We start from the raw sequence: 47,992 nt of genomic DNA on the forward strand, positions 1-47,992 counted from the left end.
GTGCGTGCGGCACTGACGATGACGATGGGGTCGCTGGCGGTCTCGCGCATGACCGGGCCCTCGCGGTTGGTGTCGCTTCGGTGTCGGAGCGTCGGCCCCCCCGGCCGGCCCCCCGCGCCAGCCGGCGGAGGCTCACCGGCCGCGACCTCGTCCGCGCCACGGCCTGCGCCGGCGGCCCCCCGGGCGGGCCGCCGCTCCGACACCGAAGCGACACCAACCGCGAGGGCCCGGTCATGCGCGAGACCGCCAGCGACCCCATCGTCATCGTCAGTGCCGCACGCACCCCCATGGGGGGCTTCCAGGGCCAGCTCGCCGCCCTGCGTGCCCCGGCGCTGGGCGCCGCCGCCATCGCCGCGGCGGTAAGCCGTGCCGGCCTGGAGCCGGATGCCGCCGGCGAGGTCTTCATGGGCAACGTCCTGCCCGCCGGCGTCGGCCAGGCACCGGCCCGCCAGGCCGCCATCGGCGCCGGGCTGCCGCAGTCCGTGCCCTGCACCACGGTCAGCAAGGTCTGCGGCTCGGGCATGAAGGCCGTGATGCTCGCCCACGACCTCATCGCCGCGGGCAGCGCGGACGTGCTGGTCGCCGGTGGCATGGAGAGCATGTCCAACGCGCCCTACCTCCTCGACCGGGCCCGCTCGGGCTACCGTCTCGGCCACGGGCGCGTGCTCGACCACATGTTCCTCGACGGCCTCGAGGACGCCTACGATCCCGGGCGGCTGATGGGGACCTACGCCGAGGACACTGCCGAGCACTACGGCTTCACCCGCGAGGCCCAGGACGCCTTCGCGATCGAGTCACTCAACCGTGCCAACCGCGCCATCGCCGAGGGCGACTTCGCCGACGAGATCGCCCCGGTCACCGTGACCGGCCGCGGCGGCGAGGAACGCGTGGACACCGACGAGCAGCCGGGACAGGCACGCATCGACCGCATCCCCGCTCTCAAGCCGGCCTTCCGCCGCGACGGCACGGTGACACCGGCGAACTCCAGCTCCATCTCCGACGGCGGTGCCGCGCTGGTGCTCATGCGCGCCTCCGAGGCGGAGCGCCGCGGCCTCGCCCCCCGGGCGGTGATCCGCGGCCACGCCGGCCATGCCCAGGCCCCGGCCTGGTTCACCACCGCGCCGGTGGGGGCGATGCGCACCCTGTGCGAGCGCGTGGGCTGGCAAACGGGCGACGTCGACCTCTTCGAGATCAACGAGGCCTTCGCCGTGGTCACCATGGCGGCCATGCACGAGCTCGGCCTGCCCCACGAGGCGGTGAACGTCAACGGCGGTGCCTGCGCCCTGGGCCACCCCATCGGCTGCTCCGGGGCGAGGCTGATCGTCACCCTGCTCGCCGCCATGGAACGCCGGGACGTGCGCCGCGGCATCGCCTCGCTTTGCATCGGCGGCGGCGAGGCCACGGCGGTGGCGGTGGAACGGGTCTGAACCGACGGCAACGGGGACAATCGTGAGCGTCATCAAGAGCAAGTTCGGTCCGCGCAGCGAGGGCTTCGCCGAGAACAGGGCGGCGATGGACGCGCTGGTCGCGGACCTGCGAGAGAAGGTACGAGGCATCAAGCGCGGCGGCGGCGACAGGGCGCGGGAACGCCACCTCGCCCGCGGCAAGCTCCTGCCCCGGGACCGCATCCGCGTGCTGCTGGATGCGGGCTCGCCCTTCCTGGAGCTCTCCCAGCTCGCCGCCCACGAGGTCTACGACGACGACGTGCCGGCGGCCGGGATCATCGCCGGAATCGGTCGCGTTGCCGGGCGCGAGTGCATGATTGTCGCCAACGACGCCACGGTTAAGGGCGGCACCTACTATCCGCTGACGGTGAAGAAACACCTCCGCGCCCAGGAGGTCGCCGAGCAGAACCACCTGCCCTGCATCTACCTGGTCGACTCCGGCGGCGCGAACCTGCCCAACCAGGACGAGGTCTTCCCCGACCGGGACCACTTCGGCCGGATCTTCTACAACCAGGCCAATCTCTCCGCGAAGGGCATCCCCCAGGTCGCGGTGGTGATGGGCTCGTGCACCGCCGGCGGCGCCTATGTCCCCGCCATGGCCGACGAGAGCGTGATCGTGCGCGAGCAGGGCACCATCTTCCTGGGTGGCCCACCGCTGGTGAAGGCGGCCACCGGCGAGGAGGTCTCCGCCGAGGAGCTCGGCGGCGCCGATACCCACTCGCGGATCTCCGGGGTCACCGACCACTATGCCCTCAATGACGCCCACGCGCTCGGCACCGCGCGGCGGATCGTCGCCAACCTCAACCACCGCAAGCCCAACGAGCTCGACGTCCGCGAGCCGCGCGCGCCGCTGCACGACCCGGACGAACTCAACGGCATTGTCCCGGCGGACACCAAGCAGCCCTACGACGTCCGCGAGGTGATCGCGCGCATCGTCGACGGCAGCGAGCTCGACGAGTTCAAGGCCCTCTACGGCACCACCCTGGTGTGCGGCTTCGCCCGCATCCACGGCTATCCGGTGGGCATCGTCGCCAACAACGGCGTGCTGTTCTCGGAATCCGCGCTCAAGGGCGCGCACTTCGTGGAGCTGTGCAGCCAGCGCGGTATCCCACTGGTGTTCCTGCAGAACATCACCGGCTTCATGGTCGGGCGCAAGTACGAGTCCGGCGGCATCGCCAAGGACGGCGCCAAGCTGGTAACCGCCGTGGCCACCAGCGCCGTGCCCAAGTTCACGGTGATCATCGGCGGCAGCTTCGGTGCCGGCAACTACGGCATGTGCGGACGCGCCTACTCGCCGCGCTTTCTGTGGATGTGGCCCAACGCGCGCATCTCCGTGATGGGCGGTGAGCAGGCCTCGGCGGTGCTCGCGCAGGTGCGCCGCGACGGCATCGAGCGCAAGGGCGGGGAGTGGAGTGCCGACGAGGAAGAGGCCTTCAAGGCCCCGATCCGCGAGCAGTACGAGCGCGAGGGCCACCCCTACTACGCCAGCGCCCGGCTGTGGGATGACGGCGTCATCGCCCCGGCGGACACCCGCATGGTCCTGGGGCTGGGGCTGTCCACCGCGCTCAACGCCCCGCAGCAGCCGACCCGCTTCGGCGTGTTCCGGATGTAGCCACGGGGGAGCCATGAGCGAGAACAGCCTCACCGTCACCACCGATGCCGGCATCGCGCGCATTACCATGGACCGCCCGGCGGTCCACAACGCCTTCGACGACGCCCTGATCGCCGAGCTCACGGAGGCCCTGGTCCGCGTGGGCCGCGACGAGCACGTTCATGCGGTGGTGCTCGCCGCCGAGGGCCGCAGCTTCTCCGCCGGCGCCGATCTCAACTGGATGCGGCGCATGGCGGACTATGACTGGCAGGAGAACTTCGAGGACTCCCGGGGCCTCGGCCGGCTGATGCATACCCTCTACCGGCTGCCCCAGCCCACCATCGCCCGGGTCAACGGCGCGGCAATGGGCGGCGGCGTCGGCCTGGTCGCCTGCTGCGATATCGCCGTGGCCGCGGACACCGCGATGTTCGCCCTCTCCGAGGTGCGCCTGGGACTGATCCCGGCGGTGATCAGCCCGTATGTCGTCAGCGCCATCGGCGAGCGCCAGGCCCGGCGCTACTTCGTCACCGGCGAGCGCTTCGACGCCCGCACCGCCCGGGCCATGGGGCTGGTGCACGAGGTGGTGCCTCCGGAGGCCCTGGAGGACGCCGTCGCGCGCATCGTTGCGGGCCTCCGCGGCAATGGGCCGCGGGCCATGCGCGAGGCCAAGCGCCTGGCCCTCGACGTCTCCCGCGGCGAGCTCGACGAGCTCATGGTCGAGGAGACCGCCCAGCGCATCGCCGACCAACGCGCCAGCGACGAGGGCCGCGAGGGGGTAAGCGCCTTCCTCGGCAAACGGCGTGCGGCCTGGCGCTGGTGACACCGGGGCGCGGCACCGAAACGACCGACCACGAACCGATCGGGGATCACCGATGTTCGACAAGATACTGATCGCAAACCGCGGCGAGATCGCCTGCCGGGTGGCCCAGACCTGCCGGCGGCTCGGCGTGCGCACCGTCGCCGTCTATTCCGAGGCGGACACCCACGCACGCCACGTCCACCTCTGCGACGAGGCCTGGCTGATCGGCCCGGCCCCGGCGCGCGAGAGCTATCTCGACACCGAGCGCATCCTCGAAGTCGCCCGCCGCTCCGGCGCCCAGGCGGTCCATCCCGGCTACGGCTTCGTCTCCGAGAACGCTGACTTCGCCCGTGCCTGCGAGGCCGCCGGGATCACGTTCATCGGCCCGCCCGCCTCCGCCATCGAGGCAATGGGCTCGAAGAGCGCCGCCAAGACCATCATGGCCGAGGCCGGCGTGCCGCTGGTCCCCGGCTACCACGGCGAGGACCAGGACCCGTCACGGCTCGCCGACGCCGCGGCGGAGATCGGCTACCCGGTCCTGATCAAGGCCAGCGCCGGCGGCGGTGGCAAGGGCATGCGCCGTGTCGAGCGCCCGGGGGACTTCGCCGACGAGCTCGCCGCCGCGCGGCGCGAGGCCGCGGCGAGCTTCGGCGACGACCGCGTGCTGATCGAGAAGTACCTCCTCCAGCCACGCCACATCGAGGTCCAGGTCTTCGCCGACAGCCAGGGCCAGGTGGTGCACCTCTTCGAACGGGACTGCTCGGTGCAGCGCCGCCACCAGAAGGTGGTCGAGGAGGCCCCGGCCCCCGGCATGACCGAGGCGCGTCGTCGCGAGATGGGCCAGGCCGCCGCCCGCGCCGCCCAGGCCATCGGCTACGTCGGCGCGGGCACGGTGGAGTTCATCGTCCACCAGGACGGGAGCTTCTACTTCATGGAGATGAACACCCGGCTGCAGGTGGAGCACCCGGTGACCGAGATGATCACCGGCGAGGACCTCGTGGAGTGGCAGCTGCGCGTGGCCGACGGCGAACCCCTGCCCCGCGGGCAGGAGTCGCTGACCATCCACGGCCATGCCTTCGAGGCCCGCATCTACGCCGAGGACCCGGCCAACGACTTCCTCCCCGCCACCGGCCGGATCAGCCACATGCGCACACCGGATGAAGGTGCCCAGGTGCGTATCGACACCGGGGTGCGCGAGGGCGATGAGGTCAGCGTCCACTACGACCCGATGATCGCCAAGCTCGTGGTCTGGGACGAAGACCGCGCCAGCGCCCTGCGCCGGCTGCGCCGCTCGCTCGCGCACTTCCAGGTGGTGGGGCCGACCACCAATATCACCTTCCTCCAGGCCCTGACCGCGCACCCGGCCTTCGCCGCCGCGGAGCTGGACACCGGTTTCATCGACAACCACCGCGACGCCCTCTTCCCGGCCCCGGAGCCCGTCTCCGACCGGGTGCTCGCACTGGCATGCCTGGCCGAATTCCTGCGCATCGACGCGGAGGCCGCAGCCCGCGCCGCCCGTTCCGCGGACCCGCATTCCCCCTGGCACGACGCCAGCGGCTGGGTGCTCAACGACGACAACCACCACACGCTGCACTTCCGCGACGGCGGGGACGATATCGCGGTAACCGCCCACTACCGCGAGGGCCATTACCTGCTGGAGCTGCCCGGCGGCGAGGTCCGTGCCCGCGGCCGGCTGGACGCGGACGGCGACATGCGCGTCGACCTCAACGGGGTGCGCCTGACGGCCACGGTGGTCCGCCGCGGTGCGGAGCTGACCATTATCTGCGACGGCTCCTCGCGCCAGCTGCTCTGCCACGACCCGCTGACCGTGGGCATGGAGGACGAGGTCCAGGAAGGCAGCCTCACCGCGCCGATGCCGGGCACGGTGGTGAGCGTACTGGTGTCTCCCGGTGATACGGTAAGTGAAGGTCAGCCCCTGATGATCCTGGAGGCGATGAAGATGGAGTACACCATCAAGGCGACGGCCGACGGGGTTGTCGAGCACGTCAGCCACGCCGAGGGCGAGCAGGTCTCCGAGGGCATCGAGCTGCTGGCCATCCGCCCGGCGGAGTGACGGCATCGCTTTGCCGGGAAACGTTTAATATGTAAAGTTGTTTCCGGGCCGCCCGCCGGGCCCCCGGGAAACCGAACCGCGAGTGGAATCCGCCATGCCTCTTCCCGACTCCGTGCGCATCGTCGAGGTCGGCCCGCGCGACGGGCTGCAGAACGAACCGCAGAGCATCGACGCGGCAGTCAAGATCGAGCTGATCGAGCGCCTCGCCGACGCGGGGCTGCCGGTGGTCGAGGCCGGCGCCTTCGTCTCCCCCAAGTGGGTGCCGCAGATGGCGGCCAGCGCCGAGGTCCTCCAGGGCATCCGCCGGCGCCAGGGCGTGCAGTACCCGGTGCTCGTACCCAACATGAAGGGCCTGGACGCCGCCCTGGCCGCCGGCGCCGATGAGATCGCCGTATTCGGCGCCGCCTCCGAGAGCTTCTCGCAGCGGAACATCAACTGCTCCATCGCCGAGAGCCTGGCGCGTTTCCGGCCGGTGATCGAGGCCGCGCGGGAGCGGGGCGTGCGGGTGCGGGGCTATGTCTCCTGCGTGCTCGGCTGCCCCTACGAGGGGGAGATCGCGCCGGAGGCGGTTGCCGCCGTGTCCGCCGAACTCCACGCAATGGGCTGCTACGAGATCTCGCTGGGCGATACCGTCGGCGTGGGCACGCCCCGCAAGGCCCAGCGGATGGTCGAGGCCGTGGCGGATCGGGTGCCGATGGCCCGACTCGCCGCGCACTTCCACGACACCTACGGGCAGGCCCTGGCCAACCTCTACGCGGTCATGGAGCTCGGCATCGCCACCGTCGACAGCTCGGTGGCAGGCCTCGGCGGCTGCCCCTACGCGAAGGGCGCCTCGGGCAATGTCGCCACCGAGGACGTCGTCTACCTGCTCGACGGCCTCGGGATCACGAGCGGTGTGGACCTGGAGACCCTCGCGGCCACCGGACGCTGGATCTCCGGCAAGCTCGGCCGCGAGCCCGCCTCTCGGGTGGCCCAGGCGCTCGCGGCACGCGCCTGACGTCGCAGGGGATCAGACACAACCCGGGGTCGGAGATGAAACAGCGCGGGGGCGGGGACCGGCCGAGGATGGCGGGGGCATCCCCGGGCCCCGGGCGATGAACAAGAACGGGAGAGAGAGCCGTGACGAGTGAACGCGAGAGCATGGAATACGATGTGGTGATCGTCGGCGGCGGGCCCTCGGGCCTGGCGGCGTCGATCCGTCTGATGCAGCAGGCCGAAGAGGCCGGGCAGGCGCTGTCGGTATGCGTGCTCGAGAAGGGCAGCGAGATCGGCGCCCACATCCTCTCCGGGGCAGTGCTCGACCCGCGCGCACTCGAGGAGCTGCTGCCGGACTGGCGCGACCGCGGCGCACCGCTGCACACGCCGGTCGCCGAGGACCGCTTCCTGCTGCTCGGCGAGCGCAGCGCCCGACGGCTACCCACGCCGCCGCAGATGGCCAACGCGGGTAACTACATCATCAGCCTCGGCAACCTCTGCCGCTGGCTCGCCGAGCAGGCCGAGGCCCTGGGCGTGGAGATCTATCCGGGCTTCGCCGCCGCCGAGGTGCTCTACCACGAGGACGGGGCAGTCAAGGGCGTGGCCACCGGCGACATGGGCCTGAACCCGGACGGCACACCGGGGCCGAACCACGAGCCGGGCGTGGAGCTGCACGCCCGCCAGACACTGTTCGCCGAAGGCTGCCGCGGCTCGCTGACCAAGACCCTGTTCGAGCGCTTCAACCTGCGTGCCGACGCCGACCCGCAGACCTACGGGCTCGGGATCAAGGAGCTCTGGGAGGTGGATCCGGCGCAGCACCAGCCGGGGCTGGTCGTCCACACCGTGGGCTGGCCGATGGACTCCAAGACCTACGGCGGGAGCTTTCTCTACCACCTCGAGGACAACCAGGTGGCGGTGGGCTTCGTGGTCGGGCTCGACTACGACAACCCCTACCTCTCGCCGTTCGAGGAGATGCAGCGGTTCAAGACCCACCCGGCGATCCGCCCCACCTTCGAGGGCGGGCGGCGCATCAGCTATGGCGCGCGCGCGATCAGCGAGGGCGGCTACCAGTCGATCCCGCGGCTGACCTTCCCGGGCGGGGCGCTGATCGGCGACACCGCGGGCTTTCTCAACACCCCGCGGATCAAGGGCAGCCACACCGCCATGAAGTCCGGCATGACCGCCGCCGAGACGGTCTTCGAGGCGCTCACCGGCGAGGCAGCGGAGGCCGGCGCCGAGGTCAGCGCCTACCCCGAGCGGCTGCGCCGAACCTGGCTATGGGACGAGCTCCACCGCGCACGCAACATTCGTCCCGCCTTCCGCTGGGGGCTGTGGCCGGCGATGGCCTACTCCGCCATCGATACGTACCTGTTCCGGGGCAAGGCACCGTGGACGTTCCACCACCACGCCGACCACGAGCAGCTCAGGGCGAAGGACGAGGCCACACCCATCGACTACCCGAAACCCGACGGCGTGGTCACCTTCGACCGGCTCTCCTCGGTGTTCATCTCCAACACCAATCACGAGGAGAGCCAGCCCTGCCATCTCACGCTACGCGACGATGACGTGCCCGTGCGCGTGAACCTCGAGCGCTACGCCGGCCCGGAGGCGCGCTACTGCCCCGCCGGGGTGTACGAGTTCGTCGAGGACGACGCGGGCAACCCGCGGCTGCAGATCAACGCGCAGAACTGCGTGCACTGCAAGACCTGCGACATCAAGGACCCGACCCAGAACATCGACTGGGTCGTCCCCGAGGGCGGTGGCGGACCCAACTACCCCAACATGTAACAGGCGTTCCGGCAGTCCGGGACCGAGCCAACGGGAGCACCCATGGGCATAGAGATCGGCGGTTTTCTCGGCCTCATCCTGCTCATAATCGAGGTCTACGCATTCGTGCGCATCGTCCAGAGCCGCGCAAGCACCGGCGCCAAGGTCCTCTGGATCGTGGGCATCCTCGTCCTGCCGGTGCTGGGCCTCATCGTCTGGCTGCTCACCGGCCCCAAGGGCTGACCGCAGGTACGAACGCGCCCCCGGCAACCCGACGGGCATGGCCGTCGGGTTTGACCGGTTCCGGGTCGCGCCATAACATACAAACATGTTTGTATCCGACGAATGGATACAGTGGCACCCGGCCTACCCCGAGGATACGCAATGACCATGGCACTACGCGCCGCGCTGATCACCGCGGCCCTGGCCACGGCCGCCCCGTCCGTCACCTGTGCGGCCGGCGGAGACGCCCCACACCCGGCATCGACGAGCGTGGGCGTGCGTGCGGGCAGTGGCGACAACGTCGACTCCGTCACCCTCTACCTGCGGCGGGGCGCACCCTGGGTGCAGCGGCATATCGTCGACGCCTACCTGCCGGAGGGGGTGAATGCCCACTGGGAGGCCATGGCCAGCCACTGGGGCGGCTCCGGGGATGACACCCACCTCGCCGCCTTGGGCCCGGTCCTCACCTACCAGTGGCCCGGTCAGCCCATCCTGCTCAGCACCGGTGTCCAGCCCTCCGTGCTCTCCGACAGCACGGCCGCGGGCCATGACCTCGGCGGCCACATGCAGTTCACCAGCCATATCGCCGTGGGCTGGCGCCCGCTGCCCGCCTTCCACGTCGCGGTGCGCGCCCAGCACACCTCGAACGCCGACCTCTACGAGGAGAATCCCGGCGTCGACATCGTCTCCCTGGAGCTCGCCTACCACTTCTGAGCCCATGATGCATGGGCCGCGCATGATCCGGCGCCGCGGCCCCTGTATGGTTACCCGGGCGCAGCCACTTCCGGGGCCGACGCCCTGATCGGGACAGACACAGCCAGCCAGGGGAACAGAACATGGGTAACACCGTCGTGGGGATCACCGCCGCGATCGCGCTGACGCTGGCCGCCACAGCGGCCGCCGCGGACGGGCCGGAGACAACCGTGCGCCTCGGCGCCGGCGTTCTCCATGCCCCGAGCTACCGGGGTTCCGACGACCACGACACGGATCCGGTACCCTACTTCGACATCCGCCATGGGCCATTCTATGCCACCGTGACGGACGGCATCGGCTGGGACGTGTTCCGGCGAACCGGTCTGCGCGTCGGTCCCTTCGTCACCCGGGCCGGGGGACGAAGCGACGCCGGCGACCTGGAGGGCCTGGAGAGTGTGGACGGCGGCGCACTCGCGGGCATCGCCGCGCACTGGCGCCGGGGTCCCTGGCGACTCCGGGGGGATATCGCCACCCCGGTCACCGGCGACCTCGAGGGCCTGCGTGCACGAGTGGGGACCCGCTATGCCGGGCGCATCGGGCAACGCTGGCGCTATGCCGTCGGCCCCGATCTCACCTGGGGCGACGACGACTGGAACGACGCCCTGTTCGCCGTCTCCCCGGCCGGGAGCGCGCGCTCGGGGCTCGACGCGTTCCACCCGGGCGGCGCCTACTACGAGGTCCGGGTAACGGCCCGGGTCACGCGCCGGCTGGGAGCGGGCTGGTCGGTGACGGCAATAACCCGCGCCGGCCGCATTCTCGGGGACGCCGCGGACAGCCCCATCGTCGCGGACGTCGGCGACGCCAACCAGACCGCCGCCGGAATCGTGCTCTCCTACGCCTTCTGACGCCCCGGGCACCCCTTCCCGACCGCGACCGGCATCCCGCCGGTCTCCCGGCTTTTAACCATACATTCGTGTATGTATAATTTGATGTCTATTCCTTCGAGCCTCTCTCCCCTATGGCTCAGAACACGGCCACAAGGAAGGATTGCCATGCGCAACGCCTATAACTCCCGTTCGCTCTCCGCCGTGATCGTCCTCTCGGCGGCACTCGCGGGCCTCGCCGGCGGCCCCGCCGTGGCCCAGCAGTCGAAGCGGCCACCGCCGGAGGTCGGTGTGGTCGAGTTACACATGCAGCCGGTGGAACAGGTCACCCGTCTTCCGGGGCGGACCTCCGCCTACCGCGTCGCCGAGGTCCGGCCGCAGGTAACCGGCATCCTGCAGAAGCGCGACTTCCGGGCCGGCACCCAGGTAAGCGCCGGGGACACGCTCTACGAGATCGACCCGCGCCGCTACCGGGCCGCCGTCCACGAGGCGGAGGCCAGCCTGGCCGAAGCCCGCGCGACCCTGGACAGTGCCCGGCGCAAGGCCGAGCGCTACAGCGATCTGGTCAAGAAGAACCACGTCAGCCAGCAGGACTACGACGACGTCCAGGCCGCCTACCAGGAGCAGAAGGCGCGGGTGGCGTCGGCCAAGGCGGCGCTGGAATCCGCCCGCATCGATCTTGCCTACACCAGCATCGATGCCCCCATCGACGGACGCATCAGCCAGTCGTATGTCACCGAGGGCGCACTCGTGACCGCAAACCAGGAGACCGCACTGGCCCGGATCACCCAGCTCGACCCCATCTACGTCGACATCCAGCGTTCGACCACCGAAATGATACGCCTCAGGCGCGCCTTCCACCGCGGCGACCTGGAGAAGGCCGAGCCCGGCAAGGCCCGGGTGGAGCTGCTGCTCGACGACGGCACCGAATACGGCCATCCCGGCAAGCTGGAGTTCACCGGGGTGACCGTCGACCAGGGCACGGGAACGGTGACCCTGCGCGCGGTCTTCCCCAACCCGGACCATGAGCTCATGCCCGGGATGTTCGTGCGCGCACGGCTGAGCTCCGGCACCAAGCAGGACACCCTGCTCGTGCCCCAGCAGGGCATCACCCACAACCGCCAGGGCGAGGCGACCGCACTGGTGGTCAACGGCGAGGGCAAGGCCGAGCAGCGCAGCGTCAAGGTGGGCCGCGCCCTCGGCAGCTTCTGGGTCGTTGAGGACGGCCTCTCGGCGGGTGATCGCGTCATTGTCTCGGGCCTGCAGAAGGCACGGCCGGGCCAGGCGGTGAAGGCCGTTGCGGCCGAGATCCCGAACCGGCCGGGAGAGACCGACAATGGTTAATTTCTTCCTGAAAAGGCCGGTCTTCGCGTGGGTGCTGGCGATCGCGGTGATGCTCGCCGGCGTCCTCGCCATCAACACGCTGCCGATCCAGCGCTACCCGACCGTCGCACCACCGGCGGTCGAGATCCAGGCAAGCTACCCCGGTGCGTCCTCGGACACGGTCTCGAACACCGTGGTGCAGGTTATCGAGCAGGAAATGACCGGCCTGGACGGCCTGCTCTACATGGGCTCGACCTCCGACTCCACCGGCCACGCGACCATCACCCTGACCTTCGCCAGCGGCACCGACCCCGATATCGCCCAGGTGCAGGTTCAGAACAAGCTGGCGCTGGCCGAGCCGCGTCTGCCCACGGTGGTGCGCCAGCAGGGCATCAGCGTGGAAAAGGCGAGCGAGAGCTTCCTGCTGGTCAAGGCCTTCATCTCCGGCGACGGCGAGATGACCAAGCAGGCGATCGCCGACTTCGTGCACTCGGACATCAAGGAACCCATCGCCCGAGTCACCGGCGTGGGCAGCGTGACCGTGTTCGGCTCGGAGTACGCGATGCGCATCTGGCTCGACCCGGACGCGCTCATCCGCTATGGCCTCACCGTGTCCGACGTGCGCTCGGCCATCGAGACCCAGAACGCCCAGGTCACGGCGGGCCAGTTCGGTGGTCTGCCGGCGGTGGAGGGCCAGCAGCTCAACGCGACGGTGACCTCGCAGACGCTGCTGAACACGCCGGAGGAGTTCCGCAACATCCTCATCAAGACCCAGCCGGACGGCTCCCGCGTGCGTCTGGGCGACATCGCCCGGGTCGCGCTAGGCGGCGGTTCCACCCACATCGACAGCTTCTACAACGGCCAGCCGGCCGCCGGCCTGGCCGTCACCCTGGCGCCCGGCGCGAACTCCCTGGAGACCACCCGGCGCGTGGAGGAACGCCTCAACGAGCTCGAACCCTACTTCCCGAAGGACCTCGAGGTCGCCACCCCCTTCGAGACCGCCCCCTTCGTCGAGGCCTCGATGGAGGAGGTGGTCCGCACCCTGATCGAGGCCATCGCCCTCGTGGTGCTGGTGATGATCCTGTTCCTGCAGAGCTGGCGGGCCACGCTGATCCCGACGCTGGCGGTGCCGGTGGTGCTGCTCGGCACCTTCGCGGTGATGGCAGCGACAGGGTTCTCCATCAACATGCTGACCATGTTCGGTATGGTCCTGGCGATCGGGCTACTGGTCGACGACGCCATCGTCGTGGTGGAGAACGTCGAACGCGTCATGCATGAGGACGGGCTTGGCCCCATGGCGGCGACGCGCAAGTCCATGGGCCAGATCAGCGGTGCGCTGGTAGGCATCGGCGTGGTGCTCTCCGCCGTGTTCGTGCCCATGGCCTTCTTCCCGGGCTCGGTGGGTGCGATCTACCGGCAGTTCTCGCTAACCCTGGTGGCGGCGATGGCACTTTCGGTGCTGGTGGCACTGATCCTCAGCCCCATCCTGTGCGCCCGCCTGCTCAAACGCCAGGAGCACGAGACCCTGCTGCACCGGCTGCTCGGCTGGTTCAACCGCGGCATCGACGGCGCCACCAGCGGCTACGCCGCGACCGTCGGCCACTTCGGCCGCCATCCGTGGATCTATGGCGTGGTCTTCGCGGCGATCGTGGCCGGCACCGCCTACGGCTTCACCCGGGTGCCCGGCGGCTTCCTTCCGTCCGCCGACCAGGGCGTCGTGCTGGTGCAGTACCAGCTCCCCTCCGGGGCAACCCAGCAGCGCACCAAGGCGACCATGGACAAGGTGAAGGACTACTTCCTCGACCAGGATGCCGTGGACGGCATCTTCACCGTGGCCGGCTTCAGCTTCGCGGGACGGGCGCAGAACGCGGGTATCGCCTTCGTGAACCTCAACCCGTGGTCCGAGCGCGATCCGGAAACCGAGAGCGTCGGCGCCATCATCCAGAAGGCCAACCGCGATCTCGCCGGGCTGATCCGCGACGGCCGGGTATTCGCCTTCAACATCCCCTCGATCCCGGCACTGGGCAACGCCCTGGGCTTCGATCTGCGGCTGCAGGATCGCGGCGGCGTTGGACACGAGGCGGCTGATGCAGGCACAGGGCCGGTTCCTGCAGCTCGCCGCGCAGAGCCCGGTGCTCACCAACGTCCGCCCGAACGGCCTGGAGGACCGCCCGCGCTACCACCTCGACGTGGACCAGGAGAAGGCCCAGGCGCTGGGCGTGCCCCTGTCCCGGATCAACGACCTGCTCTCGGTCACCTGGGGGTCGCAGTACGTCAACGACTTCCTCAACAACGGCCGCATCAAGCGGGTCTTCCTCCAGGGCGAGGCGAATGCGCGCATGCTCCCGGGTGACTTCGAGGACTGGTACCTGCGCAACGACAACGGTGGGATGACCCCGCTGGGCGAGCTCACCAGCGGCGAGTGGACGTTCGGTTCACCCCGGCTCGAGCGCTTCAACGGCACCCCCTCCCGCCAGCTCCAGGGCGAGCCCGCCCCGGGATACTCCACCGGAGAGGCAATGACCGAGGTCGAGCGCCTGCTCCAGCAGCTTCCCCAGGGGATAGGCCACGCCTGGAGCGGCCTCTCCTACCAGGAGCGCCAATCGGGGGCGCAGACCACCCTGCTCTACGGCGTGTCCGTGATCGTGGTCTTTCTCGCCCTGGCGGCGCTCTACGAGAGCTGGACCATCCCGGTCTCCGTGATGCTCGCGGTCCCGCTCGGCGTTCTCGGCGCGGTACTCGCGGCACTCGTGCGCGGGCTGCCCAACGACGTGTTCTTCCAGGTCGGCATCCTGACCACGGTGGGCCTGACCGCGAAGAACGCCATACTGATCGTCGAATTCGCCCGGGCGCTGGAGAACCAGGGCTACGGCCTGGTCGCCTCGACCGTCGAGGCCGCCCGGGTCCGGCTGCGCCCGATCCTGATGACCTCGCTGGCGTTCACCATGGGCGTCATCCCCCTGGCCTTCGCCTCCGGGGCCGGTGCGGCCTCGCGCATCGCCATCGGCACGGCGGTGCTCGGCGGCATGATTTCGGCCACACTGCTGGCGATCTTCTTCATCCCGCTGTTCTACGTCATCGTGCGCCGGATCACCGACCTCCTGGGCGGCGGCCGACGACACGGGGGTGAGACGACCCAGGACGACGAAACGCCGGCGTGAGCCATCCTTTGACAGGCGCTCGACGGGCCGAGCATAGTGCCTCGGCCCCGTCGCCGGCCCGGGCGGCGGATCGACGCCCGGGCCGGGCCGCATACCGCGGGTTGGCCGGCGGCGCGCACATCCCGGGGTAACCCTATGGCCAAGAAAACCAAGGAAGAATCGGAAGCGACGCGGGAACGGCTGCTGGACGCCGCGGAGGAGGCGTTTCTCGAGAACGGCGTCTCCCGCACCTCGCTGGAGCGGATCGCCCGTCACGCGGGGCTCACCCGCGGCGCCATCTACTGGCACTTCCAGGACAAGAGCGACCTCTTCGAGGCGATGCTCGAACGCGTGCGCCCACCGATGGCCGAGCTCGTCGAGGAGCTCTGCCGGACCCACGACGGCGACCCGGTGGAGACCCTGCGCGGCCTGTGCCGACACGGGCTGGACCGCATCGCCCAGGACCTGCGTCACCGCCGGGTCTACACGATCCTGTTCCACCGCAGCGAGCGCGTGGACGACATCAACCCGGCCGTTGCCCGCCAGGACACGCTGATCGCCGAGATCATCGACCTGTTCGAACAGCAGTTCGAGCGGGTACAGGCACGGGGCCGGCTCAACCCGGCGATCCCGCCGCGGGTCGCGGCGATGGCGCTGCACGCCTACATGTCCGGACTGTTCAGCCAGTATCTGCGCAAGCCCGCGGAGTGTGATCTCGAGCACGACGCGGACACCCTCCTGGAGGCCTTCTTCGGCCCTCTGATCCTGCCCGACGCCTGAAGGGGTTGCATTCCCCGCCTCGGCGCCTACTTTTTGAGGGCGTCACGCCTGCCGGCGCGGCCACCATCACACTCTCTTCACGATCCACTGCCAAAAATTATGTTGAACGGACCGGCGGCTGTGCCGATGATTAGCGGTTCGGCAAACGGGGAAAAGAATTGATGAAGGTCATAATCCGGCTGTTCCTGGTGGTCGTCTTCCTGGGACTCGTGTTCGGCGGCATCTTCGGCTGGAAGTACCTCCAGATGCAGGAGATGGCGAAGCAGGCGAACCAGCCGCAGCCGCCGGCCACCATCGCCACGGCCACGGCCCGCGAGGTGAGCTGGCGCCCGGGTATCCAGTCCGTGGGCAGCGTCTCGCCGGTGCAGGGCATCGAGATCACCACCGAGGTCGCCGGCAAGATCAGCGAGGTAAGCTTCGAGTCCAGCAGCCGGGTGAAGGACGGCGACGTGCTCGTACAGCTCGACGACAGTGTCGATCAGGCCTCCCTGCGCGGGCTCAAGGCGGATCGCGAGCTCGCCCGGGTGCAGTTCGAGCGCAACGCCAACCTCCTGCCCAAGCGTGCCGTCTCCCAGTCCCAGTACGACGAGGCGAAGGCCCGCTACGAGGCCGCCCGGGCCCAGGTCGCCGAGCAGGAGGCGCGCATCGCCAAGAAGGTGATCCGCGCGCCGTTCGACGGCCTTCTGGGCATCAAGCAGGTGGACCAGGGCGAGTACATCACCGCCGGCCAGTCCCTGGTCACACTGACCGCGCTGGACCCCATCTACGTGGACTACGCCGTGCCCGAACGCCGCTTCGGCGACCTCCGCAACGGCCAGACCGTACAGATCCGGGTCAGCGCCTACCCCGAACGGCAGTTCGAGGGCGAGATCACCGCCATCGACTCCGGTGTGGATGAGGGCACCCGCAGCGTGAACGTGCGCGCCACCCTGCCGAACCCGGACGACGTCCTGCGCCCCGGCATGTTCGCCCGCGTCCAGACCCTCATGCCGGAGGAACGTACCGTGGTGGTGGTCCCGCGCACGGCGATCTCCTACAACACCTACGGCGACTTCGTCTACGTCGTCACCGGGAACGACGGCGGCCAGCGCGTCGCCAAGCGCCGTGCCGTGACCACCGGCGCCACGCAGTCCGGCAGTGTGGAGATCACCGACGGGCTGTCCGCCGGCGAGGAGGTGGTCCGCGCGGGGCTGGTCAAGCTGCGTGACGGCCAGCCCGTGACCGTCGACAACAGCACCGCCCTCGACGGGGAGGTCTCCGGCGAATGAGATTCACCGACATCTTCATCCGTCGCCCGGTCCTGGCGACGGTGATCAGCCTGCTGATCCTGCTGGTCGGTGCCCGGTCGCTGGGGCTCATGGAGCTGCGCCAGTACCCGGAGCTGGAGAACACCGTGGTCACGGTGTCCACGGCCTATCCCGGCGCCAGCTCCGAGCTGGTCAAGGGCTTCGTGACCACACCGCTGCAGCAGGCCATCGCTGAGGCCGACGGCATCGACTACATCACCGCGACCAGCAGCCAGGGGGCCTCCACCATCGAGGCCCATATGGAGCTGAACTACGACCCCAACGCGGCGGTCTCCGAGATCCAGGCGAAGGTGGCGAGCCAGCGCAACGTACTGCCGGAGGCCGCGCGGGACCCGGTCATCGAGTCCTCTACCGGTGACTCCACGGCGCTGATGTACCTCGCCTTCTACAGCGATGACCTCAGCGTGCCCAAGGTCACGGACTACCTCCTGCGCGTGGTCCAGCCGCAGTTCCAGGCCGTGCCCGGTGTGGCCAAGGCCCGGCTGCACGGCAAGCGCCTGGCCATGCGCATCTGGCTCGACCCGGACCGCATGGCCTCGCTGGGCGTCACGCCCACGGACGTGGCGGAGGTGCTGCGCGCAAACAACTACCTCGCTGGCGTCGGCCAGACCAAGGGCGACTACACCGCCATCACCCTGACCGCCACCACGGACGTATCCGACCCGGAGAACTTCCGCGATCTGGTCATCCGCGGCGACGGCGATACCCTCGTGCGCCTGCGCGATATCGCCCGCAGCGAGCTCGGCGCCGAGGAGTACACGTCCGAGGCGTGGTACCAGGGCAAGCCGGCGGTGTTCATGGCCATCGAACAGGCCCCCGGCGCGAACCCGCTGGACACCGCGCAGGCCGTGACCGCGCGGGTGCAGACCGTCCGCGGCCAGCTCCCCGAGGGCATGCACGTGGTCCTGCCCTACGACGCCTCCGAGTTCATCCAGGACTCCATCGACGAGGTCTACAAGACCATCCTGGAAGCGGTGGCCATCGTACTGCTGGTGGTCTACCTCTCGCTGGGCTCGATCCGTGCCGCGGCGGTGCCGGCGGTGGCCGTGCCACTGTCACTCATCGGTGGCGCGTTCGTCATGCTCACCCTGGGCTACTCCCTGAACCTGCTCACACTGCTGTCGATGGTGCTCGCGATCGGCCTGGTGGTGGACGACGCCATCATCGTGGTGGAGAACGTCCACCGCCACATCGAGTCCGGCGAGACCCGCTTCCACGCCGCCATGCAGGGGGCCCGCGAGCTCGCCGTGCCCATCATCGCGATGACCACGACGCTGGTGGCGGTGTATGCCCCCATCGGCTTCATGGGCGGGCTGATCGGCACCCTGTTCACGGAGTTCGCCTTCACCCTGGCCGGCGCCGTGCTGGTCTCCGGCGTGATCGCGCTCACGCTCTCGCCCATGCTCTCGGGCAAGGTCCTCAAGCCCCACGGCAACCCCGGGCGCTTCGAGCAGATGGTCGAGCGGGCGTTCAACGCCCTCGCCCGCGGCTACCGGGCACTGCTCGGCCGCGCGCTGCAGACCGTCTCGGTGCTCGTGATCTTCGCCGTCGCGGTGCTGGTGTCGATCTACTTCATGTTCGTCACCGCCCAGAACGAGCTCGCCCCCACCGAGGACCAGGGCATCCTGTTCTTCCAGGCCACCGGGCCGCGAACCGCCACCCTCGACTACCTGGAGGCCTACGGCCAGGACATCCAGACCCAGATGGAGGGCGTGCCGGGCTACAAGGAAAGCTTCATGATCCTCGGCGGCGACTCGGCGAACACGATCTTCGGCGGCTTCAAGATGAAGAGCTACGCCGACCGCGACGTTTCCCAGTTCGAGGCCCAGCCGCAGCTGCAGAGCGCACTGGGCAAGGTCGCCGGACTGCAGATCAGCGCCTTCCCGCGCCCGAGCCTGCCGGGCGCCGGGGGCGGACTGCCGGTGCAGTTCGTGCTCACCTCCGGGGCGAGCTACGAGGACATGAACCAGGTGGCCGACGAGATCGTCGGCAAGGCCATGGGCAGCGGCAACTTCGCCTTCCTCAAAAAGTCCATCGCCTTCGACCGGCCCACGGTCTCCATCCAGGTGGACCGCGACCGCGCCGGCGACCTGGGCATCAGCATGCGCGAGATCGGCCAGAACCTGGCGACCATGCTCGGCGGCGACTACGTCAACCGTTTCAGCATGGACGGGCGCAGCTACCAGGTGATCCCCCAGGTGGAGCGTCGCTTCCGACTCGACGAGCAGATGCTGCGCGACTACTACATCCGTGCGGACACGGGTGCGCTGGTGCCGCTGTCCTCGCTGGTCACCCTGAAGCAGGGGGTGGAACCATCGGAGCGCACGCAGTTCCAGCAGCTCAACTCGATCACCATCGAGGGCGTGATGGCGCCCGGCGTGACCATGGGGCAGGCGCTGGGCTATCTGGAGACACAGACCGCGCAGATCGCGCCCCGCTCCTACGGGGTCGACTACACCGGGGCCTCGCGGCAGTTCAAGCAGCAGGGCACCGCGCTGGTGACGACCTTCTTCCTGTCGCTGCTGGTGATCTACCTGGTGCTCGCCGCGCAGTTCGAGAGCTGGCGCGATCCGTTCATCATCCTGGTGTCCGTACCCATGTCCATCGCCGGGGCAATGGCGTTCATCACCCTCGGCTTCGCGAGCATGAACATCTACACCCAGGTGGGACTGATCACGCTCATCGGCGTGGTCGCCAAGAACGGCATCCTGATCGTGGAGTTCGCCAACCAGCAGCAGATCCAAAAGGGGCTGTCCAAGGTCGACGCGGTACTGGAGGCCGGCGCCATCCGGCTGCGGCCCATCATCATGACCTCGGTGGCGCTCATCGTCGCCATGGTGCCGCTACTGACGGCCAGCGGCCCCGGCGCCGTCAGCCGCTTCGCCATCGGCCTGACCATCAGCACCGGCCTGGGCATCGGCACGCTGTTCACCCTGTTCGTTCTCCCCGGCTTCTACGTGCTGCTGGCCCGGGACCACGCCGCCGAGCAGCGCCGGCTGGCCGAACAGGATGACACGCACGAGCCCGATTCCGGCTCCCACGGCCTGTGACCACGGGCAGCGGGCGGGCCGCGGTGCCCGCGCGCCGTCAGCCGGAGGCGTCGTCGGCCTCGCCGCGCGCCGCCTCCGGCGGCTCGGGCTCCGGCCAGGCGTTGATGACGGCGTTGATCAGCGTCGCCAGCGGGATCGCGAAGAATATCCCCCAAAAGCCCCAGATGCCGCCGAAGACCAGGATCGAAACGATGATCGCCACCGGGTGGAGGTTCACCACCTCCGAGAACAGCAGCGGCACCAGCACGTTGCCATCCAGGGCCTGGATGATCGCGTAGGCCGCCATCACCCAGATGAACTCGCTGCTCGGACCGAACTGGAAGTACGCCACCACCGCAATGGGCACGGTGATCACCGTCGCGCCGATGTAGGGGATGATCACGGACAGCCCCGTCACCACGGCAAGCAGCGCGGCAAACTGCAGGCCGAGCAGCACGAAGGTGATATAGGCCGCCGCACCGACAATGAGGATCTCCAGGAACTTGCCGCGCACGTAGTTGCCGATCTGCATGTCCACCTCGTGCCAGACCGTGTCCGCGAGGGTGCGGTGGCGCGGCAGGCAGCGGCGCACCCAGCCGAGCAGGCGCGCCTTGTCCTTGAGGAAGAAGAACACCAGCAGCGGCACGAGGATGGAATAGACGACGAGGGTGAAGATCTTCACCACCGAGGACAGCGAGACCGAGGAAACGAGCATCCGCCCGAGGTCCACGGACTCCTGGCGGATCGCTGCGAGCAGGCTGCTGACCTGCTCGGCGGAGAAGAACTCCGGATAGCGTTCCGGCAGCCGCAGCAATGTGGTCTGACCGCGATCGAGCATGCGCGGCAGGTTCTCGACCAGCTGCGCAACCTGCTGGGTGAGCGTGGGCATGAGCGCGAACATCACCAGTGCAAAGCCGGCCATGAACAGCAGGAAGACCACGATCACCGCCGGCCCCCGCGGTATCCAGTGCTCGAGCTTCTGGACCACCCCCTCGAGCAGGTACGCGATCACGATCGCCGTGAACACGGGCGCGAGCATGTCGCCGAAGAAAACCACTGTGCCCAGCCCGACGAGCAGCACCCCGGTAAGGGCGACCACCTGGGGGTCATTCATGTGGCGCCAAAGCCAATCGCGAATCGTCTGCATACCCTCGCCCGTCGGCTGCGTGACTGGAGTGACCCGGGCGGCCCGCCGGCCCGCGCCGCCCGTCGCGGCCGCGGGCGGACCATGGCGATGCGGCTCGGCCGGACATCCGGCCGGGCATCACGTCCCGGGGCCCCGCGCGGGTATACTACTAGCGATTCCCACGATAATGTCAGCCTGGGACCGGATGATCACGGCGGGGAACGTCCGCCGCGAAGGCCGGTCTGATCACCCACACCCAACCGCCGGCCGGCAGCCTATGGCACGAACACTGCTCAGCGCGCTCATCCTCGCCACCGGGATCGTCACCGCACCGGCGGCCGGCGCCGCGCTCGATCTCTCGCTGCCGGACATGGGCGATCCCGCCGACCAGGTGATGACCCCGGCCCGGGAGCACGAGATCGGCCAGCGCATGATGGGGGAGATACGTCGGGAGGCCTCGCTGGTCGACGACCCGGCGATAACGGGCTACATCCACGACCTCGGCGTGCGGCTGGCCGGGTACTCCGGCCGTCCGAGCGACGGCTTCAGCTTCTTCCTGATCGACGACCCGCGGATCAACGCCTTCGCCATGCCCGGGGGCTACATCGGGATGAACACCGGGCTGTTCCTCGCCGCCCAGAGCGAGAGCGAGCTCGCCTCGGTGCTGGCCCACGAGATGACCCACGTCACCCAGCGTCACCTCGCGCGCCGCATCCTCGCCGCCCAGGGCAGCAGCCTGCGCACCATGGCAATGATCCTCGCGGGCATCCTCATAGGCACCCAGGACCCGCAGGCCGGGTCCGCGGCGGCGATGTCCGGCATGGCAAGTGCGGCCCAGAGCCAGCTCGCCTACTCGCGGGAACACGAGCACGAGGCCGACCGCATCGGCGAGGAGCTGCTCGCGCGGGCCGGCTTCGATCCCCATGGCATGCCCCGCTTCTTCGGCCGCCTGCTCGACGCCAGCCGCTACAGTGCCACGCCTCCGCCGTTCCTGAGCACCCATCCGCTCACCGAGGAGCGCATCGCCGAGAGCCGCCAGCGCGCCGACGAGCTGGCGGCCTCCCAGGGCAAGACCTTCGAGAGCGCGAACTTCGCGCTCATTCACGCGCGCCTCGCGGCCATCACCGCCCACAGCGGCAGCGCCGCCGTAGAGCGCCTGCGCGGCCAGCTGGACGACGGCAAGGCGACCCGTGCCGAACACTACGGGCTCGCCGTCGCCCTCATCCGTGCCGACCACCTCGATGCCGCCCGCAAGGCGCTCGACACGGCATCCACGGATGGCGGGGAGCGCGCCGCGTACTACCTCACCCGGGCCGACATCGCCCGGGCCGCAGAGCAGCCCGCACAGGCCATATCCATCCTCGAGGAGGGGCTGTCACTGTTCCCGGACGACTATGCCCTGGAGTACCGGCGCATCCAGGCCCTCACCGCCGCTGGCCGGCACGAGGAAGCCCTCAAGGCCGTCACCGCCGCTGCCGAGCGCCATCCCTGGTCCGACGATCTTCTCCGCCTGCATGCCCGCACCGCGGACGCGGCGGGCCGGCAAGCGGAGGCCTCGCTGGCCATGGCACGCTTCTACGCCGCCCGCGGCGACCTGCGCAGTGCACTGCGCCAGCTCGACGACGTCCTCTCAAGCCCCGCCGCGGACGGCTACCAGCGCTCCCGTGCCCGGGCCCTGCAGCAGAACTGGCAACAGCAGATATCCGGCAAGGACGGGGAACCCTCATCCGGGGAGTGACCCCGCGCCCCGCCAGCCGCGATGTTAGACTGTCGCCCGGACCGCCGAGGGCGGCGGTGACGGCGACGCTGTGCAGCCGCCACGAGGCGGGCGCACGCCCCACTGCGAGGCACGACAACGACCATGGGCACGGGCGCGGAAGACTGGCAGGCGGAGATGGCACGGTGGTTCGCCACGCTGCAGCAGGCGTGGGGCCTCGGCGCCGGTGATGACCTGCCGCCGCTGGAACGGCTCTGGGAGCACTGCAGCGATCCCGCCATCGCCACCCCTGAAGCGGCCAGGACCAGCGCGGCGGGCCTGCACCAGTGGCAGGCCGCCCTGCCCTCCGCCCCTCCCGCACCACCGGACTGGGAAACCGGCCTCGCTTTTCTCGGCCCGCTGGCACGCTTTGTGGCCCCGGCGGGGACGGCCGGATTCGGCCCCGGGGGCAGCCTGCAGCGCCAGCTGACCGCTCTCGCCTCGAATCTGCACGACTGGCAGCGTGCCGCCCTAACCCTCGCCGGCACGCTCGCCGGTATCGTCGCCACGGGCACCGAGGACTACGCCGCGGCAATCGAACACACCTCGGAGCCGGACGCGGAGACACGCCTGGCGCGTTGGGCGACCTGCGTCGAGGTTCGCTACGAGCGCGCCCTGGCCGAAGGCGGCCTCGCCGAGGCCCTGGCCGCCTTCTGGAGCGCAGCCACCGCCACCCGCAACGCGCTCACTGCGGTCATGGACGAGATCGCACCCTCGCTGGGCCTGCCCAGCCGCGCCGAGCTCGCCAACGCGCAGGAGCGCATCACGCGGCTGGAGCGCCAGCTCGCCGGATCGGGGACGGGATGAACGCAGCACGCCGGCGGCAAACCGGGGGACGACGCCTCGCCAACGCCCGTGCCCGCGGCCTCGCCGAACGCCTCGCGCAGGCGTACACCGTCGTCGAGACCACACCGCTGTATCGCCTGCGCCACTATGCTGGCGGGCCGGGACGCCCGCTGCTGATCGTCTACTCGCTGGTCAACCGCCCCGAGCTGCTGGACGTCTCGCCGCGGCGCTCGGTGGTGGCACGGCTGGCGGCCTCCCGGCCGGTCTACCTGCTCGAATGGCGGGACCCGGAGGCCGCGGACCGCTTCCGCGACCTCGCCGACTACGCCCTGACCGGCATCGGCAACGCCCTGGCCACGGTGCGCGCGCGCCACGGCGACGGCCCGCCGCACCTCGCCGGCGTCTGCCAGGGCGGCTACCTCGCGCTCTGCCACATGGCACGCAACCCGCAGGCCGCGGCAACGCTGACCACGCTCGCCACGCCGGTGGACGGTGCCGGCCCGGAGGACACGCTCGCACGCATGGCCCGCGGCATGGACCTCTCGGCGGTTCACGCGAGCGCCCGGAACGTCCCTGCCAGCGAGCTCAACTGGGCGTTCACCGCCCTGCGCCCGCTGCCGCTGCTCATCGACCGCTACCGCACCGTCCCCGAGGACGACGACGAGGCCCTGGGGGAGTTTCTGCGCATGGAGCACTGGATGTACGAGGGACCGGATCAGGCGCTGACCGCGTTCGTGGAGTTCGTGCGTGCCCTCTACCGGGACAACGCCCTGATCCGGGGCGGCCTGACCCTGCGCGGCTGGCCGGTGCGCCTGGAGGACGTCCGCGTGCCGGTGTTCAACGCCGCCGCCGAGGCGGACCACCTCGTGCCGCTGGCCGCGGCCACGGCGCTGGCCGGGCGCACCGGCGGGGAGTACACCGAGCACCGGCTGCCCGGCGGACACCTGGGGGTGTTCATCAGCAGTCACGCCCACGGCACGCTCTATCCCGCGCTGGACGACTGGCTCTCGGCAAGGGAATGAGCCCGCCGGCGGCGAAGCGACCGCCGCCTCGGGCATGCATCAGGGGCAGGGCTCAGAAGCTGCAGAACAGCGCGCCGTTCACCGGGATGTTCGCCCCGTTGATGTAGCCGGACTGCTCCTCCGCGAGGAAGGCCACCACCCGCGCGATCTCCTCCGCCTCGGCCATCCGCCCGGTCGGGATCTGGGCAACGATGGACTCGCGCACCTTCTCCGGGATGGCCGCGGTCATGGACGTGCGCACGTACCCCGGGGAGACGGTGTTCACCGACACGCCCTTGGGCGCACTCTCCTTCGCCAGCGCCATGGTGAAGCCGTGGATACCGGCCTTGGCGGCGGAATAGTTGGTCTGGCCGAACTGCCCCGCCGCACCGTTGACCGAGGAGATGTTGACGATCCGCCCGTAGCCGCGGTCGCGCATAGCGCCGACGAACTGGCGGGTGACGTTGAACACGCTGTTGAGGTCCACCGTGATCACCGCCTGCCAGTTGTCCGGGTCCATCTTGTGCAGGAACGCGTCCCGGGTGATGCCGGCGGCGTTGACGAGGACGTCGACGTTGCCGAACTCCTGCTCGACGTGGTTCGCCATCTCTACGCAGGCCTCGAAATCCGAGACGTCGCAGGCGACCCAGTCCACCTCGTAACCCGCCTCGCGCAGTTCGGCCTGCCACTCGCGGATGTTCTCGCGCTCGGGGTCGACGCAGGTGCTCACCACCCGGTGGCCGGAGCGCACCAGGTGCTTGCAGATCTCGGTACCGATACCGCCGTTGCCGCCGGTCACCAGGGCCAGACGTTCGCTCATGCCGGCTACCTCTTGAATCTATGGATCGGAATGGACGCGCACGCACAACGCGGATTGTGCGGCGCACAATACCGGGCAAGCGTAGGACCGCCCCGGGGATGTGTCAACCGGATTCCGGGCCCGCCCGTGCCGCCACGGAGCGGGAGAGGGGAGACCGCCCGGCGCAGGAGCACCGGGCCGGTAATGCGGAATGCGGCGGCCGGCTCAGTCGTCCTTGTTGCCGCCGCCGGAGCTGGAGCCGCCGCCCTTCTTGTCGCTGCCGCCGCCGGAGCCGGAGGAGGAGCCGCGGCGGGCGCCACCGTCGCTGAAGCCGCTCATCGCCTGCCACATCGCGAGGTTGCGCTCGGTGATCTGGCTGAGCATCTCCATCGGGTCGCCGCCCATGAGGCTGCGGGTGCGCTCGTGGAACAGGCGCTGCTGCTCCTCCCACATCTCCATGCTCTTCTCCAGGTAGCTGGTGAGCATGTTCTGCATGTTCCCGCCGTAGGAGCGGATGATCTGGGCGAGCAGATCGCTGGAGAAGATGGGCTCGCCGCCCTCCTCCTCCTCGCTGATGATCTGCAGAAGGATGCTGCGGGTCAGATCCGCCTTGGTCTTGGCGTCCACCACCTCGAAGTCCACGCCGTCGAGCACGAGGCGCTTGACGTCGGCGAGGGTGATGTAGCTGCTGATCGCCGTGTCATAGAGCCGGCGATTCGGGTATTTCTTGATCACTCGGGTCTCGGACATGGGTGCTCTTGCCTGGCCGTTGGGTGATGAGGGCGCCGCCCGGGGGCGGACGGCGCGTGGCGGTTTCTATCGCTCCACGGCCAGGGCGACGCCCTGTCCGCCGCCGATGCACAGCGTCGCCAGTCCCTTGTGCACGTCCCGGCGCTTCATCTCATGGAGGAGCGTGACGAGGATACGGGCGCCGGAGGCCCCGATGGGATGACCGAGGGCGATGGCACCACCGTTGACGTTGACACGCTCCATGTCCCATTCGAGCTCGCGGCTGACCGCAAGCGCCTGGGCGGCGAAGGCCTCGTTCGCCTCGATAAGGTCCAGGTCCCCAATGGACCAGCCCGCCCGCTCGAGACAGCGCCGGGTCGCCGGCACCGGGCCGGAGCCCATGTAGGCCGGATCCACGCCGGCGTTGGCATAGGCACGGATCCGCGCCAGCGGCTCCAGGCCGAGCGCCTCCGCCTGGCCCGCGGACATCATCAGCACCATGGCGGCGCCGTCGTTGATCCCGGAGGCGTTGCCGGCGGTGACGCTGCCATCGCCCTTGAACGCCGGGCGCAGCTTACCGAGCCCCTCCGCGGTACAGCCGTGCTTGATGAACTCGTCTTCGTCGAAGCGGATCGGATCGCCCTTGCGCTGGGGGATCTCGATGGGAATGATCTCGTCGGCGAAGCGCCCGGCCTTCTGTGCGGCCTCGGCGCGCTGCTGCGAGGTCGCGGCCAACTGGTCCTGCTCCTCGCGGGAGATGCCGTACTTCTCCGCCAGGTTCTCCGCGGTGACGCCCATGTGGTACTGGTTGAAGGCGTCCCAGAGGCCGTCCTTGATCATGGTGTCCTCGAGCTTCCAGTCGCCCATGCGCTGACCGGTGCGGGACTTCGGCAGGGCGTGCGGTGCGGTGCTCATGCTCTCCTGGCCGCCGGCGACGATGGTGCGCGCATCGCCCAGCCGGATCGCCTGGCTGGCGAGATGGGTCGCCTTGAGGCCGCTACCGCAGACCTTGTTGATGGTCATGGACGGGCAGCTTACCGGCAGACCGGCGTTGAGCGCCGTCTGGCGCGCCGGGTTCTGACCGGCGGCGGCAGCCAGGACCTGGCCGAGGATCACCTCGTCGATCTGCTCGCCGTCCACGCCGGCGCGCTGGAGCAGACCGCGAAGCACCTGGGTGCCGAGATCCACTGCCGAGAGCTGCGAGAGGGCCCCGCCGAAATTGCCGATGGCGCTGCGTCCGGCGGCGACGATGACCGTATCTTCCATTACTGCCTCCCTGACCCGTCTGTGTTGAGCCCTTTGAGTAGCTGTCGATCATAACAGCCGTGCGCGCGCGATGCCGCCCCGCACAAAAACGCCGCGACCAGCGGGCGGAAACCTCCGGCCGTGCGTGTCCCGGCCGGACTCCGCAGGGACAGGCGGCTTACCGCGGGGCGGAGACGAGGCCGAGGAAGGCGGCTGCCTTGGCGCCCGTTTCGTCGAACTCCCCCGCCTCGGTGGAATCCGCGACCACGCCCCCGCCGGCGCGGTATTCCACCCGGCCGCCGGCCGCAACGGCGGTACGGATGGCGATGCTGGTGTCCATCGCGCCATCGTCACCGAGGTAACCGACCGCACCGCAGTACACACCCCGCCGGGTCGGCTCCAGCTCGTCGATGATCTGCATCGCCCGGTGCTTCGGGGCCCCGGTGATCGAGCCGCCGGGCAGACAGGCCGCCACCAGGTCCAGGGCGTCGCGTCCGGCGGGCAGCCGCCCGGTCACCACGCTGACCAGGTGCTGCACCGTGGCGAAGCGCTCGACGTCGAACAAACGCGGCACGCGCACGCTGCCCGTCTCGCACACCCGACCGAGGTCGTTGCGCAGCAGATCCACGATCATCAGGTTCTCCGCCCGGTCCTTGGGCGAGCCGCGCAGGTCCGCGGCGAGGGCAGCATCGCGCCGCGGCTCCGGGTCCCGGGGCCGGGTACCTTTGATCGGCCGGGTTTCGACGGCACCGTCGCGCAGTTGCAGAAACCGCTCCGGCGAGATGCTGAGCACTGAACGCCCGGGCAGGTCGAGATACGCGCCGTATCCGCCGGGACTCGCCTCGCGCAGGGCCAGCCACAGGCCCAGGGGGTCGCCCTCCAGCGGCGCCTCGAACCGGCGCGCCAGGTTCACCTGGTAGCAGTCCCCGGCGTGGAGGTAATGCTGCACCCGGGCGAAGGCCGCGGCGTAGGCGCCACGGTCCAGGTCGGCCAGTACCGGACCGAGCCGCCAGCGCCGCGCCGGAGCCGTTGTCGCCGCCATCGCCGCGTCCAGCGCGTGCGCCAGCGACGCATCCGCCGCCGGACCGGCGAGCCACGCCCGGCACCGGTGGTGATCGATCACCACCGCCCAGTCGTAGCGCCCGAACTCGGCCTCCACCGTGCCGGCGGAGGCGTCCGCGAGGCCCATCAGCCGGCGTCCGAGGTCGTAGCCGAAATAGCCGATGAGCCCGCCGGCGAACGGCGGCGGCCCTACCGGCGCCCGATCCAGCCCGGCCCGCAGCCCGTCCGGAAAAAGGCCGGTATCCACCCATGTCCCTCCCTCGGCGCAACGGCGCCGGACCACGCCGTCGACCACCCGGAACCAGGCCCGTGGCGCGGCGGCAATGATGTCGTAGCGGGTGCCGGCGACGCCGCCGCTGTCGAGCCACACGGCGCCGGGCCAGTGCGCGGCGATGGCGGAAAAGGATTTCCCCGGATGGCGAGGATACGCTAGCGTATGGTGCATGGTCGGGCTTCGGAGAGGCTCCGTTGATCCGGCGTGAAACGACCGCCGCAAAGAACGACAATCCTACCAGCCCCGCGAAGAGGGCCAATGCGGGAGAGCGGCGGGCGATGGCACAATCGCGGCACCGGCGCACCGGGTGCCGGCCGCCGTGCAGGAGGAGAGCGCTGCCATGACCGACTCCAACCGCGCCGGGGCTCAGCCCTGGCTCGATGCCTACGGCCCCGGTGTCAGCGGCGAGTTCCAGCCGCTGCCGGACACCGACCTCGCCGCGCTCGTGCGCCGTGCCGCGCGGGAACACACCTCGGCACCGGCGTTCACGGTCTGCCTGGAGAACGGTATGACCGCGAGCCTGAGCTTCACGGAGGTGGACCGGGCTTCCGACGCCTTCGCCGCCTGGCTGCGCGACGAGGCGGGCATCACCCCCGGCGAGCGGGTCGCGCTGCAGGCCCCCAACAACCTTGCCTTCCCGGTATGCGCGTTCGGTGTGTTCAAGGCCGGTGCGGTGCTGGTCAACGTCAATCCGCTCTATACCGCCCACGAGATGAACCACCAGCTCCGCGACGCCGGCGCCCGGGTGCTGGTGATCATCGACATGTTCGCCGACAAGCTCCCGGAAGCGCTCCGGGACACGGACGTCTCCCGGGTCGTGACCCTGAGCATCGCCTCGTTCTTCCCCTGGCTGAAATCGCGGCTGATCCGCGGGATGCTGCGCTATATCCGCCGCGAAATCCCGGCCATGCCCATGGCGGTGACACCGCTGGAACAGGCCATCACCGAGGGCGAGCGCGGGGCCGGCGCCCTGCGCGCCGACCCGCCCCGGCGCGGGAGCGACGACACGGCCGTGCTGCAGTACACCGGCGGCACCACCGGCGTCGCCAAGGGCGCGGAGCTCACCCACGGCAACCTCATGGCCAATGTCGCCCAGACCCTGGCCATCGCCGGGCCGGTGCTGCGCCCCGGTAAAGACATCGTGCTGACGGCGCTGCCGATGTACCACATCTTTGCGTTCACCTTTAACATGCTGACCTTCTTCACCACGGGCTGCCGCAACATCCTCTGCCCGTCACCGCGGCCGCCGGCAAAGCTGCGCCGGGCGTTCGAGCAGTTTGCCGTGACCAAGTTCTCCGCGGTGAATGCCCTGTTCCAGGGCCTGCTGCGCGAGTCCTGGTTCCGCGAGAACCCGCCCCGCTCCATCGACCTGTCAATCTCCGGGGGCACGGCACTGCACACCCACGTCGCCGAGGAATGGGAGCGGCTCGTGGGCAGCCCGATCTGCGAGGGCTACGGTCTGTCCGAGACCTCGCCGGTGGTAGCGGTGAACCCGCCGGCCGGGGAGGTCCGGCTGGGGACCATCGGCATCCCGATGCCCGGCACGGAGGTCCGCCTGGTGGATGAGGACGACGAGGACGTCCCCCTCGGCACCCCCGGCGAGCTCGTGGTGCGTGGCCCGCAGGTGATGCGCGGCTACTGGCAGCGCCCGGAGGAGACCGCGACGGCAATGCGCGGCGGCTGGTTCCACACCGGCGACGTCGCACGCATGGATGAGCGGGGCTATCTCTCCATCGTCGACCGCAAGAAGGACATGATCGACGTCAGCGGGTTCAACGTGTACCCGAACGAGGTCGAGGACGTCCTCGGCGCCCACCCGGACATCGACGAGGTGGCGGTCGTGGGCGTGCGCGACGACGAGGGCGACGAGCACGTCCACGCCTTCGTGGTGACGGGCGACCCGTCGCTCACCGAGGCGGACGTGCGCGAGTGGGCCCGTCGCGAGCTCACCGCCTACAAGGTGCCGGAGCGGGTGTTCTTCCGCGACGAGCTGCCGAAGTCACCGGTAGGCAAGATCCTGCGCAAGGATCTGAGAAAGCCCGGGGGCTGACCCCGGGCGTCAGCCCATGAGCAGCGCCTGGATCTCGCCGATCTCGTCGTGGGCCTCCTCGAGCAGGGTCTCACCGGTGTCGCTGGCGATGCTCGCCAGCCCCAGGCGGTCGTAGACCGGCACTGTCTCCAGCGCGGGGAGCTCGCTGTCCGGGGCACCGCCGCCCAGGCACTCGAGCTGCACGGCGATGACCAGGTCCGCGTAGTCCGCCCCGCCGTCCGACTCCCGCGACCACTCCTCGGCGAGCAGGGCCACGTCCACCATTTCGTCGGAGAAGTTCCAGCGCCGCAGGATCATCGCCCCGAGATCGCCGCGGTGGGCGGCAATGGCCTGCTCGAGTGCCCCGGGATTGCCGGCGAGCCCGGGATAGTCCGAGGCGTGAGCGAGCATCGGGACCACACCGATGTCGTGGATGAGCCCGGCAAGCAGTGCCCGGTCGGAATCGAAGCCGGACAGCCGCCGGGCCAGCACCGCGGAGGTGGCGGCCACCAGCGCGCTGTGCTGCCAGAGCTCGAGCATGCGCTGGTTGAGCAGGGTGTTCTTCGACTTGAAGACCTCGCGCATGGTCACCGCCGTGACCAGCTCGCGGACGTTGCGCAGCCCCAGCCGCACCACCGCCTGGTTGAGGCTGTCCACGGTGCGCTCGCCGCGGTAGAGCGCCGAGTTCGCGGCCTGCAGGACCCGCGCGGCGACCGCCGGGTCCGCCTGGATGATGCGCGTGACCTCCGGCGCACCGGCCCGCTCGTCGGCGACCGCCGAGCGCACGCGCACGGCGACGTCCGGCATGGTCGGCAGATCCAGCCGGTCCTGGAGCAGGTCGGTGATGAGTGCGCTGTAGAGCTCGTCGGACTCGTCGGCCGCGCCGATCTCGTCGACCTCGTAGTCCGTGGCCGGACCGACCTCGTCGAGCAATGCCCGGATCCGCGCCGTGGGCACGCGGATGAGCTTCACCGCCGTGCGCGCCAGGGCGTTGCAGGTATGTACGTCGTCCATGCCGATGGGCTCCGCCGCCACGCCGGCATCGCCGAGACCGACCACGCTGTGTACCGGCTCGCCGGGCGCCGTGGCCATCACCACCTCGCCGGAGAGCACGTAGCGTGTCCAGGCGTCCTTGTCGCCGCGCTGGAAGATCACCGCGCGCGGTTCGTGGCGCTCCACCTCCGCTTCCGCGACCAGTGCCGCGAGGCGTTCCCGATCCAGTCCCTGCAACGGCGAGACGCCCTCGAGCCAGTCAACCGAAACCTCTTCGCTCATAGCCCCCGAGTTCCCGAACGTCCTTTCCCCCGGCCGCGGGAAACCACTCCCCACGGTGACCGATACCCGGTCATGATAATCTATCAGGATCGTCGTGCGGGCGAACACGCGCGCACACCAGAGCCGACGTCCATGACAGTGCACCGACGGGGAGGATCATGGCAGGACACAGCAAGTGGGCCAACATCCAGCACCGCAAGAAGGCCCAGGACGCCAAGCGCGGCAAGCTCTTCACCAAGGCCATTCGCGAGATCAACGTCGCCACCCGCATGGGCGGTCCCGACCCGGAGACCAACCCGCGGCTGCGCCTGGCGATGGACCGCGCGCTCGCGGTGAACATGCCCAAGGACAACATCGAGCGCGCGATCAAGAAGGCCTCGGGGGATGACGACAGCGCCAACTACGAGGAGCCGCGCTTCGAGGGCTACGGCCCCGGCGGCGTCGCGATCATGGTCGACTGCATGACCGACAACCGCAACCGCACGGTCAGCGAGGTCCGCCACGCCTTCTCCAAGCACGGCGGCAACCTCGGCACCGACGGCTGCGTCGCCTTCCTGTTCACCCAGCGCGGCGTGCTGCTGTTCCCGCCGGACAGCGACGAGGAACGCATCATGGAGGTGGCGCTGGAGGCGGGCGCGGACGACATCGTCACCAACGAGGACGGCTCCATCGAGGTGCTCACCGCTCCCGAGAGCTACCACGCCACCAAGGACGCGCTGCTCGCCGCCGACCTGGAACCGGCGGACTCGGAGGTGACCATGCGCCCGGAGACCACCGTCGAGGTCGGCGACGAGGACGGGCGCAAGACCCTGCGGCTGATCGAGCGTCTGGAGGACCTCGACGACACGCAGAACGTCTACACCAACGCCGACATCCAGCCCTCCGCCTACGAAGAGGGCTGACGCGGCCATGGGCGCTCGCACAGCGGCGACGGCGGTAAGGCCGGCAGCATGAGCGGCGACGGCGTGTGCCGCGTGCTCGGCATCGACCCCGGCTCGCGGGTGACCGGCTTCGGCATCATCGACAGCCACGACCGCGGGCTGGTGTACGTGGCCAGCGGCGTGATCCGCGTCGAGGGCCAGGCCTTCCCGGTGCGGCTGCGCGCGATCTTCGAGCAGCTCGGCGAGGTCGTGGAACGCTACCAGCCGGCGCAGACGGCGATCGAGCAGGTGTTCGTGCGCAACAATCCGGACTCCGCGCTCAAGCTCGGTCAGGCCCGCGGCGCGGCGATCTGCGCCTGCGTGGGCCGCGGCCTGCCGCTCGCCGAGTACACGGCCTCCATGGTCAAGCAGGCGGTCACCGGCAACGGCGGCGCCGGCAAGGAGCAGGTACAGTACATGGTGCGCACACTGCTGGGACTGCAGGGCCGGCTGCGCGAGGACGCCTCCGACGCCCTCGGTGTCGCGCTCTGCCACATCCACCGCGACCGCCTCGCCGGGCGGCTCGCCGGACGGGGACGCACGGCATGATCGCACGGCTGCACGGAAAGCTGGTCGAGAAACAGCCACCGGTGCTGGTGGTGGACGTCCAGGGCGTGGGCTACGAGGTCGAGGCACCGATGTCGGTGTTCTACGAGCTCCCCGAGATCGGCGGCGAGGTCACCCTGCGCACCCACCTGGCGGTGCGCGAGGATGCCCAGGTGCTCTTCGGCTTCCTCAGCGAGGCCGAGCGCCGGCTCTTCCGGGCGCTCATCCGCGTCTCGGGGGTCGGCCCCAAACTCGCCCTCGCCCTGCTCTCCGGCATGCGCGCGGAGGACTTCGTGCGCTGCGTGGAGGCCCGCGACACCGCAACCCTCACGCGGCTGCCCGGGGTGGGCAAGAAGACCGCCGAGCGCCTGGTCATGGAGATGGCGGACCGCATCGGCGAGTTCGGCGGCGCCGCGGCGGTCACCCCCGCCCCCGCGGGAGGCGGCGCCGGGACAGGCGCGGACGACGCCACCGGCGAGGCGCTGAGCGCGCTCGTCGCCCTGGGCTACAAGCCCGCCGAGGCACAGCGCCTGCTCGCCGACATCGACACCGACGCCCACAGCAGCGAGACCCTCATCCGTGAGGCCCTGCGCCGCGCCGTGCGCTGACCGGAGATGACACCATGATCGAAGCCGACCGCGTCGTCAGCTCCACCGCCCTGCCCGAGGACGAGGCCGTCGACCGCGCCATACGGCCGCGCCGGCTGGGCGACTACGCCGGCCAGCCGCGGGTGCGCGAGCAGATGGAGATCTTCATCTCCGCGGCGCGCGGGCGCGACGAGTCGCTGGACCACACCCTGATCTTCGGTCCGCCCGGCCTCGGCAAGACCACACTGGCCAACATCATCGCCCACGAACTCGGCGTGAACCTGCGCCAGACCTCCGGTCCGGTGCTCGACAAGCCCGGCGACCTCGCCGCGCTGCTGACCAACCTGGAACCGGGCGACGTACTCTTCGTCGACGAGATCCACCGCCTCGCACCGGTGGTCGAGGAGGTGCTCTATCCGGCGATGGAGGACTTCAAGATCGACATCCTCATCGGCGAGGGCCCGGCGGCGCGCTCCATCAAGCTCGACCTGCCGCCGTTCACCCTGGTCGGCGCCACCACCCGTGCGGGGCTGCTGACCTCACCGCTGCGCGACCGCTTCGGCATCGTCCAGCGCCTGGAGTACTACAGCGTCGAGGATCTCGCCGAGATCACGCGCCGCTCCGCCGGCCTGCTGACCCTGGACATCGACACCGGCGGCGCCGAGGAGATCGCCCGCCGCGCCCGCGGCACGCCGCGCATCGCCAACCGCCTGCTGCGCCGCGTGCGCGACTACGCCGAGGTCCGTGCCAACGGCCATATCTCCGCAGAGGTGGCGCAGGCGGCCATGGACCTGCTGGAGGTGGACACCAACGGCTTCGACATCCAGGACCGGCGGCTGCTGCGCGCCATCATCGAGAAGTTCGACGGCGGGCCGGTGGGCGTGGACAACCTCGCCGCCGCCATCGGCGAGGAGCGCGGCACCATCGAGGACGTCATCGAGCCCTACCTGATCCAGCAGGGCTACCTCCAGCGCACCCCGCGCGGGCGCATGGCCACCCGCAGCGCCTGGAGCCACTGCGGCTTCGCGCCACCCCCGCGCGGCGATCTGCCCGGGGACCTGTTCGCCGACGGGTGAGCGCCGTGCGTCCCCGCTCGCTGCTCTCGCTCATCCTCCTCGGCTTCGGCTTCGTGATCGTGCCGCTGTTCGTGGCGCTGGGCTACGCCGGCGTGTACGTGGACCGTCTCTCCGAGCAGGCGCACACCACGGTCTACAACGCGGCCCGCGCGATCCAGCTCTCCAGCAACCTGGACGACAGCCTCACCGCGCTGGAGCGCGCCGCACGCCAGCACCTGGTGCTGGACGACGAGGGTCTCCTGGAGGTCTATCGCAACGCCCACCAGCAGTTCCGCGACAACCTGACCGAGCTGCGGCGCTTTGCCGCGACCACCACGCAGCAGCGGCTGCTGAACGTGCTCGGCGAGCGCGAACAGAGCCTGTTCGACGAGCTCACCGCCGAGGGCGCCCCGGACGGGCTCACCCAGGAGGCGGTGACCGACCGCTTCATCGCGATGACCCAGCTCGCCGACGCGGTGAGCACGCGCAGTAACGACGTCATCGACCAGGAGGTCCGACGCATGCAGTCGCTGGGGGCCACCGCCCAGCGCTGGCTGTTCTGGATGGGGGCGGCCCTGCTGCCGCTGACGCTGATCTCCGCCGGCGTGTTCACCGTGCTCATCTCCCGGCCCATCCGCGGCATCGATCAGGCCATCCGCCGGCTCGGTGCCGCCCGCTTCGACGAGCCGATCACCGTCTCCGGTCCCCAGGACCTGCAGGCCCTCGGCGAACGACTGGACTGGCTGCGCAACCGGCTCATCGAGCTTGAGAACGAGAAGACGCGCTTCCTCCGCCACGTATCCCACGAACTCAAGACACCGCTGACCGCGATCCGCGAGTCCAGCCAGCTCCTCAGCGAGGAGGTGGTCGGTCCGCTCAACGACGAGCAGCGCGAGATCACCACCATCCTCGACGACAGCGGCCGCCAGCTCCAGGGCCTCATCGAGGACCTGCTCGACTTCTCGCGCACCCAGTCCCAGCTCCCGCAACTGCGCCTCGGCCAGGCGGACCTCGGCGAGATCGCCGCCGAAGTGCTCGGCCGGCACCGCGCGGCCATTCGCGCCCGCGACATCCATCTCGATTTCCGCGAGGCCAAGGCGCCGCTGCGCGGCGATGCGGAAAAGCTGCGCACTATCGTGGACAACCTTGTCTCCAATGCGATCAAGTTCTCGCCCACGGGGGGTCGGGTTCGGGTTACCATCGAACCGGACAATGAGTGGGTGACGCTGGTCGTCGAGGATGACGGCCCGGGGGTGCCGGAAGGCGAACGGACGCGCATCTTCGAGGCCTTCTACCAGGGAGGCAACCAGCCGGAAGGTTACGTCAAGGGCACGGGCCTCGGCCTGTCGATCACCCGGGAATACGCACTCGCGCACGGCGGTCGCATCGAGATCGGCGGTGCCGGCGATGGCACAGGCGGCCGATTCCGCGTGATGCTGCCGTTGCGCGGGCCCGCGCCGCAGCACGCCGGGACGGCGCTGCCGGCGGCGGGCAAGGAGTGATCGACGCATGAAACGCATGATGGCCGTCTTCGCGCTCACGGCCGGGGTCCTGGCGGGCTGTCAGAATCTGCCCGGGGAGTGGCCGCAGCAGCGGTTGCCGGACACCGAGGCGGGAACCGTGGCCACGGCGCTGGAAACCGTGCGCGGCAGCCAGGGCCTGTCCGGCGACGCCCTGCGTCAGCGCATGGCGCGCCAGCTCGAGAACCGCACGGACGGGCACTGCGACGCCGCCGAGCTCAGCGCCGGCATGCTCGCCCTGCGCCTGCCGGGGGACGCCGAGCCGCCGGCGATCGATACATTGTTCGACGACTGCCTCGACGCGGCGGCCACCGCAGACACTGCCGCCGGGGTACTCGCGGCGGTCATCGCCGACGGACTGCACTGGCGCGGCGAGGCCGCGGCCGGCAACGCCGGCAACAAGGGGCTGAAGAAGGCGCTGGAGGAGCTGCGCGCGGAGAACGCCCAGCTGCGTGACCAGCTCGAAGGCCTGAAGGCCATCGAGGAAAGCCTCCAGCAACGCGAACAACAGCGGAACGGGACCCAGTAACCATGACCACGGCCTACCGCATCCTCGTGGTGGACGACGACCCGGGCGTGCTCCGCCTGCTCTCCATCCGCCTGCGCTCGCGCGGCTACGAGATCACCACCGCCGCGAGCGGCGAGGAAGCGCTGGCGCACATCACCGCCGTGCGTCCGCATCTGGTGATCACCGACCTGCGCATGGACGGCATGGACGGCATGACGCTGTTCCAGCGCCTCCACGACCAGCATCCGAGCCTGCCGGTGATTATCCTCACCGCCCACGGCACTATCCCCGAGGCGGTCCGGGCCACCAAGAGCGGGGTGTTCAGCTTCATCACCAAGCCGTTCGAGGCACCGTACCTGCTCCAGCAGGTGGAGAGCGCCCTGCGGCTGTCCGGCGCGATCCCCGCCGAGGACGACGAGGACGAGACCGCCCAGGCCTGGCGCGCGGAGATCATCACCCGCAGCGCGGCGATGGAGGAGATCCTCCAGCGCGCCCGGCTGATCGCCCCCAGTGAGGCGAGCGTGTTCATCCAGGGGGACAGCGGCACGGGCAAGGAGGTCCTCGCCCGGGCCATCCACCGGGCCAGCCGTCGCGCGGAGGCCCCATTCGTACCGGTCAATTGCGGCGCAATCCCGGAGCAGCGCCTGGAGGCGGAGCTCTTCGGCACCGCCGACGGCCAGACCGGGCTGTTCCGCACCGCCGACGGCGGCACGCTGTTCTTCGACGAGATCGGCGACATGCCCGCGGCGCTCCAGGTGAAGCTCCTGCGCGTGCTCCAGGAGCAGCAGATCCACCCGGTGGGCACGAGCACGCCGGTGCCGGTGGACGTGCGCATCATCTCCGCCACCCACCGCGATCTCGAACAGGCCATGGCGGAGGGCGAGTTCCGCGAGGACCTCTACTACCGACTGAACGTGGTCTCGCTGCACCTGCCGCCGCTCTCCGAGCGCCGCGAGGACATCCCGCTACTCGCCAACCACTTTCTCCGGGAGCTGGCGACGAAGTACGACAAGGACCTCCGCAGTCTCGCCCAGCCGGCCCTAGAGCGGCTGGTGAGCGCGCCCTGGCCGGGCAATATCCGCCAGCTCTACAACGTCATCGAGCAGGTCGCCATCCTGTCCACCGCACCGATCGTCTCCGACGACCTGGTGCGCAAGGCCCTGCGTGATGACACCCCCGGCCTGCCGGCCTTCGCCGATGCCCGCCGGGACTTCGAGCGGGACTACCTGGTCAAGCTGCTGCAGATTACCCAGGGCAACGTGACCCAGGCCGCCCGGCTCGCAAAGCGCAACCGCACCGAGTTCTACAAGCTGCTCAACCGCCACGAGCTCAATCCGGGGATGTTCAAGCCCCAGCGCTGACGCCCGGGCCCCGGCGGTGTCGCGGCGGGACGACGCCGTACGCCGCCGGGACGGCGAACCCCGCTCCGGACCGGCCCTCGGGTGGTGTCGTTACTTCACGACAGCCGCCAAACATTCCTAATAAATTCTTAATAAACAACAATATAAATAACGCCTCACTCCCCTCGAACAACCCTGCTGGACACCCGATTCGACGCACCGGTATGCGGTGGTAGTCTTGCACCCATGGCAACACACGGCGCCGCGAAAACGGCACGACGCCAAACGGTTTACGCGCCTGCAGGCTTCTTTAGCCCCGTCACCCCCTCATTCCGGTCTGCAGGTGCTTTTTTCTTCCTGAACGCCCCCGGGAACCCGGGGGCGCTTCCCCCGGTCCACTGCCTGTAGCCATGGGCGTCATGCAGCCGCTTGCCGCGCCGAGGCAGGATAGCTACATTGACGCTCCATTCGCCGCGCACAACCGGCCCCCTGACGGGACCGGCGTGCGGCGTGGCCACAGTGCCGGCGAGCACACGCGGCCGGGCCATCGTCCACAGATCATCGCGAGCGGAGACCCCCCATGTCGGTTGACATGACGTTCAGCCACCTCGTGCTCCAGGCAAGCTTCGTCGTTCAGTTAGTGATGCTGACACTGCTCGCCGCGTCGGTGGCCTCCTGGGTTCTGATCTTCCGCAAGCGCCGGGCCCTGCGCCAGGCGCAAAGCGGCGCCGAGGCCTTCGAGGACCGTTTCTGGTCCGGCGGCAACCTCGCCGAGATCTACTCCCAGATGCAGACCCCGCACCACGAGGCCGGCGGCATGGAGCGCATCTTCCGCGCCGGCTTCCGCGAATTCTCGCGCATGCGCAAACAGGGGGCGGCCGGCGAACCCACCGTCGAGGCCGCCCACCGGGCCATGCGCGTGGCCCTGTCCCGGGAAACGGACGATCTCGAGTCCTACGTGCCCTTCCTGGCCACGGTGGGTTCGACCAGTCCCTACGTGGGCCTGTTCGGCACCGTCTGGGGCATCATGAACGCCTTCATGGCCCTCGGGCAGATGCAGCAGGCGACGCTGACCACCGTCGCCCCGGGCATCGCCGAGGCACTGATCGCCACCGCCATGGGGCTGTTCGCCGCGATCCCGGCGGTAGTGGCGTACAACCGCTACGCCAGCCGCATCGAGCGCATGCTCAACCGCTACGAGATCTTCGTGGAGGAGTTCACCAGCATCCTCCAGCGCCACGTCCAGGCCCAGCACACAGCGGGCGGCGCGCGCAGCGCCGCGGACTGATCAGGAGCCGCCACCTTGCGCAGCACGCTCCCTCCGCCCAGACAGCGCATCCGGCGCCGGCCGATGGCCGAGATCAACGTCGTGCCCTACATCGACGTCATGCTGGTACTGCTGGTGATCTTCATGGTCACCGCACCGCTGCTCTATCAGGGCGTGGAGATCGACCTGCCCCAGCAGAGCGCCGAGGCAATGCCGCAGCAGGACCAGGAGCCGGTGATCATCGAGGTCGACAGCGAGGGCCAGACCTACCTCAACGTCGGCGAGAGCCCGGACGAGCCCGTCTCCGCAAAGGCACTGATCACTACGGTCACCGCCGTTCGCCGCCAACGCCCGGACGTCCCGGTACTCGTGCGCGGTGACAAGAACGTCAGCTACGGCCGGGTCATCGAGGTGATGGCGCGGCTCAAGCAGGCCGGCGTCCCCCAGGTGGGCCTCATGACCGAGCCGCCGGCCGGGGAGCGCTGATGCGCGGAGGCCTCGCCGGTGACATCGCCCTCGCCGTAGGCGTCCACGTGGCCGCCCTGGTCGCGCTGGGCCTGAGCTTCTCGGCCGCCCCGCCGGTGCGCAGCGAGCCGGATACCCGCGCCATCCAGGCGGTGACGGTGGACGAGTCGCGGGTTAAGGCCGCGATGGAGCGTATCGAGAAGCAGAAACAGCAGGCCGAGGAGAAACGCCAGGCCGAGCTGGACCGCATCGAGCGCGAACGCAAGGCCGAGGAGAAGCGTCTCGCCGAGGCCAAGGCCGAACGCGAGGCCGAGGCCGAGCGCCAGAAGAAGCTCGAGGAGCAGCGCAAGGCGGAGGCCGAACGCCAGCGCAAACTCGAGGAACAGCGCAAGGCCGAGGAGAAACGCCTCGCCGAGCTCAAGGCCAAGCGTGAGGCCGAGGCCGAGCGCAAACGCAAGCTCGAGGAGCAACGCAAGGCGGAGGCCGAACGCCAGCGCAAACTCGAGGAACAACGCAAGGCCGAGGAGAAACGCCTCGCCGAGGCCAAGGCCAAACGCGAGGCCGAGGCCGAGCGCAAACGCAAGCTCGAGGAGCAGCGTAAGGCCGAGGAGGAACGCCAGCGCAAGCTTGAGGAGAAGCGCAAGGCCGAGCAGGCCGAGCGCGAGGCGGCACTCAAGAAACAGCTTGCCGAAGAGCGCACCGCCCGGGCCGCAGACCAGGCCGTTGCCAGCCTCTCCGGGGTATGGAACAACCAGATCAGCGGCAACTGGACCCGGCCACCCACCGTCCCGGACGGGCTGACCTGCGTGATCCGCATACGCGTCGCCCCCAACGGACTGATCCGCGGTGCGGAACTGGTGGAGTCCAGCGGCAATCAGGCTTTCGATGAGTCCGCGCTGCGCGCGGTCCGCAAGACCGCGGAGCTGCGCATGCCGAACGACGAGGCGGTCGCGAAGCGGCTCAGCCCGATCGACCTGCACTTCAGCCCACAGGGCTAGCAGTGTTCACACGGCACGGGTGATGATGGATCACCGCCGGCAGTAGTTACGGGATCAATTGCCATGAAACGACTGCAACGCCTGTTGCTCGCCGTGATTCTCGGCCTCGCCGCGACCCAGGCACAGGCCCAGATCACCGTGGACATCACCGGCGGCGCACTGGGTGCGCTGCCCATCGCGGTCGTGCCCTTCGAGGGCGGAGATACCGCGCCGGAGGACATCGCCGGCATCGTCCGCGAGGACCTCACGCGCACCGGCCTGTTCGAGGCCGTGCCCCGGGAGGATTTCCTCGCCCAGCCCTCACGCATGGAGGACGTCAACTTCCGCAACTGGCGGGTGATCGGCGCCGACAATCTCCTTGTAGGCTCGGTGGAGCGCAGCGGCGGGCAATTCCAGGTCCGCTTCGAGCTGCTCGACGTCTACGCCGGCTCACGCATGGTGGGCAAGCGCTACACCGCCACCGGCAGCGACCTGCGCCGCCTCGCCCATACCATCGCCAACGAGGTGTTCCGCTCGCTGATCGGCCGCGACGGCGGCTTCAACAGCCGCCTGGCCTACGTCCGCGCCAGCGGCGCCGGCGACGCCCGTCAGTTCCGGCTCGTCGTCGCCCAGGCGGACGGCCACCACCCACAGACCATCGTCACTTCCCGCGAGCCGCTGCTCTCCCCGGCCTGGGGGCCGAAGGGCGAGCGCATCGCCTACGTCTCCTTCGAGGCCGGCCGCTCGGAGATCGTCGTTCAGAACGTCGCCACCGGGCAGCGCCGGACCGTCGCGCAGTTCAAGGGCATCAACGGCGCCCCGGCATGGTCGCCGGACGGCTCACGGCTTGCAGTGACGCTCTCTCGCGGCGACAACCCGGACATCTACATCCTCGACGTCGACAGCGGCGAGACCCGGCAGTTCACGAGCCACTGGGCGATCGACACCGAGCCGGTCTGGGCACCGGACGGGAAATCCGTGCTGTTCACCTCCGATCGCGCCGGCGGGCCGCAGATCTTCCGCAAGGGCATACGCGGCGGCGACGCCGAGCGCCTGACCTGGGACGGCGATTACAACGCCTCCGCCGACATCTCCCCGGACGGCCGGCTACTGACCATGGTCCACCGCCGCAACGGGCAATTCCGCATTGCGGTGAAGAACCTGGAGACGGACACCACCCGCGTGCTCAGCCAGGGTCCACTGGACGAGAGCCCGACATTCGCACCCAACGGCGTGATGATCGCCTACACCCGCACCCACGGCGGCACGCCGACGATCGCCACCATCTCCGTCCACGGCCGGGCGGAGGCGAACCTCATCCAGGGCAACGGGGACGTGCGCGAACCCGCCTGGTCACCCGAATAACCCGAAACCGACCATCCGATAATCGGAGGACCCCATGAAACATCCCATCCGCTGGCTCAGCATCATTGTCATCGCGCTCGCCCTCAGCGGCTGTGCCACCACCGACCAGGGCGGCGGCGCAGCGGGCGGGCAGGAAGGCCAGGCCGCCGGTGCCCAGGGCAGCGAGACCGCGGGCGCCACCGGCAGCGGCGACATGGAGGGCGGTGGTGTGGAGGCCTCCGGCGCCCAGGGCTCCGGGGGCTTCACCAGCGCCGACCTGGAAGACCCGTCCAGCCCGCTGTCCGAGCGCGTGTTCTACTTTCCGTTCGACAGCTCCCAGATCGCGCCCGAGGACGTGGAGACCCTCACCAAGCACGCCCAGTACCTCTCCACCCATCCGGAGGTGAGCGTGAGCATCGAGGGCCACACCGACGAACGCGGCAGCCGTGAGTACAACCTCGCCCTCGGCGAGCGCCGCGCCCAGGCTGTCGCCGACGTACTCACCCTCAACGGTGCCGCGGGTGATCAGCTCTCCGTGGTGAGTTATGGTGAGGAAAAGCCGGCCGCGACGGGCCACAACGAGGAAGCGTGGTCGCAGAACCGCCGGGTGGAACTCGTCTACGAGCGTTAGCCCATGATGCACACGAACACCCTCAAACGCGGGCTGCCCGCGCTGCTGGCGGCGGCGGTATTCGCCACCGCCACGGCGCCGGCAGCGGCACAGCAGTCCAACGGACAGAGCCTGGAGCAGCGCGTCACCACCCTGGAACGGCGTCTCGACAGCGGCGCCCTGACCCGCATGCTCAACCAGTTCTCCTCGCTACAGCAGGAAGTCCAGCGCCTCAACGGCCGGGTCAGCGAGCTGGAGCGGCGGGTCGATGAGCTCTCCGAGCGTCAGCGCAAGATCTACCAGGACATCGACAGCCGCCTCGTCGCCCTGGAAAACGGCCAGGGGGACGGCAGCCCCTCCGACGGCGGCACTGCGGGTGATACCGGCGGGGACTCGTCCGCCAACGATACCGGCACGGATTCGAGCCCGGGACAGGAGACCGATGCCGGTATGCCCGCCGCGGACACCGGGACGGACAACGCCGCCAGCACCGACCAGAGCGGCGGGGACAGCGGCCTATCCTCCGGCGGTTCGGCATCGGCGGATGACGGCGCAGCGAGTGGCGGCGGCGACGCGGCAGGCGCGGGGACGGCACGCAACGCCTACCAGTCCGCGTTCGAGACCCTGAGCGCCGGGCGCTACGACGAGGCAGGCCAGGCCTTCACCCGCTTCCTGAAGCAGCACCCGGATAGTGAGTACGCCGACAACGCGCGCTACTGGCTGGGTGAGACCCATTACGTGCAGCGGGAGTTCGACGAGGCCCTGAAGCAGTTCCAGCACGTGCTCGACGACTATACCGACAGCGCCAAGCGCCCCGACGCCCTGCTCAAGATCGGCTACATCCGCTACGAGCGCGGCCAGCTCGGCGAGGCACGCAAGACCCTGCGTCGCGTCGTGGAGAACTACCCGGAATCCTCCGCGGCCAACCTCGCGCGCCAGCGGCTGAACCAGATCGACGGCTGACCGCCCGTCGATGCGGCGGCCGGGATTGTCCGGCCGCCGCGGATCCGCTAATATCCCGCGTCTCCGGGCCCTTAGCTCAGCTGGTAGAGCATCGGACTTTTAATCCGCTGGTCGCTGGTTCGAATCCAGCAGGGCCCACCAGCATCTTCGGATTGCCCCAAAAGCCCGCGCCAATGACGCGGGCTTTTTTCGTCACAGACGCCGCGCCCGTTGCCGCCTCCCCGGGTCTTGCCTATTCTCGGGGTCGGAACCGCACACAACAGCGCAGGGAAGAGCGGGGAAAGGCATGGAGCCCGAGCTGCAAAGCGACTACCGTCGGCCGCAGCCGGCCCCCTACTTCAATCTCACCGGTCGCGTCCTCGCGATCGCACTCGGCACCTTCATCGGTGTCTTCGGCGCCGCGATGGCCTTCTATCATTACTGGAAGTGGGACGTGAGCCGACAATTCCAGGCCGCCGCCAGCCAGGCCCGGAGCGCCCTGGCAGACAGGCGGGAATGGCAGGCGGCGCGGGACGAGCGGGACGCGGCCCTGCGCCGGCGACAGGCACGTGAGCGTCGAGAGCATCAGGCGACCATCGACCAGGCTGGGCGAACCTGCAACTTCTGGCGACAGGAATACGCCGACGACCCCACGAGCAAGGCCAGGCTCTACAGGGACACGGCGTGTAACCGGCTCGAATCACTCAGGTAGCAATGCTCTACTTCGCCTACGGCGCCAACACCGACCCCGTCAGCATGACCGAGCGCTGCCCTCGCGCGCGGCTTCAGGGGCGGGCGACGCTCGCCGGTTACCGGCTTGAATTCCGCCGGGAAGCGGACGTGACACCCTGCAACGGTGCCTCGGTCGAGGGTCTGATCTGGCAGATCACCGGCGATTGCCTCGCCGCGCTGGATGCCTTCGAGGAGTACCCGGAGGTGTACGACCGACTTCGCCTGCCGGTGCGTCGTGCCGTCGGCGGTGATCCGGCGGCCTGGGTCTACGTCATGGTCCCGCGCCCGCCCCTCGCCCCGCCGAATCTGGCGTATCTGTCCACCCTCCGTCGCGGCTATACCGCCCACCGACTCCCCACCGAGCAGCTCAACACCGCACTCGATCGCGCCCGCGACGGCACACGCTGACCGTCCGCACAGATGCCCTCGCCGACCCAGCCATCAGCCCGGCGGACTTCTCCGATCGTATGAATAACCGGGTCGGATGCCCCCCGATTCCCGGCTCGCCGGCGATATATGTAAGTCATGAGTAAGGCCCGGGGACTACGTTGTTTCCCGAGCGTATCCGCAGACGATCACAAGAATAGCCGCCGGGGCACGGTGATGGGGCTTAGCAGACGGGAGCTACTGGTCGGACTCGCCTGGGTGGCGTTGCCGCTGCCCATGGCCCGCGTGCGTGCGGCATCGCCGGACATTCGCCGCACCCTCGGCGCCTACGTCGACACCCTGCTCCCCGCGGACGATTTCACCCCGGGGGCGTCGGACCTGGGCGTTCACGAGGAAGTGCTTGCCGGCCACCTCGGGCAGGGCATGCCCGAAGCGCTGCTGCGCAAGGGCTGCCGCTGGCTGGATCATCAGGCCGGAGGCGATTTCTCCCGGCTTACGGACGGGCAGAGGCACCGCGTGGTCGCCTGGATGGCCCAGGCGAACGGTTCCCGCGGACCACGGGTGTTCTACGACTATGTCCGCCGCCGGGCGGTGACCCTCTACTACGCCCACCCCGAGAGCTGGGCGGGCAGCCCCCTCACCCACACCCCCCAGCCCCGCGGCTACATCGACGAGCTCATGGCCCTGGAGCACGGCGATGTCTGAGCCGCGCATCGTCATCATCGGCTCGGGGCCCGGCGGCGCGGCCGCGGCGTGGGCGCTCACGCGGCGGGGCATACCGGTGCTCATGCTCGAGGCCGGGCCGCGCTTCGACCCGGATACCGACTTCCGCCTCGGCCGCCCGGACTGGGAGGCGCGGCGCTTCCCCCACCGCGACGGCAGCCAGGGTAGCTACCGCTTCGCGCCCCTGCAGCAGCTCGAGGCGCGCTGGAACGACCTGCGCTCATGGAACCGCGTGACCGGCCGGCTGAACGACGGGCCGCGCCGACGGCCCAGCGGCATCGGCTATCACCACGTCCGCGGCGTCGGCGGCAGCACGCTCCATTACACCGGGGAGGCCCACCGCCTCAATCGCCACTCGATGCGCATGCGCTCGCGCTTCGGCGTCGCCGCGGACTGGCCGCTGGACTACGACACCCTGGAGCCCTGGTACCGCGAGGCGGAGACGCTGATCGGCATCGCGGGCCCCGGCGCAGGCGAGGACCGCCCCGGCTCCCGCGACCACTTCCAGCCGCCTCACCCGATCGGCTCGGCCGGGCGCCGTCTCGCCCGCGGCGCCCGGGTGCTGGGGCTCGACTGGGTCGCGAACGATCGCGCCGCTTTGTCGCGCCCCCACGACGGGCGGCCCGCCTGCAACTACTGCGGCAACTGCAACCTCGGCTGCCCGCGCCGGGACAAGGGCTCGGCGGATGTCACCTTCATCCGCCGCGCAGCGGCCACCGGGCACCTGCGCCTGCGCACCGGGGTGCAGGCGACCCGTCTGGAGACCGGTGCGGACCGTCGCATCACCGCCGTCCATGCGGTCTCAACGGGCGGCGCCGACGAGCGCATCCCGGTGGAACGGGTGATCCTCGCCGGCGGTGCCGTGGAGACCCCACGGCTGCTGCTGGCATCCGCCTCGCCGGCGTGGCCGGACGGCATCGCCAACGGGAGCGGCCAGGTCGGGCGGAACTTCATGGAGACGCTGTTCTGGAGCAGCAGCGCCCTGGCGGAGCTCCCCATCGCCAGCTTCAAGTGCCTGCCCTCGGACTCCATCTGCTGGAACTACAATCGCCCGGACGCCATCCCGGACATCGTCGGCGGCTGCCGATTCTCGGTGAGCACCAACGAGAACGGTTTCTCCGGACCGATCCAGTATGCCCAGCGCGTGGTGGGCGGCTTCGGCCACGAACTCAAGCGTGGCGTCCGCGAGCAGCTCGGCGACATCGTGTCGGTGAGCGCGGTGGGCGAATCGCTCCCCTCGAATGGCACCTTCGTGGACCTGCACCCACAGGACCGGGACGACCACGGGGTACCGCTCGCGCGCATCCACAGTCACCTCGGCGAGGGCGAGCTGCAGCGGCTGGCGTTCATGGCCCGGACCTGCCGCCGGATCCTGGAGGCCGCGGGCACCTCCGAGCCCGTGGAGGAGTTCGGCGCCTACGACCACTTCGCCGCAACGCACGTCTTCGGCACCTGCCGGATGGGCAGTGATCCGCACGCCTCGGTCGTGAACGCCGAGCTGCGCAGCCACGACCACGGCAACCTGCACATCGTCGACGCCAGCGTGTTCCCGAGCAGCGGGGGCGGCGAGAGTCCGTCGCTCACCATCAGCGCCCTCGCGTTGCGCGCCGGAACGGCGATCGCCAACGCCATTGCCACGGCATAGGGCCACGAGCATTTCACATGCAGCCTGCAGACAGACGGAGTCGACCATGAGAAACCGCATCCTGCTGATCTTCGCCGCCCTCACCCTGCTGTCGGCCACCGTCCCGGCCGTCGCCGGCACGATCGGCATACCGCCCGAGACTCATACCTATGGCACCGAGAAGACCGAGGATGAGGCCTTCGCGAGCGTGGAGTGGACCTTCGGCAAGTCGGTCCTGCCCGAGATCGCCGTGGGCTTCCGCAGCGTGAAGGTCCAGTCGGACGGCGACGTCTTCGGCGGCCAGGCCAGCCTGTCCTTCGACCTCGCCGAGATG

The 47,992-nt window shown here is 69.7% G+C and carries 42 protein-coding genes, 1 tRNA gene and 1 pseudogene; 38 read left to right on the forward strand and 6 right to left on the reverse strand.

The features are described from left to right. Positions 1–233: 233 nt before the first annotated feature. From ACEZHJ_RS06010 to ACEZHJ_RS06080, 15 genes and pseudogenes are all read left to right on the forward strand, one after another. Positions 234–1,427: an acetyl-CoA C-acyltransferase gene (locus ACEZHJ_RS06010; protein ID WP_259201782.1), complete on the forward strand. Its 1,194-nt coding sequence runs from the start codon at positions 234–236 to the stop codon at positions 1,425–1,427. An 85-nt stretch (positions 1,428–1,512) separates the two neighbouring features. Continuing rightward, on the forward strand, positions 1,513–3,057 hold the full coding sequence (locus ACEZHJ_RS06015) for a carboxyl transferase domain-containing protein (protein ID WP_374759157.1): 1,545 nt from the start codon (positions 1,513–1,515) through the stop codon (positions 3,055–3,057). Between the two features lie 13 nt (positions 3,058–3,070). After that, positions 3,071–3,856, forward strand: a complete 786-nt coding sequence (locus ACEZHJ_RS06020) for an enoyl-CoA hydratase/isomerase family protein (protein WP_259201780.1) — start codon at positions 3,071–3,073, stop codon at positions 3,854–3,856. A 52-nt stretch (positions 3,857–3,908) separates the two neighbouring features. Next, complete coding sequence (locus ACEZHJ_RS06025) at positions 3,909–5,909, forward strand: acetyl/propionyl/methylcrotonyl-CoA carboxylase subunit alpha (RefSeq protein WP_163139012.1); 2,001 nt, start codon at positions 3,909–3,911, stop codon at positions 5,907–5,909. A 94-nt stretch (positions 5,910–6,003) separates the two neighbouring features. Beyond that, positions 6,004–6,906 (forward strand): hydroxymethylglutaryl-CoA lyase, encoded by a 903-nt coding sequence (locus ACEZHJ_RS06030; RefSeq protein WP_163139011.1) that lies wholly within the window; start codon positions 6,004–6,006, stop codon positions 6,904–6,906. 143 nt (positions 6,907–7,049) lie between these two features. After that, complete coding sequence (locus tag ACEZHJ_RS06035) at positions 7,050–8,672, forward strand: electron transfer flavoprotein-ubiquinone oxidoreductase (protein ID WP_163139018.1); 1,623 nt, start codon at positions 7,050–7,052, stop codon at positions 8,670–8,672. Positions 8,673–8,714: 42 nt separating this feature from the next. Then, a complete protein-coding gene (locus ACEZHJ_RS06040; protein WP_018719335.1) occupies positions 8,715–8,894 on the forward strand; it encodes a PLDc N-terminal domain-containing protein in 180 nt (59 codons plus the stop codon). A gap of 141 nt (positions 8,895–9,035) precedes the next feature. After that, complete coding sequence (locus tag ACEZHJ_RS06045; protein ID WP_018719336.1) at positions 9,036–9,587, forward strand: acyloxyacyl hydrolase; 552 nt, start codon at positions 9,036–9,038, stop codon at positions 9,585–9,587. A 122-nt stretch (positions 9,588–9,709) separates the two neighbouring features. Further along, a complete protein-coding gene (locus ACEZHJ_RS06050) occupies positions 9,710–10,471 on the forward strand; it encodes a MipA/OmpV family protein (protein ID WP_018719337.1) in 762 nt (253 codons plus the stop codon). A 147-nt stretch (positions 10,472–10,618) separates the two neighbouring features. Then, entirely contained in the window at positions 10,619–11,794 is a 1,176-nt protein-coding gene (locus ACEZHJ_RS06055) for an efflux RND transporter periplasmic adaptor subunit (RefSeq protein WP_018719338.1), read from the forward strand. A gap of 49 nt (positions 11,795–11,843) precedes the next feature. Continuing rightward, positions 11,844–13,796: pseudogene (locus ACEZHJ_RS06060) on the forward strand (efflux RND transporter permease subunit); the annotation flags it as partial. 64 nt (positions 13,797–13,860) lie between these two features. Continuing rightward, positions 13,861–14,934, forward strand: a complete 1,074-nt coding sequence (locus ACEZHJ_RS06065; RefSeq protein WP_375036333.1) for an efflux RND transporter permease subunit — start codon at positions 13,861–13,863, stop codon at positions 14,932–14,934. A gap of 135 nt (positions 14,935–15,069) precedes the next feature. After that, positions 15,070–15,693 carry a TetR family transcriptional regulator gene (locus tag ACEZHJ_RS06070; RefSeq protein WP_018719340.1) on the forward strand — a complete coding sequence of 208 codons (624 nt, stop codon included), beginning with the start codon at positions 15,070–15,072 and terminating at the stop codon, positions 15,691–15,693. 161 nt (positions 15,694–15,854) lie between these two features. After that, positions 15,855–16,961: an efflux RND transporter periplasmic adaptor subunit gene (locus ACEZHJ_RS06075; RefSeq protein WP_018719341.1), complete on the forward strand. Its 1,107-nt coding sequence runs from the start codon at positions 15,855–15,857 to the stop codon at positions 16,959–16,961. After that, on the forward strand, positions 16,958–20,050 hold the full coding sequence (locus ACEZHJ_RS06080) for an efflux RND transporter permease subunit (protein ID WP_018719342.1): 3,093 nt from the start codon (positions 16,958–16,960) through the stop codon (positions 20,048–20,050). Before ACEZHJ_RS06075 ends, ACEZHJ_RS06080 begins: the two co-directional genes overlap by 4 nt. 37 nt (positions 20,051–20,087) lie before the next feature. On the opposite strand, the gene ACEZHJ_RS06085 is transcribed toward ACEZHJ_RS06080, so the two are convergent. Further along, positions 20,088–21,176, reverse strand: coding sequence for an AI-2E family transporter (locus ACEZHJ_RS06085; RefSeq protein WP_163139009.1), 1,089 nt, complete (start codon positions 21,174–21,176; stop codon positions 20,088–20,090). Positions 21,177–21,432: 256 nt separating this feature from the next. On the opposite strand from ACEZHJ_RS06085, the gene ACEZHJ_RS06090 reads away from it, so the two are divergent. The 3 genes from ACEZHJ_RS06090 (at position 21,433) to ACEZHJ_RS06100 (ending at position 24,719) form a co-directional block, all read left to right on the forward strand. After that, positions 21,433–22,893, forward strand: coding sequence for a M48 family metalloprotease (locus tag ACEZHJ_RS06090; protein WP_163139008.1), 1,461 nt, complete (start codon positions 21,433–21,435; stop codon positions 22,891–22,893). A gap of 123 nt (positions 22,894–23,016) precedes the next feature. Further along, complete coding sequence (locus tag ACEZHJ_RS06095) at positions 23,017–23,718, forward strand: poly(R)-hydroxyalkanoic acid synthase subunit PhaE (protein ID WP_163139007.1); 702 nt, start codon at positions 23,017–23,019, stop codon at positions 23,716–23,718. Beyond that, a complete protein-coding gene (locus ACEZHJ_RS06100) occupies positions 23,715–24,719 on the forward strand; it encodes an alpha/beta fold hydrolase (RefSeq protein ID WP_163139006.1) in 1,005 nt (334 codons plus the stop codon). Before ACEZHJ_RS06095 ends, ACEZHJ_RS06100 begins: the two co-directional genes overlap by 4 nt. 52 nt (positions 24,720–24,771) lie before the next feature. Here the strand turns inward: ACEZHJ_RS06100 and phbB are convergent, their stop codons facing one another. The 4 genes from phbB to pabB form a co-directional block, all read right to left on the reverse strand. Then, the gene (phbB, locus tag ACEZHJ_RS06105) at positions 24,772–25,518 is read right to left on the reverse strand and encodes an acetoacetyl-CoA reductase (protein ID WP_018719347.1); all 747 of its coding nucleotides are present in this window, start codon (positions 25,516–25,518) and stop codon (positions 24,772–24,774) included. A 204-nt stretch (positions 25,519–25,722) separates the two neighbouring features. Then, positions 25,723–26,247 (reverse strand): polyhydroxyalkanoate synthesis repressor PhaR, encoded by a 525-nt coding sequence (gene phaR / locus ACEZHJ_RS06110; RefSeq protein WP_018719348.1) that lies wholly within the window; start codon positions 26,245–26,247, stop codon positions 25,723–25,725. A 66-nt stretch (positions 26,248–26,313) separates the two neighbouring features. Beyond that, positions 26,314–27,492 (reverse strand): acetyl-CoA C-acetyltransferase, encoded by a 1,179-nt coding sequence (locus ACEZHJ_RS06115; protein WP_163139005.1) that lies wholly within the window; start codon positions 27,490–27,492, stop codon positions 26,314–26,316. Between the two features lie 157 nt (positions 27,493–27,649). After that, on the reverse strand, positions 27,650–28,978 hold the full coding sequence (gene pabB / locus ACEZHJ_RS06120) for an aminodeoxychorismate synthase component I (protein WP_163139004.1): 1,329 nt from the start codon (positions 28,976–28,978) through the stop codon (positions 27,650–27,652). Positions 28,979–29,147: 169 nt separating this feature from the next. Here pabB and ACEZHJ_RS06125 point away from each other — a divergent pair, with 169 nt between their 5' ends. Beyond that, a complete protein-coding gene (locus ACEZHJ_RS06125) occupies positions 29,148–30,857 on the forward strand; it encodes a long-chain fatty acid--CoA ligase (protein WP_163139003.1) in 1,710 nt (569 codons plus the stop codon). Between the two features lie 9 nt (positions 30,858–30,866). Here the strand turns inward: ACEZHJ_RS06125 and ACEZHJ_RS06130 are convergent, their stop codons facing one another. Continuing rightward, complete coding sequence (locus ACEZHJ_RS06130) at positions 30,867–32,111, reverse strand: HDOD domain-containing protein (RefSeq protein ID WP_163139002.1); 1,245 nt, start codon at positions 32,109–32,111, stop codon at positions 30,867–30,869. Between the two features lie 158 nt (positions 32,112–32,269). Between ACEZHJ_RS06130 and ACEZHJ_RS06135 the strand changes: the two genes are divergently transcribed. The 19 genes from ACEZHJ_RS06135 to ACEZHJ_RS06225 all read left to right on the forward strand — a co-directional run. Further along, complete coding sequence (locus ACEZHJ_RS06135; RefSeq protein ID WP_163139001.1) at positions 32,270–33,013, forward strand: YebC/PmpR family DNA-binding transcriptional regulator; 744 nt, start codon at positions 32,270–32,272, stop codon at positions 33,011–33,013. Positions 33,014–33,076: 63 nt separating this feature from the next. Further along, positions 33,077–33,580, forward strand: a complete 504-nt coding sequence (ruvC, locus tag ACEZHJ_RS06140) for a crossover junction endodeoxyribonuclease RuvC (protein WP_371807596.1) — start codon at positions 33,077–33,079, stop codon at positions 33,578–33,580. Further along, entirely contained in the window at positions 33,577–34,185 is a 609-nt protein-coding gene (gene ruvA, locus ACEZHJ_RS06145) for a Holliday junction branch migration protein RuvA (protein ID WP_163138999.1), read from the forward strand. The genes ruvC and ruvA overlap by 4 nt, the downstream gene beginning before the upstream one ends. 14 nt (positions 34,186–34,199) lie before the next feature. Beyond that, entirely contained in the window at positions 34,200–35,240 is a 1,041-nt protein-coding gene (gene ruvB, locus ACEZHJ_RS06150) for a Holliday junction branch migration DNA helicase RuvB (protein ID WP_163138998.1), read from the forward strand. A 5-nt stretch (positions 35,241–35,245) separates the two neighbouring features. Continuing rightward, the gene (locus ACEZHJ_RS06155) at positions 35,246–36,721 is read left to right on the forward strand and encodes an ATP-binding protein (RefSeq protein WP_240466092.1); all 1,476 of its coding nucleotides are present in this window, start codon (positions 35,246–35,248) and stop codon (positions 36,719–36,721) included. A 7-nt stretch (positions 36,722–36,728) separates the two neighbouring features. Further along, on the forward strand, positions 36,729–37,268 hold the full coding sequence (locus ACEZHJ_RS06160; RefSeq protein WP_163138996.1) for a hypothetical protein: 540 nt from the start codon (positions 36,729–36,731) through the stop codon (positions 37,266–37,268). A gap of 2 nt (positions 37,269–37,270) precedes the next feature. Continuing rightward, positions 37,271–38,608 (forward strand): sigma 54-interacting transcriptional regulator, encoded by a 1,338-nt coding sequence (locus tag ACEZHJ_RS06165; protein ID WP_163138995.1) that lies wholly within the window; start codon positions 37,271–37,273, stop codon positions 38,606–38,608. A gap of 559 nt (positions 38,609–39,167) precedes the next feature. Further along, on the forward strand, positions 39,168–39,875 hold the full coding sequence (gene tolQ, locus ACEZHJ_RS06170) for a protein TolQ (RefSeq protein ID WP_163138994.1): 708 nt from the start codon (positions 39,168–39,170) through the stop codon (positions 39,873–39,875). 63 nt (positions 39,876–39,938) lie between these two features. Then, positions 39,939–40,340: a protein TolR gene (gene tolR, locus ACEZHJ_RS06175; protein ID WP_163138993.1), complete on the forward strand. Its 402-nt coding sequence runs from the start codon at positions 39,939–39,941 to the stop codon at positions 40,338–40,340. Next, positions 40,340–41,317, forward strand: a complete 978-nt coding sequence (gene tolA, locus ACEZHJ_RS06180) for a cell envelope integrity protein TolA (RefSeq protein WP_163138992.1) — start codon at positions 40,340–40,342, stop codon at positions 41,315–41,317. Before tolR ends, tolA begins: the two co-directional genes overlap by 1 nt. A 63-nt stretch (positions 41,318–41,380) precedes the next feature. Continuing rightward, positions 41,381–42,661, forward strand: a complete 1,281-nt coding sequence (tolB, locus tag ACEZHJ_RS06185) for a Tol-Pal system beta propeller repeat protein TolB (protein WP_163138991.1) — start codon at positions 41,381–41,383, stop codon at positions 42,659–42,661. Between the two features lie 34 nt (positions 42,662–42,695). Further along, positions 42,696–43,271, forward strand: a complete 576-nt coding sequence (pal, locus tag ACEZHJ_RS06190; protein ID WP_163138990.1) for a peptidoglycan-associated lipoprotein Pal — start codon at positions 42,696–42,698, stop codon at positions 43,269–43,271. 3 nt (positions 43,272–43,274) lie between these two features. Continuing rightward, positions 43,275–44,213, forward strand: a complete 939-nt coding sequence (gene ybgF, locus ACEZHJ_RS06195) for a tol-pal system protein YbgF (RefSeq protein ID WP_163138989.1) — start codon at positions 43,275–43,277, stop codon at positions 44,211–44,213. A gap of 65 nt (positions 44,214–44,278) precedes the next feature. After that, positions 44,279–44,354: transfer RNA gene (locus ACEZHJ_RS06200), tRNA-Lys, on the forward strand. A 145-nt stretch (positions 44,355–44,499) separates the two neighbouring features. After that, positions 44,500–44,904 (forward strand): DUF4448 domain-containing protein, encoded by a 405-nt coding sequence (locus ACEZHJ_RS06205; RefSeq protein WP_163144468.1) that lies wholly within the window; start codon positions 44,500–44,502, stop codon positions 44,902–44,904. Between the two features lie 2 nt (positions 44,905–44,906). Beyond that, positions 44,907–45,332 (forward strand): gamma-glutamylcyclotransferase family protein, encoded by a 426-nt coding sequence (locus tag ACEZHJ_RS06210; protein ID WP_375036334.1) that lies wholly within the window; start codon positions 44,907–44,909, stop codon positions 45,330–45,332. A 195-nt stretch (positions 45,333–45,527) separates the two neighbouring features. Then, positions 45,528–46,016 (forward strand): gluconate 2-dehydrogenase subunit 3 family protein, encoded by a 489-nt coding sequence (locus tag ACEZHJ_RS06215; protein ID WP_163138728.1) that lies wholly within the window; start codon positions 45,528–45,530, stop codon positions 46,014–46,016. Then, on the forward strand, positions 46,009–47,679 hold the full coding sequence (locus tag ACEZHJ_RS06220) for a GMC family oxidoreductase (RefSeq protein WP_163138727.1): 1,671 nt from the start codon (positions 46,009–46,011) through the stop codon (positions 47,677–47,679). The genes ACEZHJ_RS06215 and ACEZHJ_RS06220 overlap by 8 nt, the downstream gene beginning before the upstream one ends. A 46-nt stretch (positions 47,680–47,725) precedes the next feature. Further along, the coding region (locus ACEZHJ_RS06225) for a hypothetical protein (protein ID WP_375036335.1) at positions 47,726–47,992 on the forward strand (267 nt) is incomplete at its 3' end.

The organism is Arhodomonas sp. KWT2, from assembly GCF_041949875.1.
In the GTDB taxonomy this organism is placed as follows: domain Bacteria; phylum Pseudomonadota; class Gammaproteobacteria; order Nitrococcales; family Nitrococcaceae; genus Arhodomonas; species Arhodomonas aquaeolei.

What these genes read in the sequence shown, in the direction of transcription:
- ACEZHJ_RS06010 (WP_259201782.1), top strand. Translation starts at nt 234, where the DNA reads ATGCGCGAGACCGCCAGCGACCCCATCGTCATCGTCAGTGCCGCACGC.
- ACEZHJ_RS06015 (WP_374759157.1), top strand. Translation starts at nt 1,513, where the DNA reads ATGGACGCGCTGGTCGCGGACCTGCGAGAGAAGGTACGAGGCATCAAG.
- ACEZHJ_RS06020 (WP_259201780.1), top strand. Translation starts at nt 3,071, where the DNA reads ATGAGCGAGAACAGCCTCACCGTCACCACCGATGCCGGCATCGCGCGC.
- ACEZHJ_RS06025 (WP_163139012.1), top strand. Translation starts at nt 3,909, where the DNA reads ATGTTCGACAAGATACTGATCGCAAACCGCGGCGAGATCGCCTGCCGG.
- ACEZHJ_RS06030 (WP_163139011.1), top strand. Translation starts at nt 6,004, where the DNA reads ATGCCTCTTCCCGACTCCGTGCGCATCGTCGAGGTCGGCCCGCGCGAC.
- ACEZHJ_RS06035 (WP_163139018.1), top strand. Translation starts at nt 7,050, where the DNA reads ATGGAATACGATGTGGTGATCGTCGGCGGCGGGCCCTCGGGCCTGGCG.
- ACEZHJ_RS06040 (WP_018719335.1), top strand. Translation starts at nt 8,715, where the DNA reads ATGGGCATAGAGATCGGCGGTTTTCTCGGCCTCATCCTGCTCATAATC.
- ACEZHJ_RS06045 (WP_018719336.1), top strand. Translation starts at nt 9,036, where the DNA reads ATGACCATGGCACTACGCGCCGCGCTGATCACCGCGGCCCTGGCCACG.
- ACEZHJ_RS06050 (WP_018719337.1), top strand. Translation starts at nt 9,710, where the DNA reads ATGGGTAACACCGTCGTGGGGATCACCGCCGCGATCGCGCTGACGCTG.
- ACEZHJ_RS06055 (WP_018719338.1), top strand. Translation starts at nt 10,619, where the DNA reads ATGCGCAACGCCTATAACTCCCGTTCGCTCTCCGCCGTGATCGTCCTC.
- ACEZHJ_RS06065 (WP_375036333.1), top strand. Translation starts at nt 13,861, where the DNA reads ATGCAGGCACAGGGCCGGTTCCTGCAGCTCGCCGCGCAGAGCCCGGTG.
- ACEZHJ_RS06070 (WP_018719340.1), top strand. Translation starts at nt 15,070, where the DNA reads ATGGCCAAGAAAACCAAGGAAGAATCGGAAGCGACGCGGGAACGGCTG.
- ACEZHJ_RS06075 (WP_018719341.1), top strand. Translation starts at nt 15,855, where the DNA reads ATGAAGGTCATAATCCGGCTGTTCCTGGTGGTCGTCTTCCTGGGACTC.
- ACEZHJ_RS06080 (WP_018719342.1), top strand. Translation starts at nt 16,958, where the DNA reads ATGAGATTCACCGACATCTTCATCCGTCGCCCGGTCCTGGCGACGGTG.
- ACEZHJ_RS06085 (WP_163139009.1), bottom strand. Translation starts at nt 21,176, where the DNA reads ATGCAGACGATTCGCGATTGGCTTTGGCGCCACATGAATGACCCCCAG.
- ACEZHJ_RS06090 (WP_163139008.1), top strand. Translation starts at nt 21,433, where the DNA reads ATGGCACGAACACTGCTCAGCGCGCTCATCCTCGCCACCGGGATCGTC.
- ACEZHJ_RS06095 (WP_163139007.1), top strand. Translation starts at nt 23,017, where the DNA reads ATGGGCACGGGCGCGGAAGACTGGCAGGCGGAGATGGCACGGTGGTTC.
- ACEZHJ_RS06100 (WP_163139006.1), top strand. Translation starts at nt 23,715, where the DNA reads ATGAACGCAGCACGCCGGCGGCAAACCGGGGGACGACGCCTCGCCAAC.
- phbB (WP_018719347.1), bottom strand. Translation starts at nt 25,518, where the DNA reads ATGAGCGAACGTCTGGCCCTGGTGACCGGCGGCAACGGCGGTATCGGT.
- phaR (WP_018719348.1), bottom strand. Translation starts at nt 26,247, where the DNA reads ATGTCCGAGACCCGAGTGATCAAGAAATACCCGAATCGCCGGCTCTAT.
- ACEZHJ_RS06115 (WP_163139005.1), bottom strand. Translation starts at nt 27,492, where the DNA reads ATGGAAGATACGGTCATCGTCGCCGCCGGACGCAGCGCCATCGGCAAT.
- pabB (WP_163139004.1), bottom strand. Translation starts at nt 28,978, where the DNA reads ATGCACCATACGCTAGCGTATCCTCGCCATCCGGGGAAATCCTTTTCC.
- ACEZHJ_RS06125 (WP_163139003.1), top strand. Translation starts at nt 29,148, where the DNA reads ATGACCGACTCCAACCGCGCCGGGGCTCAGCCCTGGCTCGATGCCTAC.
- ACEZHJ_RS06130 (WP_163139002.1), bottom strand. Translation starts at nt 32,111, where the DNA reads ATGAGCGAAGAGGTTTCGGTTGACTGGCTCGAGGGCGTCTCGCCGTTG.
- ACEZHJ_RS06135 (WP_163139001.1), top strand. Translation starts at nt 32,270, where the DNA reads ATGGCAGGACACAGCAAGTGGGCCAACATCCAGCACCGCAAGAAGGCC.
- ruvA (WP_163138999.1), top strand. Translation starts at nt 33,577, where the DNA reads ATGATCGCACGGCTGCACGGAAAGCTGGTCGAGAAACAGCCACCGGTG.
- ruvB (WP_163138998.1), top strand. Translation starts at nt 34,200, where the DNA reads ATGATCGAAGCCGACCGCGTCGTCAGCTCCACCGCCCTGCCCGAGGAC.
- ACEZHJ_RS06160 (WP_163138996.1), top strand. Translation starts at nt 36,729, where the DNA reads ATGAAACGCATGATGGCCGTCTTCGCGCTCACGGCCGGGGTCCTGGCG.
- ACEZHJ_RS06165 (WP_163138995.1), top strand. Translation starts at nt 37,271, where the DNA reads ATGACCACGGCCTACCGCATCCTCGTGGTGGACGACGACCCGGGCGTG.
- tolQ (WP_163138994.1), top strand. Translation starts at nt 39,168, where the DNA reads ATGTCGGTTGACATGACGTTCAGCCACCTCGTGCTCCAGGCAAGCTTC.
- tolR (WP_163138993.1), top strand. Translation starts at nt 39,939, where the DNA reads ATGGCCGAGATCAACGTCGTGCCCTACATCGACGTCATGCTGGTACTG.
- tolA (WP_163138992.1), top strand. Translation starts at nt 40,340, where the DNA reads ATGCGCGGAGGCCTCGCCGGTGACATCGCCCTCGCCGTAGGCGTCCAC.
- tolB (WP_163138991.1), top strand. Translation starts at nt 41,381, where the DNA reads ATGAAACGACTGCAACGCCTGTTGCTCGCCGTGATTCTCGGCCTCGCC.
- pal (WP_163138990.1), top strand. Translation starts at nt 42,696, where the DNA reads ATGAAACATCCCATCCGCTGGCTCAGCATCATTGTCATCGCGCTCGCC.
- ybgF (WP_163138989.1), top strand. Translation starts at nt 43,275, where the DNA reads ATGATGCACACGAACACCCTCAAACGCGGGCTGCCCGCGCTGCTGGCG.
- ACEZHJ_RS06205 (WP_163144468.1), top strand. Translation starts at nt 44,500, where the DNA reads ATGGAGCCCGAGCTGCAAAGCGACTACCGTCGGCCGCAGCCGGCCCCC.
- ACEZHJ_RS06210 (WP_375036334.1), top strand. Translation starts at nt 44,907, where the DNA reads ATGCTCTACTTCGCCTACGGCGCCAACACCGACCCCGTCAGCATGACC.
- ACEZHJ_RS06215 (WP_163138728.1), top strand. Translation starts at nt 45,528, where the DNA reads ATGGGGCTTAGCAGACGGGAGCTACTGGTCGGACTCGCCTGGGTGGCG.
- ACEZHJ_RS06220 (WP_163138727.1), top strand. Translation starts at nt 46,009, where the DNA reads ATGTCTGAGCCGCGCATCGTCATCATCGGCTCGGGGCCCGGCGGCGCG.